Origin of the sequence: Enterococcus sp. AZ035, from assembly GCF_050548325.1 — a bacterium.
GTDB classification, from domain to species: domain Bacteria; phylum Bacillota; class Bacilli; order Lactobacillales; family Enterococcaceae; genus Enterococcus; species Enterococcus faecalis.
Genome location: NZ_CP172958.1, coordinates 877,672 through 935,342 on the forward strand (window position 1 = coordinate 877,672; position 57,671 = coordinate 935,342).

Here is a 57,671-nt window from a genome sequence, read left to right on the forward strand (position 1 = left end):
TCTGTGATTTTGATGTGATGTTAAAAGAAAATAATTATCATCGTATTGAGAATTTATCCAAAGAGGAAATTATGGCGCGCTTGTTAAACAAAGATGAGGAAGGAGCAACCGAAGATGAGTAAAACAATTCCACTACGTCCAGCCAATGAGCAATTCACCGACAGTCAATGGCAAGCGGTGTTTGATGGCGATGAAAATATCTTAGTTTCTGCTTCGGCTGGCTCAGGAAAAACCACCGTTTTAGTCCGCCGTGTCATTGAAAAAGTCAAAAGCGGCGTCGATATCGATCGTCTCTTGATTGTGACGTACACTGAAGCCGCCGCCCGTGAGATGAAAGAACGTATCCAAGTGGCTTTACAAAAGGCAATGAATGAAGAACAAGATCCAGAAAGAAGACGGCATTTTTCTCGTCAAATTGCTCTTTTGCCAACAGCCAATATCAGCACGTTACATGCCTTTTGTTTAACTGTTATTCGTCGTTTTTATTATTTAATTGACATAGATCCAGTTTTTCGGATGTTAACAGATGAAACAGAAACATTGTTATTAAAAGAAGATGTTTGGGATGCATTACGTGAACAATTTTATGCGGAAAATCAAGAAGAATTTTACCAATTAACAGCGAATTTTTCCAATGATCGTAGTGATGACGGACTCACTAACTTAATTTTTTCTTTTTATGAATTTGCCAAAGCCAATCCTGATCCAGAGGCGTGGATTAATGGCTTAACACAAGCCTACGAAGTAGGGGATCAGCTAGGCGAATCAACGTTATTTCAGACGTATTTAAAACCGCTAGCCGTTGAGACGTTACAACGAACTCTTCAGCGTTACGAAGAAATGGTGACCTTAACAGAGGGCGAAGAGAAACTTCAAAAGATTTGGTATTTAGCTCAAAATGAAAAGGAACAAACAAAACAATTTTTACAATTTTTAGAGAGAAATGATTTAGAAAGCGCCTATAATTTGACTGAATTGTTAAGCTTTGACCGCTACCCAACAGTTCGTGCCGAAGAGTTGAAACCGACCGCGGAACAAGCCAAACAGTTGCGAGAACAAAATAAAAAAGCGTTAAATGATTTGAAAAAGCAACTGTTTACACTTTCTCCAGATGCCATGAAACAAGTCTTGAAAGAGGCCACGCCCATTGTTCAAGAAATGGCTCACGTGGGGAAAAAATTTATGGAGGCCTATGGCGCAGAAAAACGGCTTAAAAATTTAGTGGATTTTAACGATTTAGAACATTATACGTTAGCTATTTTAGCGAAAAATCAGGCAGATGGCTGGCATGCATCAGAAGCCTCGGTTTACTATCGAGAAAAATTTGATGAAGTGTTAGTCGATGAATACCAAGATATCAATCAATTACAAGAATCTATTTTGTATTGGTTGCGCCGCCCGCTTAGCGCAGAAGGAAACCTTTTTATGGTAGGAGATGTGAAACAGTCTATTTATTCTTTCCGCTTGGCAGATCCTACATTGTTTATTGAAAAATACAATCAGTATGGGCAAGGCAAAGAGGGCAAACGAATTATTCTAGCTGAAAATTTTCGTTCCCGCAAAGACGTTTTAGACTTTACGAATTTAGTATTTAGTCAATTAATGGATGAGCGAGTGGACCAAATTGCTTACGATGAGTCAGCTGCTTTGGTTCATGGTTTTGATCAATTTTCGGAGGCGGCTGATTATTCAACTGAATTGCTAATTTATGAAAAAAAAGCAACAGAATCAGTTGAATTTCCAGAATTACAATCTCCTGAGTTGTTGATTGAAGATAAGACAGAAGGGGAACTTTACGTTACTGCTTTGAAAATTCGTGAATTAATTGACCAAAATTTCTTAATTTATGATAAAAAGCTGAAAACGGATCGACCGATTACTTATCAAGATATTGTCTTATTAACGCCTACAAAGAAAAATAATTTAACTATTTTAGATGTTTTTAAATCATTAGAAATTCCAGTTCAAGTCAATGATGCTCAAAATTATTTCCAAGCAACGGAAATTCGTACAATGATTGCCTTGCTTCAATTGATTGATAATCCCTATCAAGACATTCCTTTGGCAGCTGTGTTACGTTCACCAATTGTTGGATTAAAAGAAAACGAATTAGTGCTTATTCGTTTGGCTAATAAGGAAACCAGTTACTACGAAGCATTTTTAACGTTTAATCAAAAGATGGAACCAACCATGGAGGAAGCAGTTGTTCAGGAAAAAACTATACGTTTTGCTGAATCATTAGAAAAATGGCGGGAACAGGCTCGACGCAACCAGCTTAGCAACTTGCTGTGGACGATTTATCGGGAAACGGCCTACCTTGATTATGTTGGCGGGTTGCCTGTTGGTAAACAACGCCAAGCCAATTTATATGCGTTGGTCGATCGGGCCGCGGCGTATGAAAAAACAACCTTCCGCGGATTATTTCAATTTGTTCGCTTCATCGAAAAAATGCAAGAAAAAGACAAAGATTTAGCGGAACCAGTCGTTTTAAGTGAAGAGAATGCCGTACGCGTCATGACGATTCACGCTAGTAAAGGGTTAGAATTTCCGGTGGTATTCGTTTTAGATATGACCAAAGAATTTAATGTCAGTGATTTGAATGAACGCTATATCTTTGAAGAAAATTTAGGGGTAGGCATTCGTTATTTACAACCTGAAGAACGAGTTATGTACGATACTTTACCATTTTTGGCGATTAAACAAGTACGATTGAGAAAATTACTATCTGAAGAAATGCGGAAGCTATATGTGGCGTTGACACGTGCAGAACAGAAACTTTTTCTGGTGGGCTCCTATAAAGACCAAGCGGCGATGTGGAAAGAGTGGCTGAAAGTTGGCGATGTAGAAACACTGGTGCTACCAGCTGAAAATCGCTTGCAAAGTAAAAGTAGTTTAATGAATTGGGTTGGGATGACATTGGTACGCCATCAAAAAGCCGATGAATATCAGCAAGAAGTAGTAGTAAGTAACGTTCCGCAAGTCAAAAAGCACCCAGCTAACTTTCATATTCAGTGGTTCAACGAAGAACAACTACGAGCAGCCATTCAGCAATTACAATTGCCAGAAAGACAAGCAGAGGATTTAGCCGAAAAAGCGCAATTATCTGCTGACAAAATCAATCGTGGTCTTGCACGGTTAAGTTTCAATTATCCGTTTGAAGTGGCTACTCGGACCACCAGTTATCAGTCTGTTTCTGAAATCAAGCGAGTATTTGATGACCCCGATAACAAAGAAATTGGTAAAATTGAGGTTCGGGAAGACAATACTATTCAAGCGCAACCGTTGATTGTCAATCGAATGATTGAAGGAGATTTAAGTAAGCCTAAATTTTTAGATACGGTTCAAGCGCCCTCAGCAGCTGAAATTGGGACAGCAACCCATTATTTATTACAACTAATTGATTTAAGTAAGCAACCTTCTTACGAGGAAGTGCGAGCTGTTCAAGAACGCTTAGTGGAAAATAAATTGATTTTACCAGCAATTGCTGAAAAAATGAATCTGGAACAAATCGTGGCCTTCTTTGATACCGCCTTAGGAAAACAATTGATTCAACACCATCAAACCGTTAGAAGGGAACAACCTTTTTCTATGCTGATTGAAGCAGAAGAGCTTATTCAAAATTATCCAGAAACGACACAAGATGATTTATTAATTCATGGGATTATTGATGGCTATATCGAATTAGACAATCAATGCATTTTGTATGACTATAAAACCGATCATGTAAAAGGCACCTCTCCCCAAGCGATTTCTGAAATTGTCGAACGGTATCGCGGACAGATGAATCTTTATCGTAGAGCGCTACAAGAGGCAACGCATAAAGAGGTGTCGCACGTCTATTTAATTTTATTAAATGGAGGAGTAATTATTGACATGCAGACAGGAAATGTTGTAGATTTTATAAAGTAGAAAAAATTAGAAGCAGAAACACTTACATTTTGTAAGGAATGTGCTATACTCATTGAAGAGGTGAGGAAGATGGAAAAAGTAAAAACAGAATCGTTTGTACTTTGTCCCAAATTTGAAAAATCATTTTCAATACTTGGTAAAAAATGGAATGGTTTAATTATTGATGTTTTATTAGAACGAGGTCCTCAACGTTTTGGCGAATTAAAAGAAAAAATTCCAATGTTAAGTGATCGTGTCTTAGTAGAGCGATTGAAGGAACTAGAAGCTGAAGGAATTATCACCAAAGCTGTTCGTTGCGGTGAAGGAAATCGCTTAGAATATTTCCTAACCGAAAAAGGCGAAGACTTGCAATTAGCAATGGAACAAATTCAACATTGGGCAGAAAAATGGGTAAAAGACGAAGAATGCAGTTGACCGCAAGCAAAACTTCTTGTAAACTAAACGTAATTAAATAACTAAAAAAACAGTGATGGAAACAAGTAGTTTGAATTGACGTGTTTTAGGGAGAGTCAGCCAGAGACTGGAAGCTGATTTACACAGTCACCAAGCGAAATTCACTTCCTGAGTTTGTTTGTTTTCAAGAAGAAAGCAAACCGGTAATTGCCGTTAAATGAAATGAGTGCATGACAACAATTTGTTATGAATTAGGATGGTAACACGATAGCTCGTTCCTTTGAAAGGAATGGGTTATCGTTTTTTTTAGTTTAAATAAAAGATAGAGGGGAACGCATAATGACATTACAAGCGCAATTAGAAGCTCTTAGAGACAATACGCTCAAAGAAATCGCACAAGTTGCTACTTTAAAAGAATTAAACCAAATTCGCGTAGAAACATTAGGGAAAAAAGGGCCAATCACCGAAGTATTAAGAGGCATGAAAAACCTTTCACCAGAAGAACGACCAGTGGTGGGGGGCTTTGCAAATGAAATTCGTGATTTATTAACAGAAGCAATTGAAGCGCGCAAAGTTGTTTTAGAAAACGAAGCGTTAAATGCGGCACTAAAAGAAGAAAGTTTAGATGTAACTTTACCTGGAAAACAAATGCCTCAAGGCACACGTCATATTTTGACACAAGTTATGGAAGAGATTGAAGATATTTTCTTAGGCATGGGTTATCAAGTAGTGGAAGGATACGAAGTAGAATCGGATCACTATAATTTCGAACGCATGAATCTACCAAAAGATCATCCGGCACGCGACATGCAAGATACGTTTTATATTTCAGATGAGATGTTAATTCGTACGCATACTTCACCAGTTCAAGCTCGAACAATGGAAAAACACGATTTTTCAAAAGGTGCATTACGAATGATTTCTCCTGGGAAAGTATTCCGTCGTGATACAGATGATGCGACACATAGTCACCAATTCCATCAAATTGAAGGCCTTGTTGTCGATAAAAATGTCACAATGGGTGATTTAAAAGGGACGTTAGAAGTCATGATGAAAAAAATGTTTGGTGAAGATCGTAAAATTCGTTTACGTCCTAGCTATTTCCCTTTTACAGAACCTTCAGTCGAAGTAGATGTTAGCTGTTTTAAATGTGGCGGCGCAGGTTGTAACGTCTGCAAACATACAGGTTGGATTGAAATTTTAGGTGCGGGGATGGTTCATCCAGATGTATTACAAATGTCAGGGATTGATCCAACAGAGTACTCAGGATTTGCCTTTGGCTTAGGACCAGATCGCGTTGCTATGTTACGTTATGGTGTAAATGATATCCGTAATTTTTATCAAAATGATTTACGTTTCTTAAATCAATTCAAGGTAAAGGAGTAGTTGAAAAATGTTAGTTTCTTATAAATGGTTAAATGAATATGTTAATCTTTCAAACGTTACTCCGCAAGAATTAGCGGACAAAATGTCTGTGACAGGTATCGAAGTTGAGGGCGTTGCTGTACCTGAAGAAGGCTTAAAGAAAATTGTTGTCGGTGAAGTAAAAGAATGTGTTCCTCACCCAAACTCTGACCACTTATCAATTTGCCAAGTAGACATCGGTGAAGAAGAATTGTCACAAATTGTTTGTGGAGCACCAAATGTAAAAGCAGGAATTAAAGTCATCGTAGCATTACCTGGTTCAAGAATTGCAGGAAATCAAAAAATTAAAAAAGGTAAAATGCGTGGCGAAGTCTCTAACGGAATGATTTGTTCGTTAGAAGAGCTAGGATATTCAGACAATGTCGTACCAAAAGCCTATGCTGAAGGGATTTATTATTTACCTCAAGAAGCAGTGAATGGGACACCTGTTTTCCCTTATTTAGACATGGATGATGCGATTATTGAATTATCAATTACACCAAACCGTGCAGATGCACTAAGTATGAGAGGGGTAGCCTATGAAGTTGGCGCAATTTATCGTCAAACACCTCAGTTTAATGATCCCGAACTCAAAGAAGATGCTTCAGATAACGTGGAAAATTACGTAACAGTGACTGTTGAAAATTCACAAGATGCGCCAGCGTATCAAATTCGTGTCATTAAAGATGTGACGATTGCAGAAAGTCCTCAGTGGTTGCAAAATCGATTGATGAATGAAGGAATCCGTCCGATTAACAATGTGGTGGACGTGACAAATTATATTTTATTATTATTTGGTCAACCATTGCATGCATTTGATTATCAAAAATTAGATAGCAAAGAAATCTTGGTTCGTCGAGCAACAGCAGCAGAAGAACTAATTACATTAGATGGTGAAACACGTCAATTAACAGAAGAAAATATCGTCATTACGAATGGAAAAACGCCTGTCGGCTTAGCCGGTGTAATGGGTGGGGCTAATTCTGAAATCAGTCAAGAAACAACAACTGTGGCTTTAGAAGCGGCATTGTTCAATCCATTGTCTATTCGCAAAACGTCTAAACAATTCAATTTACGGAGTGAATCTTCAAGTAGATTTGAAAAAGGCATCAACCAAGCGACAGTTGGGCTAGCTTGTGATGTGGCAGCCGCGATGATTGCAGAGTTAGCCAACGGAACAGTGGTCTCAGGCACTGCAGTTGGTTCTGAAGTGGCCGTTAAAGAAGCGCAAGTAGCTGTGACTTTAGAACGAATCAACCAATATTTAGGCACTGCATTAGATGAAGCAACGGTGAATGAAATTTTTGAAGCACTCGGTTTTGCTTATGAAGTAAATCAAGGCGCATATGAAATTACGATTCCACCAAGACGTTGGGATATTGCGATTGAAGCAGATATTATTGAAGAAGTGGCCCGCATTTATGGATATGATCATTTACCTTCAACATTGCCAAGTGGAGAAACAGTTGCTGGAAGTCTAACCAAAGCACAACATGTTACGCGCCAATTAAAGAGCTTACTGGAAGGTCATGGTACGAGTGAAGCCATCAGCTATGCATTGACAACAGAAGAAAAATCCCGTCAATTTATGATGAAAGAAAGTCAAACAACACGTTTGCAATGGCCAATGAGTGAAGAGCGTTCTGTGTTACGTATGAACTTAATTTCTGGTTTATTAGATGATGTCGCATACAATGTGGCACGTAAAAATAATAATATCGCCTTCTACGAAGTAGGACGCGTTTTCTACCAAACAGAAGATCCAACAAAAAATTTACCTACAGAAGAAAATCACTTAGCACTTGCTTTAACTGGTAATACAATGGTTAAAGATTGGCAAACAAAAGCAACAGCCGTTGATTTTTATACAGTAAAAGGCTTAGTGGAAAGTATTGTAGCTGTTTTAGGATTAACAGAAAAAATCAGTTATCAAGCGACAACGGCGATTCCAGAAATGCATCCAGGCCAGACAGCATGGATTTATTTAGAAGATGAAGTGGTTGGTTTTGTCGGACAAGTTCATCCAACGACAGCGAAAGCGTACGATATTCCTGAAACATATGTTGCTGAATTAAACTTGCAACAATTAGTAGCCACAGAAGCAGGCGGGGTTACTTATGAAGCAGTTTCTAAATTCCCAGCAGTTTCTCGAGATATTGCTTTATTAGTCGATGAAACAGTTACCAATCAAGAACTAGTTAAAACTATTTCAGATAACGCAGGTAAATATTTGAAAGAGATTCATTTATTTGATGTATATCAAGGTGAAAAACTAGGTGCTGGCAAAAAATCAATGGCGTATAGTTTAACTTTCGTTAATGCAGAAGCGACATTAGTGGATGAAGAAATTAACCGTTCAATGGAAAAGGTTGAAAAAGCGCTAATTGAAAAACATCAAGTAGAAGTAAGATAAAATAAAAACAGGAAAGTGGGGCATAAGTCGAAATGACTTATGCCCCACTTTCTAAATCTTAAGATAATCAGCTGAACAAAAGCAGCTCCTTCGGAAATAAGCCGAAATTCTCCAAAAATTAAAGAACAATTTTCGGAAATTCCTTCTTATTTCTTGGAGCTAAACACTTTTGTCTCAGCCTCCTGTTTTTAACTACATTAATAACTTTTCGCCCAATTTCGTGATAGCCAACGTGAAAATTGCGAGATACTAAAGTTAATAATGAAATAAATTAGGGCGACGATTCCGTAAATAGTGAATACTTGTCCTGTTTGTGCGTAGCGCCCCATTAAGATATAAGATTTGCCAAAGAGTTCTTGTAAAGCAATTACGGAATACAAGAAACTTGTATCCTTGATGACAGTAACAAACTGAGAAACGATCGCTGGTAAAACATTGCGAATGGCTTGAGGCAAAACAATATGATAAAGAATTTGCCAATTTGAAAAACCTTGAGAACGCGCCGCTTCAATTTGGCCTTTATCGACCCCATTTAAACCACCACGAATAATTTCCGCTAAAGCAGCGGTAGTAAACACAGTAAAACTCACAATTCCAGCAGGTGTGGATTTGATTTTGAAAATCAAAAAAATAACATAAATCCACAATAAGTTTGGAATATTACGCACTACTTCTACATAAATACTGGCAAGTAACTTCAGTGGTCCATTGGTTTGATTTCGCAAAACGGCTAGAATGGTGCCAAAAATCGTACTCAAAATAATTGAGACGAAGGAAATATAGAGCGTCAATTTTAAGCCGTTAAATAGAAATTGAAAATTATTTGCTGTCAGTAATTGACGCATTTCTTCTGAAAAAGGCATCTGTTTTCCTCCTATCTACTATATGCTTTCTTATTTTTTTCTTCCATTTTTCTAGCCAAATTCGCTAATGGGAAGCAAAGAATGAAATATAAGAAACCAGCAAGCGCAAAGGCGGGAATATAGTTCAAGTTGACAGATGACCAACTATTGGCAGCAAACATTACGTCAGCGCCAGAGATAATGGCAACTGTTGACGTATTTTTAATTAGGTTAACGACTTGATTGGTTAAAGGCGGTAACATAATCCGCCATGCTTGTGGTAAAATCACATACCGCATCGTTTGACCATACGTTAATCCTTGGGAGTAAGCCGCTTCAAATTGCCCTCTTGGGACAGCTCCGATTCCTGAGCGAACCACTTCAGAAATGTAGGCGCCATGATAGAGGCCTACACACAGAATGGCAATCGTAGTAATAGAAAATGAAAGCAGCGGGCTTAGCAGAGGAAAGCCATAATAGACTACGATAAATTGAATCAACAAAGGTGTGTTTTGAAAAAATTCTACATAGACACGACTAATTGCGTGTAAAAGTTTACTTTTGGTCGCTGATAAACTGCCAAAGAAAATGCCTAAAGCAAAGGCGACTAAGATTGCTCCTAAAGAAAGCAGAATAGTATAGAGAAAAGCCTGACCAAAAATTCGCCAATCTTGAAATAAAGCTTCCCAACGATATAAGGCAAACGGCCCTTCTTCAAGCCAGGAAATATTGGCTAATAAAAACATAAAAATCCCTCCTAAAATTTTTGATTCTTCAAGTCTTAGGAATGATTAATTTTTTAAGCCCCAGTCTTGATAAATTTTTTCTAGTGTGCCGTCTTTTTCCCATTTTTCAATTAAACCATTTAGATAATCATTTAATTCAGTATTTGCTTTCTTTGTAGTAATTCCATATTCTTGTGGCGAAAAACCATCTTTTAAAATTTCTGTCTTGTCATCCACATAGCCAGATAGGATTGATTTATCCACTGAAAATGCATCAATTCGTTTAGAAGTTAACGCTGTTTTTAATTCTGGATAGGAACCTAATTCTTGATAAGTAAATTTGATTCCTTCCTCTTGCGCTTTTTTCTCTAAGTTTTCTTTTGTCGTAGCAGATTGTGCAACGCCGATTGTTTTTCCGTCTAAATCTTTCATGCTGGAGAAGTTATCCTCTTTGCGCACAAGGAAACCAATCTCATCTGTATAATAAGGAGTTGTAAAATTATACGTCTTTTTACGTTCATCAGTAATTGTAAATGTAGCAATTACCATATCTAGTTCACCATTGTCTAAAAGGGGACCGCGCGTTTTTGCTGTCACGCCCACAAATTCCACATTCTCTTCGCTGCCGGTAATTTCTTTCGCAATCAAGTGTGCAATATCTGGTTCCATTCCTTCATTTTTGTTTGTATCAGGATTCATATAGCCAAAATTAGGAATGTCTTCTTTGACACCTACTTTAATTTTCCCTGCTTTTTTTAATTGTTCTACTGTGACCGTTTTGTTTGATGAAGCACTTTTGGAAGTTGAGTCATTGTTGCCGCTACCACAGCCCACAATGATGCCTGCTAATACAAGTAAGGAGAGTCCAGCTAGCCATTTATTTTGTTTTTTCATTGTTCATTCCTCCAATTTTTTGTTTTTTTATTCATTACCCGTTATGAATAATTTTGCTTAGAAATTCTTTTGCACGAGGGTTTTCAGTGCTTGTAAAGAAATGTTCAGGTGTTCCTTGTTCAACAATCTGTCCTTGATCCATAAAGATTACACGGTCAGCCACTTGACGAGCAAAGCCCATTTCATGTGTGACACAAACCATGGTAATATTTTGTTTGGAAAGATCGACCATTACATCTAAAACTTCTTGAATCATTTCTGGATCAAGTGCCGAAGTCGGTTCATCAAAAAGGATAATCTCAGGATGCATATTTAAGGAACGAGCAATAGCGACCCGTTGCTGCTGCCCGCCAGAAAGCTGCGAAGGATAAGCAGAAGCTTTATCAGCTAAGCCGACCCGTTCTAAATACTCCATGCCAGTACGAAACGCTTCTTCTTTGGAAACGCCCATCACTTTAATCGGTGCTAACGTTAAATTATCAATAATCGTTTTGTGAGCATATAAGTTAAAATTTTGAAAGACCATGGCAACTTTCTGGCGAACCTTTTGAATCGGTGCTTTCGGTTTGGTGATGTCAATGTTATCAATTACGACGGAACCATCATTGACTTTTTCCAATTGGTTCATGCACCGAATTAATGTACTTTTGCCAGAGCCAGAGGGTCCGATAATGACAATTTTTTCTCCTTGTTCTACATTCAAAGTAATATCTTTTAAAACGTGATGCTCCCCAAAATACTTATTTACATGTTCTAAAGAAATCATAGGCAGTCTCCTTTGCAATCATTTGGTAGAAAAGATAACAGAGGATTCGGTGAGAAACGTGTTATTTAAATTAAATTAACCAAATGTATTTCTAATTGTATTCTCAATGTTAGGAATTATAACATACAAAAAAATGAATTACTAGTTTTTTAATCGAAAAAGATTTCCTTCAAAAAAAGAAATAAATGAGAGCAAAACAGGAAAAATTGACAATAGTCCTTAAAAAGTAGAAAATAAAGGCAGTGAATAAAAGGCAAAGGTAGGATGAGAATGAGCAATCAAGAAGCCATTGGATTAATTGATTCTGGCGTTGGTGGATTAACTGTTTTAAAGGAAGCGCTAAAACAATTACCAAATGAACGATTAATTTATTTAGGAGATACAGCCCGTTGCCCATATGGTCCACGACCAGCCGAACAAGTCGTTCAGTTTACTTGGGAAATGGCCGATTTTTTATTGAAAAAACGAATAAAAATGCTAGTAATCGCATGTAATACCGCGACGGCTGTCGCATTAGAAGAAATTAAAGCTGCCTTGCCAATTCCAGTTGTCGGTGTTATTTTACCTGGCGCACGAGCAGCCGTTAAAGTCACAAAAAATAACAAGATTGGTGTCATAGGTACGTTAGGGACAATCAAAAGTGCTTCCTATGAAATCGCCATTAAAAGTAAGGCACCAACAATTGAGGTGACTAGTTTAGCTTGCCCTAAATTTGTCCCCATTGTTGAAAGTAATCAATATCGTTCTTCCGTAGCAAAAAAAATTGTGGCAGAAACACTTCAAGCACTACAATTAAAAGGACTTGATACGTTGATTTTAGGTTGTACCCATTACCCGTTGTTACGTCCGGTGATTCAAAATGTGATGGGGAGTCATGTGACATTAATTGACTCAGGAGCCGAAACAGTTGGCGAAGTCAGCATGCTTCTCGATTATTTTGACATTGCCCACACGCCTGAAGCGCCTACACAGCCCCATGAATTTTATACAACTGGTTCTGCAAAAATGTTTGAAGAGATTGCAAGCAGTTGGCTTGGTATAGAGAACTTAAAAGCACAACAGATTCACTTAGGAGGAAACGAAAATGATTAGACATGATAGTCGTGCACCAAAAGAATTGCGAAAGATCACTATTGAAACCAATGTTTTTAAACATCCAGAAGGTTCGGTGGTTATTTCGTTTGGCGATACAAAAGTAATTTGCTCAGCCACTGTCGAAGAAAAGGTTCCCCCATTTTTACGAGGCGGGGGAACAGGTTGGGTAGCAGCTGAATATAGCATGCTCCCTCGCGCGACGAACACAAGAAATATTCGGGAAAGTGCGAAAGGAAAATTAACAGGGCGAACAATGGAGATTCAACGTTTGATTGGGCGGTCATTGCGAGCTGTTGTTGACTTAGAAAAGTTAGGGGAACGGAGCATTGTTGTCGATTGTGATGTGATTCAAGCAGATGGGGGAACCCGTACAGCTAGTATTACAGGCGCTTTTGTTGCTCTACGCTTAGCAGTCAATCATTTATTGATGACTGGTGCACTAGCGGAAGACCCAATTAAAGAGCATTTAGCTGCTGTCAGCGTGGGTATTTTACCCGATGGTTATTGTGTGCTGGACTTAGATTACGCAGAGGACTCGAATGCTGCAGTGGATATGAACATCGTGATGACCGAGTCTGGTGAATTTGTGGAAATTCAAGGAACGGGTGAAGAAGCTACCTTCTCAGGAGATGAGTTAAATGCCATGCTCTTTTATGGAAAAATAGGGATTGAGGAATTAATTGCGTATCAGAAAGAAGCGCTTTATGCTTTAGCCTCTGAAGAAGTCCCTTCGCAAGATTCAGAAGAGAAAGTGATTGTCATTGCGACTAGAAATCCTGGTAAAGCGAAAGAGTTTAGTTCAATTTTTGGTGAAAAAGGATATACAGTTAAGACGTTATTAGATTATCCGAATTTGCCAGATGTAGAAGAAACTGGTCGAACATTTGAAGAAAATGCTCGTCTAAAAGCTGAAACAATTGCAGAAATTTTACAGAAACCAGTACTAGCAGATGATTCAGGATTAATTGTTGATGCCTTAGGAGGAATGCCAGGGATTTATTCTGCTCGTTTTGCTGGTGAGCCAACTAACGATGCTTCAAATAATGCGAAACTACTACATGAGTTAACGGGCGTGCCAAAAGAAAAAAGACAAGCGCGTTTCCATTGTACATTGGTTTTTGCTGAACCAAAGAAAGAAAGTCTGGTGGTCGAAGCTGAATGGCCAGGAGAAGTCGGTACGATTCCTCGTGGTGAAGGAGGCTTTGGGTACGATTCACTTTTCTATGTTCCAGAGCTTGGTAAGACGGCAGCTGAATTGTCTGGAGAAGAGAAAAATAAAGTTAGTCATCGTGGACAAGCAGTGGCAAAATTAAAAGAACAATGGGAAGAATGGCTAAAAAAATAGGAGTTGAAACGTATGAAAATCTTGGTAGTAAGCGATAATCATGGCGACCGTGACTGTTTAGTTGATTTAGTGAATCATTATGAAGGACAAGTCGATGCACTCTTTCACTGTGGTGATTCTGAATTAGAACCGACAGATGAACTTTGGCAAAAATTCATTGTAGTCCAAGGAAATTGTGATTTTTATGATGAATTTCCCAAAACTGTGACTAAAAAAGTGGGGGATCAAGTTATTTATATGACACATGGTCATTTGGCCAATGTTAGAATGGGGCTCACGACACTTGCTTTACAAGCGGAAGAAGCAGGAGCGACAATTGCCTTATTTGGTCACACTCATGTACTCGGCGCAGAGCGACACAATAACATTCTCTTTGTTAATCCGGGAAGTATTCGTTTACCTCGTGGACCAGTTCAAGAGAAAACATATGCCATAATTGAAAGTACACCTGAACAATATCTCGTTCAGTATTATAACAAAGAGCACCAACCGTTGGAACGATTAAAGGCAACGTTTACGAAGTAAGTGAATGTTAAGAAATAAGTGCTACTTTTTTATTTATCAGATTTTGAGCGTAGGACAAAAATCCAAAAGAGATTTTTGTACTACGCTCTTTTTTTAGTCGACTTGGATAACCTTTAAGCCGGTCTTACGAAGTTCTGTAATTAAAGTTGATGAGCAATGTTTGTCTGTAATCAAACAATCAAAAGCGGTAATATCAGCAATTTTAAATTTAGACGTCAAGCCGATTTTTCGATGGTCCGCGACCAGAATTTTTACTTTTGTTGTTTGTTTTATCATAAGCTCATTAATTTTTGCTTCATTGAAAATTTTTGTAGTGACGCCATGTTCTAAACTGACCCCGCTACAGCCAATTACGCAAACATCGGCATGCGTTGCGGTGATTGTGTTAATGGCAATATCTCCTACCAGAACTTCTTTGGGAAAACGTAATTCGCCTCCGGTCAAAATATAATTGTATTGAGAAACATGAGGCTTGGTGGCAATTTTTAAATTATTCGTTACGATGGTCAGATGGTCGGCCTTTAAATAATGGAGAATATTCAAAGCAGTGGAACTTGAATTAATGAAAACGGTATCATAATCACTTAGATAGCTACAAGCAACACGAGCAATGGCTTGTTTTAATAACTCCGGTCCTGATTGATCAAAGTCTTTCTGATTTTGGTCGTTGTAAATACAATACCCATATTTTCGAATGATGTCATTCTTAGTTTCTAAGACATTTAAATCACGACGAATTGTGCTTAAGGAAACATTTAAAGCATCTGCTAATTTATAGGTAGTCATTTGTTTGTTTTTTTGCAGCAGCGCGAGAATATTTTGTTGCCTTTTTTCAATGGTTTCTAATGAACTTTTCAAGTAATACAACCTCCTTTAGTTATTTCTTTGGACACGGTCCCCCATGAAATAGTATAACTCATAGGAAAACAAAACACGTAAAAGAATCATTAAAAGTGCAAACAATCATATAAAAGGGTTTTCATTGTGATTTTTTGCGGCTATGATTTTCTTATAAAGCATAACACAATCATTTGAGAAGAGGAGTGGTAGCATGAGCAAATCGATTCATGAAATTACAAAAGAAAGTTGGTTGAAGGCGACATTTCCAGAATGGGGCACTTATTTAAACGAAGAAATTAATCAGACAAATGTGCTTCAAGGAACGGTTGCACTTTGGTGGCTTGGTTGTACAGGCATTTGGCTGAAAACGCATGAGAACACGAATATTTTATGTGATTTATGGTGTGGAACAGGAAAACAAACGCACGGGAACGGCTTAATGAAAAATGGCCATCAAATGATGCGCATGAGTGGTTGCCAAAAAATGCAACCTAATTTAAGAACACAACCTTTTGTGATTGATCCTTTTGAAATAAAAGAGGTAGATGCTTTAGTTGTCACACATATTCATTCAGACCATTTGGATATTCACACAGCTGCTGCTGTTCATCAAAATTGTCCTAAGGCTCTATTTATTGGTCCAAAAGAAGTAGTGAAAACATGGCAGCGTTGGGGTGTTCCGGCAGAAAAAACACGGGTTATAGAGCCTGGTCAAGAAATAAAAGTGAATGATGTGAATGTAGTGGCCTTGGAAGCTTTTGATCGAACCGCGCTAATTACTTCTGATGATCCTGAAAATACATTTAAAGGTAAAATGCCTCAGGACATGAATGAACTAGCTGTCAATTATCTATTTGAAACCTCAGGTGGTACGGTATATCACGCCGGAGACTCTCATTATTCTAACTTGTTTGCGAAACATGGTAATCAATATGCAATTGATGTTTGCTTAGGAGCATATGGCGAAAATCCTCGCGGTATCACAGATAAAATAACTTCTGTTGATATGTTGAGAATGGCCGAATCTTTAAATGCGAAAGTAGTCATTCCCGTTCATTATGATATTTGGTCTAATTTTATGGCGGATCCAAAAGAAATCATGGAAATTTGGAAATTTAAAAAAGATCGTTTACATTATCAATTTAAACCATATATTTGGCAAGTGGGTGGCAAATTTGTTTATCCAGATGACAAAGACAACTTAGAATTTAACTTTGATCGTGGCTTTGATGATGTTTTTGTTAAAGAAAATGATACACCATTTCCTTCATTCTTGTAAGAAAGGCTGGATGTACAATGTTAACTTATTTTTGGGAGCAAGAGCTTATTCATTACCCTGATAAAGAACCGGTTAGTTGGCAAGAGGCGATTCAGGAAAGTTGTTTGATTTTACTCCAAAAACACATCATCGATCAGAGTTACGTCGATGAGATTATCCAGTGTGTCGAAACGTTTGGACCTTATATCATCATTGCTCCTGAAGTAGCCATGCCACATTCATCAGAGGAAAGCGCAGGTGTTTTTGGAACGGCCATTTCTTTTACAAAATTTAAGCAAGCAGTCACTTTTGCTGGCGATCAAGAAGCAAAAACAGCAACCTTATTTTTTACATTGGCAGCCCAAAATCCCGCCGAACATCTTGAAAATATTCAGCAATTGATGGATTTATTGATGACGGATGGCGTGATTGCTGACTTGTTAGAAACAAATACGCCAATGGATTTTAAAGAAGTTATGGAGAAATATCAATTATAGGGGGAAAAATCAATGGGGGAGTTCTTGTTAAATAGTTGGACTTATTTTGCTACGAACGTTTTAACACAGCCAGCATATTTGATTGGTTTCATCGTGTTATTAGGTTATCTCTTGTTACGGAGGCCCTTTTATGAATGTTTAGCAGGTTTTCTGAAAGCGACAGTTGGTTATTTTATTTTGAGTGTTGGTTCTGGTGGTTTGGTTAATAATTTTCGCCCTATTCTAGTAGGCTTGAAAGAGCGATTTAATTTACAGGCAATGGTTACCGATCCATATTTTGGGCAAAATGCAGTCGATGCCGGATTGATGAAAACCTTTGGACGAACCTTTGGTGATGTGATGATTTTGTTATTGATCGCATTTATTATGAATATTTTGTTGGTTCGTTTTCAAAAATATACAAAATTGAGAGCCGTTTTTACAACAGGGAATGTTCAGATTCAACAAGCAGCTACCGCTTTCTGGATTTTACTCTTTTGTTTTCCTAACTTAGGTAGAATCGAAGTACTAATTTTTATGGGCTTAATTCTTGGGTGTTATTGGGCAGTTGCTTCAAATTTAACGGTAGGGATTACGCAGGAATTAACAGAAGGTGCTGGTTTTGCGGTAGCCCATCAACAAATGTTTGGCATATTTATTTTTGCAAAATTAGCAGAATGGTTGAAAAAACGTGATCAAAAGAAACATCGTTCAGAGAAGGTCGATAAAAAATTGGAAGATATTGAATTACCAGGATTTCTATCCATTTTTAATGAAAATATGGTTGCTACGTCCATTTTGATGCTCTTTTTCTTTGGCATTATCTTGCTTGTTTTGGGACAAGATTATTTAATTCAAGCTAAATTTATGCAAGAAGGGCAGAGTTTCTTCTTTTATATCATGACCACTTCATTAAATTTTGCTGTCTATTTAGCTATCTTACAATTAGGCGTTAGAACCTTTGTCGACGAGTTGACGCAGTCATTCCAAGGGATTTCAAATACCATTTTACCAGGCGCTGTTCCTGGGATTGACGTAGCAGCGACTTTCGGATTTGGCTCGCCCAACGCAGTAACAATTGGGTTTCTCTTTGGCGCATTAGGCCAGTTTTTAATGATTGGCTTACTGATTCTATTAAAGTCTCCGACAATCGTTATTGCGGGTTTTATCCCATTGTTTTTTGATAACGCTGTCATAGCTGTTTATGCAAATAATCGTGGCGGAGTAAAAGCTGCTTGTTTATTCCCATTCCTTTCAGGTTTAATCCAAGTAGGTGGCTCAGCTTTATTTGCTACATGGATTGGATTATCTCAATATGGCGGTTATTTGGGCATGTTCGATTGGGCAACAGCTTGGCCGTTATTTACAATCATTATGAAAGTTCTAGGCTATGTTGGCGTAGCAGTGGTGGTGATTGGGTTACTAATAATTCCGCAACTTCAGTATCGGAAAAATCCAGAAGGTTACTTTATGATTGTCAATGATTATGAACAATATGCTAAAAAATTTCAAGAGAATTAAAGGAGGAATTTAAAATGAGAATACTTGTTTCCTGTGCCAATGGTTCTGGCACGAGTCTAATGATGATGCGTAGTGTTGAAAAAGCAATGAAAGAACTAGGTGTACCGATTACAAAAATTCATCATTGCGCCATTTCAGAAGGAAAAAGCTCTGCTAGCCAATACGACGTTGTTTTTACTCCAGTCAATTTTTTACAAATGTTTCAGCAAGCAGAAAAACGCGGAGTCACAGTGATTGGCATTAAAAATGTAATGTCTGCAAAAGAAATTCAAGAAAAATATATGGCTTCAGATCGTTATCAAAAATCTGAATAAAAGGATGGGAAAGATGAAAAGACCAAACTTACAAATCGCTTTAGATCATAATAGCTTAGAAGACGCTTTAGCAGATTGTATGAAAGTCGGAGAAATTGTCGATATTATCGAAGTTGGCACTATTTTGTGTTTACAAGAAGGCCAAAAAGCAATTCGTTGTTTAAGACGCATGTTTCCTAATAAAACAATTGTTGCTGATACAAAATGTGCTGATGCGGGCGGTACAGTTGCTCGTAATGTCGCACAAACAGGCGCTGATTTCATGACGGTTATTTGTTGCGCCACCTTGCCAACGATGGCTGCAGCTCAAAAAGAAGTCCGAGAATTACAAGTAGAACTATATGGAGATTGGACAATGCAACAAGCTCGACAATGGCGAGAATTAGGGATTAATCAGGTGATTTATCATCAAAGTAGAGATGCTCTTTTAGCTGGCGGCAGTTGGGGAGAGAAAGATTTGAATAAAGTTCAAGAACTAATTGACTTAGGCTTTGAAGTGTCCGTCACAGGTGGTTTAACTGTCGAAACGCTTGAATTGTTTCGAACAATGGCAGTTGCAACATTTATTGCGGGCCGTGGGATTACTGAATCAAAAAATCCTGAACAAGCAGCCAAAGATTTTCAAAAAAAAATCGATCAGATTTGGAAGTGATAAAATGGCACGAATTGGACTGTATGAAAAAGCACTCCCGCAAAATTTAACTTGGGCAGAACGATTAACATGGGCCAAAAAGTTAGGGTTTGATTTTTTAGAAATGTCAATTGATGAATCCGATGAACGTTTAGCACGATTGGCTTGGACACCAAGCCAGTTACAAGAACTTTCTCAATTAATGGTGAAAGAAGATTTTTTTATCCATTCTTTGTGTTTAAGTGGTCATCGGCGGTTCCCTTTAGGCTCTTTAAATAAAGAAACACGTGAAAAAGGACGGAAAATTTTATCTCAAGCGATTCGTTTGGCTCATCAATTAAACATACGGGTAATTCAAATAGCTGGCTATGACGTCTTTTACGAAGAAAAAACTGCCGAAACAAGGGAATTTTTTCTTCAAGGTCTGAAAAAGGGCGTTGAGGAAGCTGCACAATACGGTGTCATTCTGGCTGTTGAGATTATGGATGACCCTTTTATGAATAGCATACAAAAATTTCTAGAAATTAAGGAACAAATTCCGTCTCCTTTTTTGCATGTTTATCCTGATTTAGGTAATTTGTCTGCTTGGCCGGAAAATAATCCGGCGGTTGAGCTTGAAAAGGGAATTGCTGAAATCGCTGCTATTCACTTAAAAGATACCTTCGCTGTAACAGACACATTTGAAGGGAAGTTTCGGGAAGTTACTTTTGGAGAAGGCTGTGTTGATTTTACAGGCTTATTGAAAACACTCAAGCGGTTAAACTATAGTGGTCCTTTTTTAATTGAAATGTGGAATGAAACGGATTTGAATTTTCAAGAAAAAATTCAAGCCGCGCAGCAGTATCTCTATCCCAAATTAGCAGAGGTGGGTTATTATGAACAATAAAGCGATCATCCAAGCAATGAAACAACGTGTTTATGAAGCGAATCTGGCTTTGCCAAAACTGGGCTTAGTCAAATTAACGTGGGGCAATGTTAGTGAAATCAATCGGTCATTAGGAATTATCGTAATTAAACCAAGCGGCGTCAAATATCAAGAAATGACCAAGGAACAGATGGTAGTGACTGATTTAAAGGGACAACTATTGGAAACCAATGCATTAAAGCCGTCTTCTGATTTACCCACGCATCTTTATCTCTATCAAAAAATGCCAGAAATTGGAGCGATTGCGCACACGCACTCCCTGAATAGTGTTACGTGGGCTCAAGCAGGGCGAGCCTTACCTCCTTACGGTACCACCCATGCGGATGCTTTTTATGGCGCTGTACCTTGCACAAGAGCGCTCTCTGAAAGTGAAATTAAAGAAAACTATGAAGAAGAGACTGGCAAAGTCATTGTTGAAACATTTCATGAACAAGAACTAGATCCTTTAGCAGTTCCAGGAGTGCTAGTTTATGGACATGGCCCATTTACTTGGGGAATGACTCCGGAAAAAGCAGTTGAAAACAGCTTGATTTTAGATGAAATCTGTTCAATGGCCCGTTTGACGGAAACAATTAACCCAGCTGTTGAACCAATTGATCATTTTTTATTGGATAAACACTATCATAGAAAACATGGGATTTCCGCTTATTATGGTCAGTGATGGCTGTGATGAAACGTGTGAAAAAGAAGGATAATTGACTGATTAATTGGTTTTTTATAAAAACTTAGTTGTCTGTTATGTGACAACTAAGTTTTTATTTTTTTAAGAAAGCGTTCTCTTTTTTGGGGGAGAATAGAACAAAACGTTAATTTTCGTTTGTTAAGTTATGAAGAATTTGCGAATTCCAAGACTTTTTCCGCAGAATTAGGTACAATAAGTTACGTGTTAAAGAATTAGAAATGGAGGCAACCCAATCATGATAGGGACTGCTGTAAAAGAATTATTATTAGAAAAACAAGAAACGTTTTTAGTACCCGCCGAAAATGTCGCCAACGTAATGTGTTTAAATCCATTAAGTCATGCGGCATTAGTCTTATCGCAAGTTCGCTATTCCAAGATTCCTGTGTTAGATAAGGGAGATCGCTTTGTTGGCTTAATCGGCTTGACAGACGTTGTAGATAAAATGTTTGATTTGACTTCAGTGGATTTTGAAAAATTGAATGAATTTACTGTGGCCGATGTAATGGAAGTCAATGTTCCTGTAATTGGTGAATCGTGGGATTTAGAAGAAGTGTTACATTTATTAGTAGATGCTTCTTTTTTACCAGTGGTTGATGATAATCAACGCTTTAAAGGTATCATTACACGCAAAGAAATTTTAAAAGCGGTCAATCATATGGCGCATGAGTTAGAAAAACATCATCTTGTTCTGCCTAAATCAGAAGAAGAAATGAAAGTAATTTAAATAAAACGCAAGAAACTCTTTACTTTTTTCTCATAAATGCGTTATTCTGTATGATAACACGAAGTAAAGGAGTGCTGTGATTGGACGCATATGAGATTATTCAGTATATTGGCGATGCCAAAAAGCAAACGCCTGTTAAAGTAACACTGAAAGGGCAATTAAAAGAAGTCACGTTTCCAGAAACAATTAAGGTCTTTAATAATTGTAAAACTGGGACATTGTTTGGTGATTGGGCTGACGTAAAACCTTTTTTAGAAGCAAACAAAGAAAAAATTGAGGATTATGTTGTAGAAAACGATGCACGTAACTCAGCAATTCCTTTTCTTGATCTGAAAGACATTAATGCTCGGATTGAACCAGGTGCTTTGATTCGCGAAAAAGTTGAAATTGGCGATCAAGCGGTGATTATGATGGGGGCTATTCTAAATATTGGCGCCGTCGTTGGTGCAGGGACTATGATTGATATGGGCGCTGTTTTAGGCGGTCGTGCAACTGTAGGAAAACATTGTCATATTGGCGCGGGAACGGTTTTAGCTGGTGTCATTGAACCACCAAGTGCCGCACCTGTAGTTATTGAAAACGAGGTTGTCATTGGAGCGAATGCGGTCGTACTAGAAGGGGTTCGTGTTGGTGAAGGTGCCGTTGTGGCTGCTGGGGCAGTAGTTGTGGAAGACGTTCCAGCGCATACCGTTGTCGCAGGCGTGCCAGCAAAAGTAATTAAACAGATTGATGATAAAACCAAGAGTAAAACAGAGATTTTAGAAGAATTACGTAAACTCTAAAAATAAATTAGTCAGTCGCGATGAAGAAACTTCTTCATGGCGGCTTTCGATTACCCCAAAAATGAAGGAGTGGCTTTTGTGGAGCAAGAAGAATTAATTGCGATTAGACGGCAACTACATCAAATACCTGAAATCGGTTTAGAAGAAAAGGAAACACAAGCCTTTTTACTTAATGAAATTGATAAAATGAAGCAACCTTATCTGCAAGTTCGAACATGGCAAACGGGGATTTTAGTCTTCATAGAAGGCAAAAATCCTCAGAAAACCATCGGCTGGCGTGCTGATATTGATGGTTTGCCTATTCAAGAGGAAGTGGTTTCTGCTTTTCAATCAAAACGAACAGGGTTTATGCATGCCTGTGGGCACGATTTTCACATGACAATCGGTTTAGGGGTTTTGAAAGAATTAAGTCAACAGCAACCAGACAATAACTTTTTATTTTTATTTCAACCTGCTGAAGAAAATGAAGCAGGGGGGATGTTGATGTATGAAGACCATGCGTTTGGTGAATGGTTACCTGATGAATTTTATGCGCTTCATGTTAATCCTGATTTGCCAGTCGGAACTATTAGTACCAGAGTAGGGACATTGTTTGCTGCCACTTGTGAAGTGAACATTACCTTAAAAGGAAAAGGTGGACATGCGGCTTTTCCCCATCAAGCAAATGATATGGTCTTGGCGGCCACAAATTTAATTCAGCAAGCGCAAACGATCGTTAGTCGAAATGTTGATCCTGTGGTCGGGGCAGTCGTTACTTTTGGGACTTTTCATGCAGGGACTGCCTGCAATGTGATTGCCGAAGAAGCAACTTTATCTGGTACAATTCGCACATTGACAGCAGAAACTAATGAACAAACGCAGCGAAGAATTCGCGAAATTAGTGAAGGTATTGCACAATCTTTTCAATGTGAAGTAACTGTTCATCTTGATCAGAAAGGGTATTTACCTGTAGTGAATGAGCCAGCATGTACCACGAATTTGATTGAATACATGAGCAAACAAGCAACAGTTCAATTTCAACAAGCACCGGTTGCAATGACAGGTGAAGATTTTGGCTATCTATTGTCTAAAGTCCCAGGCACGATGTTTTGGTTAGGCGTGGCAAGTCCCTACAGCCTTCATTCTGCTAAGTTTGAACCCAACGAAGAGGCGTTATTGTTTGGAGTGGAGGCAGTTAGTGGCTTTTTAAAATCATTGGACAATTAGAAAAACAGCCACCAGATAACTAATAAGTATCTGGTGGCTGTTTTTTATTTTGCAATAATAGGCGTATTGGGAATCGTAAAGCCGGCCTCTGTTAATGCTTTGATATATTGAGCTAGAAATTCTTCTTTGACCGCAAATTGTTTGCCGTTTAGTACATACATGGTCGTTCGCACCGCAAAGTTGCCATTGCCTAAATCGACCATGCCAAAAATATCTGGCCCAGTTTGAATACTTTCGATATACTTTTCTTTTAATGTTTCATTGACTTCTGTAATCACTTCACAAATTTTTTCATAACCTTCTTCAGGATTGATGCGGACATCAATTAACACTTGCATATTGGCACGAGACAGGTTACTGATTGTGGTGATGTTTCGGTTTGGAATAAAATGAACAGTTCCATCAACCGCTTTAATTTGAGTGGTTCGTAATCCGACAGAAGTAACTGTTCCTTCAATATTTAACGCCAATAAGCGAATATAATCGCCTACATCCATTTGTTGTTCTAAAATAATGAAAAATCCGGTAATTAAGTCATTCATGAATCCTTGAGCCCCTAAACCAATGGCAACACCGGCAATTCCCGCTCCGGCTAATAATGAGCCAACAGGCACACCGACAATGGTCAAAAGAGAATAGATAAAGAAGAAGAACAGCGTATATTGAAATGCATTAATGATTAAAGTGTGTAATGTTTTTAAACGGCTTTCACTAAAATGTTGCTTTTTACTATAATTTGCATAGGTGCGATCAATTAAATATTTCCCGATTCGCTGAATGATAAAAAATAGAAAAATTAAAAATAAAATTGATAAACTTTTTTCAATTAAGGTAGCGACAATGGCATCCCAATTAATATTGTTCCAAAAGCGTTGTAGCGCGCTCACTTTTTTTACGGTCGCTTCTGCTAAATCAGGAGCAGAAGAATCGACTGTTTCAGTACTGGCTAAACCAAGTATCAACATAAAAATCCAACTTTCTCTAAAATTTCTTCTTTTAGTATACTAAATCTCTCGGCGAAAGGGGAAGAAAATAGAAAGTTTTTTTAAAGACTTAACATGTTTTTTTAGGAATGTTATAATTTTGTAAATAAATAATATATTTTATAATTTTGTTAAAGGTTGTGAGTGCTGCGTGAAAGTTTCAATTGAATGGGCAAAAAATGATTTACTTTCTAAATTACCTGTAACAATTTTTATTGATGAACGATGTGCCACTCGCTTGACGGCTGACAAGCGACGAACATTCATCTTCCATAATCCAGTCGCTTTACGATTAGGGAGTCGTTTTTTTAGTAGTCAGATAATCGAAATTGCGGAATCATGTACATTGAAAGTTTCCTTTAATTGGTCCTGTGTTTATCTCTTTTGTATCTGGTTACTTGCAGTTAAACTGTGGATTGGAAGCGTTAGCGGTCGAACAATTGTAGTTGTGGCACTAATCGGAGTGCTGACCTATTGGCGTCGTTATTTATTAAAAATAAAGAAAATGACCTGACAAGTCGTGATTGTTTCGTGAAAGAAGAATGCGTAGTATACTAAAAGTAATGAAAATGAAGGGACTGAAGAAACACATGACTTTGGATAAAACAAAAAAATTAGCAAACGGCAATGAAATGCCACGCTTAGGTTTAGGTGTTTGGCGTGTAGAAGATGGCTCAGAAGCAACAAATTCAGTAAAATGGGCTTTAGAAGCGGGTTATCGCTTGATTGATACAGCAGCCGTTTATAAAAACGAAGTAGGGGTGGGCGAAGGCATTCGTCAATCGGGTATTCCCCGCGAAGAAATTTTCGTGACGACGAAATTATGGAATGAAGATCAAGGCTATGAAAATGCGATTAAAGCGTTTGATAAAAGCTTAGAAAAATTAGGGTTAGACTATGTTGATTTATATTTAATTCACTGGCCTGTTGCTGGTAAATATAAAGAATCATGGAAAGCATTAGAAGAAATTTACGCAAGTGGTCGTGCCAAAGCAATTGGCGTTTCCAATTTTCATCAACATCATTTGGAAGATTTATTAACAGAAGCAAATGTTGTGCCAATGGTGGATCAAATTGAATTACATCCTACGTTAACACAAGAACCGCTACGAAAATATTTAGCCGAAAATAAGATTGCCGTGGAGGCTTGGTCTCCTCTAGGACAAGGTAATTTATTATCTGAACCAGTACTAGTGAAAATTGGTGAAAAATATGGTAAATCAGCGGCCCAAGTGATTATTCGTTGGCACTTACAAAATGATATTATCGTGATTCCCAAATCTGTTCACGAAAAAAGAATTCAGGAAAATTTTGCTGTCTTTGATTTTGAATTAACACCAGAAGAAATAACCGCAATTAATCAGTTAAATAAGGATCATCGTTTTGGTGCAGATCCAGATAATTTTGATTTTTAAGTATGATAGCAAGTAAAAACGGAGGGGCGAAAGACGTCCCTCCGTTTTTACTATAATTTTTGAACAAAGTAGTTAAAGAGTGCTTGGGATTTGGCATCACGTGCGTACATTAGTTCAGGATGCCATTGAACAGCTAATAAAGGCTGCTGTTCATTTGTTGATTCCACTGCTTCTGCAAGGCCATCAGAGGACCAAGCAGTAACGCGTAAATCTTTTCCTAAAGTATGTAGTGCTTGGTGATGGTACGAGTTGACTTGACCAGTTGTACCATATATGTTTGATAATTGACTGTCTGGTTCAACATCAATACGATGCGTCGCAAAGATTGGTTGAGTGGGTTGTTGTCCGTGCTTAACTGACCATTGAGGATACATCGATAAATCTTGATATAATGTGCCACCTAAAGCAACATTGACTAATTGCATTCCACGGCAAACCGCAAAAATAGGTTTGTTTTGTTTTAAGGCTTCTTCAATTAGGGCTAACTCAAACTCGTCACGATCACGATTCGTTTCTTCTAATTTTATATGGGGTTCTTGTCCGTAAAATTCAGGGGCAACATCTTGACCGCCTGCTAAAAGTAGTTTATCAATTTGTTGTATATACGTAGCGGCTAATTCTTTGGGGCCAATTGGCAAAACGAGAGGAACGCCACCTGCGGCTTGAACAGCGCTGACAAAACCTTGTGGGGTGTACGTCACTTGGTTACCGTGAAACACTTCAGCTGCCTGCAAAAGTTGATTGCCAGCGATTCCAATAATTTTTTTTGTCATAATAACATCACATCCTCAATAAATTCATACGTTCTATTGTAGCACTTTTTTTGAAAAAAGTGTTTGAGAAGAAGTCGAGACAAGTTTTGTCTCGGACAGCTCTCAAACACAAAAAGCTCAGTAAGTGAACAAGTGAAACTTTTTAACGTTCACGAATGACTTCGATTTTATAACCATCTGGGTCGACAACAAAGTAATAAGATGGTGCAGTTCCAGGTAAGCCTTTTAAGTCAGTGACAGTAAAGCCAGCCGCTTGATGTTTTTCGTGTAATCCTTCTAAATCATCTGTACTGATGGCGATATGACCATAACCGTTTCCTAAATCGTATGCTTCATGATCATAATTATAAGTTAGTTCTAGTTCGTAGTCGTCTCCTGGTAAAGTTAAATAAACCAAAGTAAATTTATTTTCTGGAAAATCACGACGGCGACTTTCTTCAAAATTGAAGGCTTTTTGATAGAAATCTAATGATGCCTCTAAATCTTTTACACGCACACATGTATGAGCCATTTTCATAGTTAAAAACTCCCTTTCAAACTTAATTATATTTCCAACGTTAATAGTAGCATAGATAAACGTGAAATGTAGAGAAAAACGCTTGGTTTCTGACTTGTTCTAAAGGAATTTCTCAGGTAAAATAGATGAAAAGAGAAGAGGTGCGCCAATGAAAACGCCAACGTTTGGAAAAAGAGAAGAGACATTGACCTATCAAACAAGATATGCTGCATACATTATTGTTTCAAAGCCAGAAAATAACACAATGGTTCTGGTACAAGCGCCAAATGGAGCTTATTTTTTACCAGGAGGCGAAATTGAAGGCACCGAAACGAAAGAAGAAGCGATCCACCGAGAAGTGCTAGAAGAATTAGGAATTAGTGTAGAAATTGGCTGTTATTTAGGGGAAGCTGATGAATATTTTTATTCGAACCATCGCCAAACTGCCTATTATAATCCTGGATATTTTTATGTAGCGAATACTTGGCGGCAACTTAGCGAACCCTTAGAAAGGACCAATACTTTACACTGGGTTGCACCAGAAGAAGCAGTCCGTTTATTAAAAAGAGGAAGCCACCGTTGGGCCGTTGAAAAATGGCTAGCGGCAGCATCATAAAATAACGAATAACCCTCAATCTATGTTGATTAGATTGAGGGTTATTGTTATTGAAAAGAATGTTTAAATTAAAACCATTTTTTCAATAATTTGAGCGACACCATCTTCGTCATTACTAGTGGTATGCACATCGGCAATTGTTTTAACATTTTCTGTCGCATTGCCCATCGCAACACCAATCCCAGCGTAATCAATCATGGATAAGTCATTTTCATTGTCACCAATGGCCATCACTTCGTCTTTATTTAAGCCTAAATGGTCTGCCAATTTTGCTAGAGCATTGCCTTTGCTAGCATTTTTATTCATGATTTCATAGTAAAAAGGCGTACTTTTAACAGTCGTATATTTTTCGGTAAAATGTAATGGTAATTTTGCAATGGCAGGATCTAAAACTTCCGGCTCATCAATCATCATCATTTTAATAATGTTCATCTCTGGTGTCATTTCATCCACCGTACGATATTTTAAAGGCATGTTCACTAAAGATGCTTCGTGAATCGTATATTTACCAATATTGCGATTGGCAGTGTAAATAGCGGAATCATCAATTGTATGCAAGTGAGCGCCGACTTTACGAGAATACATTTCAATTTCTAAAAAATCCTCATAACTCAAGGTATAGCGTGAAATAATCGTATTATCTTTGGTTGCTTGGACAAGCGAACCGTTGTAGGTAATCACGAAATCATTTTCACCATATAAGGCTAATTCATCCAATTGTTCTTTCACGCCTGGCAAAGGACGGCCTGTACATAAAACAATACGAACACCTTGCTCATTTGCTTTTTGGAGCGCTTCTTTGACCCGTGGGGTAATCTTGTGTTGTGAATTTAGCAATGTTCCGTCGATATCAATAGCAACTAACTTAATTGACATAGAATCCTCCTAGAAAACCTATTTTTTTAAAACTAACGCACCATTATGAATGTAACTTGAAAACTCACGATACGTCTCATCAAATAAATCGTAATGTTTTTTATTTCCTTGGTCAAGCATTTCTTTAGGGAAATAGAAACGTTCATCTCCTTGACTCTGACCAGCAAGTGCTGCAACTAGGGGACTGACCGTTGCCAATTCCACTAATGAGCCATCTTTTTGCATCAATTCAATTTGTGTACGATGACGGTCTTTATTTGGACGATAAAAATCGTAAGGTAAATCATAGCTTGAATTAATGGCAGTATAATATTTAGGGTTGAAACCAACTTTTTCAATCAATTCCCTTAAATAAGCAATCGTTGCTGCGCTCTCTTTTTCGTTCGTAAAGGTGGCTGACTTCAGAGGCTTACGCATAAGGAAACGTTTGGCTAAATCACCTAGAATTGAATCAGGCACATCCATCCATTGTGTAAAGTACGTAGATAGGACGCCATCATCCAATTTTAAATATTCTTGTAAGGTGAAGTCCCCTTTAAAGAATGGTACAAGCAGAGAGGCTTGTAAATCATAGTCAAATTCAGGGTTTTCAAATAATTCTTTCGCCCGATGCAATAAATGATCAAGAATCACTTCCATCCCACGAGAAACAGGGTGAAAATAGACTTGGACATACATTTGGTAACGACTAACGATATAGTCTTCCACCGCATGCATCCCATTCATAGCAAAGGCAATGCCTCCTTTGTATGGTCGAATCACACGTAAGATTCTAGTTAAATCGAAGGTTCCGTATTCCGTCCCTGTAAAGTAAGCATCACGTAACAGATAGTCCATGCGATCGGCATCAATTTGACTAGAAATCATTTGCACCACTTGAGGATTTGGGTATTGTTTAGTAATAACGCTGGCGACTTTTTCAGGAAAATCTGCCGAAACACGATTTAAAATTTGATAGACTTCCGTTTCTGGTGAGGTGATGATTTGGACCGTGATTGCTTCATGGTTTGTATCAAAAATATGCTCGAATGTATGTGAATAAGGACCATGACCGACATCATGTAATAAAGCTGCGCAAAGTGTAATCAGGCGCTCGTCATCATTCCAGCCGTTTTCACCTAATCGTTCCACAGAGTAGTTACGTTGGAAAATCTCACAAATCCGACGTGTAATTTCGTAAACACCCAAAGAATGGGAAAAACGACTATGTTCGGCACCGTGAAACGTAAAAGAAGAAGTACCTAGTTGCTTAATGCGACGTAATCGTTGCACTTCAGCAGAATTAATAAGGTCTAAAATCACTTGATGTTGGACATGAATATAATTATGGACGGGATCACGAAAAACTTTTTCGATTGGTAATCGTTGCTCTTTATACGGAATCGTCATAAGATCTCTCCTTTAATTAAGGCGTTTCGTTGCGCCATTTTTTCCAGCTGGACAGTTAAATTTGTTTGGAACCATTCTGAGGTTATAATTGGTTCGGTTAAGTTTGGATCAATAGATTTTTCAAATTGTTGAGGTAATGCTTCGATTAAACGGGTTTTTACGGCGTCTATTGTTAATGGAGTCTCAATCAGGGTTTCTAAATTTGCCATCACTGCTGGATCAACGGGTGGATAGCCATTTTCACCAAATTGTTCTTGTAACCCAGCAAGGTAAAAGTCTCGAACCACTTCTCCACGAGCAAGTTGATTGCCGTTAACGCTGATGTAAATCATGACAGAAATACCGTCTTTGACGCGTCGTTGGGCAATCCCAGCAAACTTTTGACCGCCAATACTTAAATCATAAGTACCGGGACAATAGGATGTAGTAATTTCAAAGGCGTCAATCTCTTTCTCCGGAAAACTCTGACGGAGCCAAGCCCACATTAATTCATAAGCCGCATCGATACTTAATTTGTGTTCAGAATTATTTGGTAAAATAAGTGAAACATTTAAAATACCCGAATCGGCAATCACCCCTAAACCGCCGGCATTGCGAACGACTACAGAATAATCGTTTTCTTGCAGAGAAGTGATGCCTTCTTTTAGATGTGGTACACGGGTATCTTTCATGCCAAGAATCATTGCTTGATCCAATTGCCAGAAATGAATGATTGGTTGGTGCTGCATTCCTGAAAAAGTAGTTAAAACATCGGTCAAGGCAAAAGGTAAAAAATAGTCACTGTTTGTTAAACAACCTGAATCAAGGAGCATAAATGATTCGGTGTGAAGGGGAAAAGTTGTGCTCATAAAAAACGTCCTGTCTATTTATAATTACGTCATTTAATACGTTTATTTTCTTACTCTCTCTTATATTATATACAAAAAACGCAAAAAAGCATGTTATATAAACGAATTCTGAAGGAATTCTCTAAAATAGTAAACGGTTTTCTTATTAAATAGATGAAACAAATGCTTGCAACCCGTGAAAAGAGCTTATACAATAAGAAAAGGTACATAAACAAGGAAAAATTGACTTTAGTTGACAAATATATTGAAAAAGTCAACAATAAGAAAGTTATATTTTGGAAAAGGAGTGACCATTATGGATTTATCAACAGGCGTTCCTGTATCGATTCAACTAAAAACGATTGTCCAACAAGGCAACGAACAAAAAGATTTTTTCTTTGACTTAGAAGGTCAATTAGTAAAAATGGGTGATACATTATACATTCGTTACAAAGAAGAATTATTAGAGGATACAGAACCAACCCCCGTAACCATTAAAATTGAACCAGACGGGCATGTTCAGCTGATTCGTGCCGGCGAATTACGGATGCGTTTAAGATTTGGCTATCAGGAAAAATTAGATACAAGTTATCGAACCCCTTATGGCTTGCTACAGATTAGTACGTTTACACATAATTTGCGTGTTAGTTTAAAAGATCAACCAATGTCTGGTAAGATTTTAGTTGATTATGATTTATACTCTCAAACAGAGCGAATCGGAGAATATCATTTAGAATTAGAATTTACTGCATAAATATTGCAGAATAGAATTGATTTTTTTTCAATGTTTTTGTATGATAAGGAGTAGACTGTGAAAGGACGTGTACCTCTTGGAAATTAATGTATTTGAAGGGTTAAACAAAAAAGAATTATCCATGATTGAAGTAGCACACGCTATTTTAGAACAACATGCAGATGTAATGGATTTTTCTGATTTAGTTAACCAAATCCAAAATTATCTTGGCAAGTCTGATAGTGAAATTCGTGACCAATTAGCACAATTTTATACAGATTTAAACATCGACGGTAGCTTTATCTCATTGGGAGACAATCGTTGGGGCTTACGTTCATGGTATCCAATCGATTCAATCGATGAAGAAGTTACACATGGCTTGGAAGAAGACGAAGAAGATGCACCACGTCGTAGAAAACGTAAAAAAGTAAATGCCTTCATCACTAATCCAAACGATGAAGATGTAATTGACTATAACGATGACGATCCAGAAGATGCTGAATTAACAAATGATGATGAAGAAGACATCTTGTACGATGATGAAGAAGATGAAGATGAAGAAATCAAAGCATACAACTCTGACTTACAAGAGATTGGTGCAGATTCAGACGATGATGAAGAAGACATTCCGCAAATCGAAGAAGATTTAACAATCATTGATGACGATGATGTTGAAGATGAAGACGATTTTGATGACGAATATTCTGAAGAGTAAGAAACCAAAAAGCTTGATTCCTAAGAAGGAGTCAAGCTTTTTAGTTGAATGCTTAAGAAAAATGAGAAAATAGAAAAAATTATTTTCTTGAATAGAAGTACTTGACCTGATGTCCGTTTGCTTGTATTATACTACTTGGGCACCTTTAAGAAGGTCAGAAGTTTGAACGAACTTACAAGCTCCCTATTCGTAATGGATAGGGAGCTTTTCTATTTTTGTTTCTTTTTTATTTGGAGAAACGTAAGAGTCTCAAAGTTGTTTTACTTCTCTCTACAAAATATTATCAAAGAAAGGGTTTTTAACTATTATGACAAAATACATCTTTGTTACAGGTGGCGTGGTTTCTTCTATCGGAAAAGGGATTGTCGCAGCATCTTTAGGACGATTATTAAAAAATCGTGGATTAAAAGTAACGATTCAAAAATTCGATCCATATATTAATGTGGATCCGGGGACAATGAGTCCTTACCAACATGGAGAGGTTTTTGTCACAGATGATGGTGCCGAAACAGATTTGGACTTAGGTCACTATGAACGTTTTATTGATATTAACTTAAATAAATACTCAAACGTAACCACTGGGAAAATTTATTCAGAAGTCTTACGTAAAGAACGTAAAGGGGAATACTTAGGTGCAACAGTGCAAGTTATTCCACACATTACCAATGAAATCAAAGAAAAAATCATGCGTGCAGCGAAAATGACGGATGCCGATGTGATTATCACAGAAGTAGGTGGTACTGTCGGCGACATCGAATCATTACCTTTCCTAGAAGCATTGCGTCAAATGAAAGCTGATATGGGTAGTGACAACGTAATGTACATCCATACAACCTTGATTCCTTACTTAAAAGCGGCTGGCGAAATGAAAACTAAACCAACACAACATAGTGTCAAAGAATTAAGAAGTTTAGGGATTCAACCAAATATTTTAGTGGTTCGTACAGAATTACCTGTTTCTCAAAACACTAAAAACAAATTAGCACAATTCTGTGATGTTAATCCAGAAGCGGTAATTGAATCTCGGGATGTTGAAACATTATACTCCATTCCATTAGCACTTCAAGCACAAAACATGGATCAAATTGTTTGTGATCATTTAAAATTGGATGCACCGGCTGCAGACATGACTGAGTGGCGTGCATTAGAAGAAAAAGTTCTTAACTTGAAAAAGAAAACAAAAATTGCGCTGGTTGGTAAATATGTTGAATTACCAGATGCCTATATTTCTGTTGTAGAAGCATTAAAACATGCTGGGTTTGATTTTGATTCAGATATCGAAATTGATTGGGTTGATTCACAAGAATTAACTGCTGAAAATGTCGCTGAAAGAATTGGTTCAGCAGATGGTATTTTGGTTCCTGGTGGTTTTGGTGATCGTGGAATTGAAGGAAAAATTGAAGCGATTCGTTTTGCTCGCGAAAATGACGTACCATTCCTTGGCATTTGCTTAGGTATGCAAATGGCCTGTGTAGAATTTGGTCGTAACGTTGTGGGCTTAGAAGATGCTGGTTCTGCAGAAACTAATCCTGACGTGACAAATAACATTATTGATTTAATGGCAGATCAAGAAAACATCGAGAATTTAGGTGGCACACTACGTTTAGGTTTATATCCATGTAAATTGAAAAAAGGAACGAAAACTGCGGCAGCATACGGAAATGAAGATGTTGTCCAAGAACGTCACCGTCATCGTTATGAATTTAACAACAAATATCGTCAATTATTTGAAGAAAATGGCTTAGTTTTCTCTGGAGTTTCACCAGATAATCGTTTAGTTGAGATTGTTGAAATTCCTGAAAAACAATTCTTTGTGGCTTGTCAATTCCACCCAGAATTAATTTCTCGTCCAAATCGCCCACAACGCTTAATCAAAGGATTTGTTGGTGCAGCTTTGGCAAATAAAGAAAGTAAATAAGCAAAAATGGACGAAGTGATTCAGTTCACTTCGTCCATTTTTAATCTAAAAAAGTACGGGGCTCATCATGAGCCCCGTACTTTTTATGCTGCTTTATTTTCATCTGGTTTAGAACTACTTTCAGGTGGTTGCGGCGGTTCTTGTGAACTAGAACTTGATGGTTCAGGTGGTTGTTCCGATGTTGCTGGTTGCTCTGCTGAGGAAGAGCTTGCCGGTTGTTCGGTTGATGGTGGCGCTTCAGAGGAAGAAGGCGCACTTTCTGAACTAGAACTTGATGAACTTTCCGCTTCTTTTGTGGAAGAGGATTCCACCGTACTGCTAGATTCCGGCTGTGGTGCTGAAGAGGTAGTACTTGGTAAAACTTGTACATTTGGTACCTCATAGGCATCTTTCACGTATAATTCATTACCTACCCGCACAACACTGTCTGGCTGCACCCAGTCATCGTTTGAAACATTTTGAGACAAGTAACTCATTATTTCACGATAAACATCCGAGGCAATCCCATAGTATTCTTGATAGATTGGTGTATTTCGATCATTGTATCCAGTCCAAACAGAAACGGCATAGTGTGTTGTATAACCAACAAAGGTACTATCCGGGGCAATTCCTTTTTCTGTTGTGCCCATTCGCGCTAAATCTTCATCAGTATAGTTAGAAGTCCCTGTTTTGGCCGCTTGGATTAAGCCTGGAATGGCGCCGTTAAATCCTGTTCCGCCGTTTAAAACATCTTTTAACATATCCGTCATCATATAGGCGGTAGAGTCTTTCATTGCACGTTTGCCATCAGGTTGATAATCAACGCTAGTTCCATCATTGAAAACGACTTTGTTTACGTAATACGGTTTGTTGTAAATCCCGTTATTGGCGAAAGCCGCATAAGCTGCTGCTAACTTCAATGAGGAAATTCCATATTTATCGCCATCTACATCGCTTGTGTTACTTGAAATGGCATTCGAGGCTTCTAAGTTTTTATAGTCAATTCCTAGCCCTTTAATGAAAGGCATGATGTTTTCTTTACCAACTTCATCAAACGTCTGGACCGCAGTCGTGTTACGAGAACCCATAATCGCACGGCGCATAGTAATGACGCCTTGATATGTTAAATCAGAGTTGAAGACATCAATGTCGGTACCAGGATATTTCGTTGGTTTATCCACCATGAGGCGACCTGTCGAATAATTTAAATTCTCAATTGCGGGACCATAATCCATGATTGGTTTCACGGTTGAACCAACATCACGTTGGGTGTTAACAGCTAAATTGTTTCCTAATTGTACATCATCAGGAATGTGACGACCACCAATCTGTGCTCGGACTTGTCCAGAGGCAACATCAATAACGGTTGAAGCCACTTGCATTTTATCATCTGGAAACGCAACGTATTGATCACTGTTGACAATATCGTAAAGTTGTTTTTGGGCATTCATATCTAAGTTTGTGTAGATATCTAGTCCGTCTGTGTAAACATTTTTACCAGTTTTTGCTTTCACTTCATTGATTACTTCTTTGACGTAATTATCTACGACTTTTCGATTGTCATCACTGGCTTTTAATGGCACTAAGCCTTCATCGATTGGAGTAGCTTTGGCTTTTTCGTACTCTGCTTTCGAGATTTTTTTATTGTCGTACATTGTGTAGAGTACGACATCTCGGCGTTCTTTAGCAGTATCTGGTTTTGTATAGGGATCGTATGAGTTTGGCGCTTGTGGCATTCCTGCCAGTAGGGCCGTTTGTGGTAAATCAAGTTCAGATAAATGTTTACCATAATAATTTTCAGCCGCTGTTTCCATTCCATAAAAACCATTCGCCATGTAGACTTTGTTAATGTAGTAAGTTAAAATTTCTTCTTTTGATTTTTCACGTTCTAAACGAACAGCCATCCATGCTTCTTGTGCTTTCCGTTTCAAGGTTTGGTCAGATTCTTTTGTAGAGAAGTAGGACAATTTAATTAATTGTTGGGTTAAGGTACTTCCGCCTTGTAATCCACCATTTTTGACATTTGAAAGGGCAGAACCGATAATCCGAATCGGATCCACACCAATGTGTTTATAGAAACGACGGTCTTCGACAGAAACAATGGCATCTTTTAATAATTGAGGCACATCATTTGGTTGAATTAATTCACGCTTTTCTGCGCCTAAATCCTCAAAAATTTCATTATTAATATCGTAAAGCTTCGATGAAACTGTCGCATTCAGTTTGTCATCTTCTAATTTTGGGGCTTGTCGTGCATAGAACCAAAAAAGACCAACGCCTGCTAAAAAAGCGACCATCCCAGCGATAAGTAAGCCAAGAAAGATTTTTAAAACAAGCCGTTTTTTCTTTTTCGGCGGTTGTGTCTTTTTCTTGTAACTTGACTTCGATGAGGTGTTGGATGCATGTCTAGCAGCTCGCGAGCCTGAATTTGCGGTTGGCATAAATAGCAACTCCTTTGTTATACTTTCAAAACTTTATGAATCTAGTGTGTCTGAATATATTGTTCCACTGCGTCGAGATAAGGGATTCGCGGTGCGATTCCAAAAGATAATTCAATTCCTTCTTTCTCGATGAGTGCAAGCGGCATAGATTTTTTTCCAGTAACTGCTTGGTTTTTCCAATGCGTTATTAGATTTTCACCACTAAAAAAGAAGCAGCGTTTTAAGCTTGAAAACCATAATAGCACAAAACAAATCCCTTGTTGTGCTATACATTGTTCCATATGATCAATTTGATGTTGATGAAAATTTTTAAAGGGAAAGGACGTGGTATTTTTCGTTTCTTTCGCTTCAAAATCTATGTAACGGCCTTGATATACACCGTTATAATCAGTCGTTGAAGCTTGTCTAAAGTAGGCCTCCTTAATAACAGCCGCACTTCGTTTGGGATAATCTACTTTAACAATTTGAACAGGAGTTGGTTTCTTATGAACGACTGCTTGCTTATTCAATAGATAATATTGATTGCTTTGATTGATCGCTTCTTCGAAATCCATCCCACGATTACCAAATTCAACGGGGCGTTTCTTTTTTACTTGTTTTTTTGGTGATTGTGCTTCATGATGATTATAAGGTATTCCGTTAGGATAATGGAACGTCACGTTTATCACACTCCTAGCCTGTATTATACCAAAAAAAAGACCTGAAAGAAAAGGGATGACTTATGGAAATGATAAAAACCCTCTATGTCACCGGTTATCGCAGCTTTGAATTGGGGATATTTCAAGGAAAAGACCCGAAAATCACAGTTATTAAAAATGTCTTAAAAAAAGAGTTAGCCAGTTATATTGAAACGGGAGTAGAATGGATTTTGATTTCTGGCAATTTAGGTGTTGAACTTTGGACAGCTGAAGTAGTTGGGGAATTAAAAACGGAATATCCAGAAGTTCAGCTAGGTTTACTTTATCCGTTTAAAGACTTTGGCAATAATTGGAATGAACAAAATCGAGAACTGTTAACGAAAGCGGAAAGTTTGGCTGATTATATCAACTCAGTAAGTCACCAGCCCTATCAATCGCCAGCACAATTAAAAATGCATACAAAATTTCTTTTGGAACATTCTGGGGGCAGCTTACTTATTTATGACAAAGAGTACCCTGGCAAAACGGAGTATTTTTTAAAGGATGCACAACATTTTTCGGAACGAGAACCCTATGATATTCGCTTAATTACAATGGATGATTTACAAAACTCGGTGATTGATTAGAGAATCTGTTTGATTTTCTAGCTATTTTTCGTTACAATAGTATTTGTGGAACTATGAAATTTTCTATCGTAAATAAACAAATGAGGTGTAAACATGGCAAATTTAGTATATAGTCCTAAAGACATTTTACAAAAAGAATTTAAAACGAAAATGATGAACGGGTATGACCCAATTGAAGTAGACGAATTTTTAGACAATGTTATTAAAGACTACGAAGCTTATAATAAAGAATTATTAAGCTTGCAAGAAGAAAACAGCCGCTTAATGGCAAAATTAGACCAATTATCAAAAGCCCAACCAACGCCTCGTGTTGCTCAAGAAGTACCAAAAAGTGCAGCAGTGACCAACTTTGATATTTTAAAACGTTTATCAAACTTAGAGCGTGAAGTTTTTGGTAAAAAGTTAGATGAAACACCTTCAACACCTGTAACGCCTTCTGCACCGTCAATGACTGCAGAACCAGCGAACCATGATGTTGATAATGCACAAACACGTCAATTTTAACAAGACAATTTAAGTCAAGCTTTCACGAGGAACAAAAAGCATTTGTTAGAATAGCGGACACTTGTTGTAGCGTGTAAATTTTTGCTGTTCGTTTAAACAGATTTGTAATTTTCGGGTGATCGCGGTTTGCTTATGCAAGCTGAGGAAAGTCCATGCTCGCACAAGCTGAGATGCTTGTAGTGTTCGTGCTTAGCGAAATCATAAGCTAAGGTACTCTTTTAGAGTAACGGCAGGAAAAATGACTAAGGTTTCGACTATGTCAAAGTATCCTTGAAAGTGCCACAGTGACGAAGCGATGTGGGAAACTCCATCGGTGGAACGCGGTAAACCCCTCGAGCGAGCAACCCAAACAATGGTAGGGGCGCTCTTCTAAAGGAAATGAACGAGTAGAAGAGGCAGAGTTTACTCTGCAGATAGATGATGACCGTCACCAATTTTTCCTGAAGAATTGGTGATACAGAACATGGCTTATAGAAAATTACAAGTAATTCAGGAAGACCTTCCAACGTAGTTGTGAAGGCTTTTTTTACGAAAAGAATAAAAAAATGTTAAAATAAAGAAGCTGAGATAAAAGTAGTAAGCTGTCTGTTCTAAAGAGGCTGGGACAGGACCGTTTAGTTCAGAGAAAGCGGACAATTACAAAAAACAAGCGGAGCAGTAGTCGGCAGGACTGTTAGCTCCAGACAATAAAAAAGAGTCAAGAAGGAGTTTTTATGACGAAAGAAAAAACATTCAAACTTGTTGCAACGGCTGCTAGTGGCTTAGAAGCATTAGTTGGAAAAGAATTGCGTGATTTAGGGATTCCCTGTGAAGTAGAAAATGGCCGGGCCGTCTTTGAAGGCACTGTTGAAACAATTGCCACTGCCAATTTATGGCTACGAACAGCAGATCGGATTAAAATCGTCGTTGGCGAATTTAACGCCTATAGTTTTGATGAATTATTTGAAAAAGTTAAAGCACTTCCTTGGGAAGATTATTTGCCTTTAGATGCAGAATTTCCAGTTGCAGGTAAATCAATTAAGTCAAAATTGTATAGTGTTCCTGATTGCCAAGCCATCACCAAAAAAGCCATTGTTAACCGTTTAAGAGAAGTTTACCATCGTCCAGCGACGGTGCCTTTAACCGAAACAGGAGCTTTGTTTAAATTAGAAGTGGCTCTTCTAAAAGATAAAGTGACGTTGACGTTGGACACGACTGGGCCAAGTTTATTTAAACGGGGCTATCGCATTGAAAAGGGGGGCGCACCTCTTAAGGAAAACATGGCAGCTGCTTTAGTGATGTTGACCAATTGGCGCAAAGATCGTCCTTTTTATGATCCAGTTTGTGGTTCTGGAACAATTTGTATTGAAGCAGCATTAATTGGCCATAACATTGCCCCTGGCTTTAATCGTAGTTTCACTTGTGAAACATGGGATTGGGTTGATCCAGCAATTTTTGAAAAAGTACGTAACGAAGCCGAGGCAAAGGCAGACTACGATGTTGAGTTAGATATCTGTGGTTCAGATGTTGATGGGCGAATGATTGAAGTCGCACGAGCGAATGCTGAGGAAGTTGGTTTAGGTGATTCAATTACCTTTAAACAATTGGCCTTAAAAGATTTTACAACCGAGAAGGAATATGGTGTAATGGTAGCTAACCCGCCTTATGGTGAGCGTTTAGGAGAAGAGGAAAGTGTTCGTCGTTTGTATAAAGAAATGGGCCATGTTTTCCGTCCGTTAACTACTTGGAGCAAGTATATACTGACGAGTGATCTTGCTTTTGAAGAATATTATGGTGCCAAAGCTACTAAAAAACGGAAGCTTTACAACGGAGCCTTACGAACAGATTTATTCCAATACTGGGGAACACGTCCACCAAGAAAACCACGGGAAGACTAAGAAAGCTGGTGTAAAAAAATGAAGGAAGCTGTATTTTTACAAGAAGTGAAAGAAATTCAATTACTAAAAAATGCCTTGACATTATTAGACTGGGATTCATCAACTGGGATGCCAGAAAAAAGTAGTCCTTTTCGAGGAGAAGTAGAAGGGTATTTAACCGGATTATATTTTGAACGAAGTATTGGCCCAGTTATTCAAGAAGCATTGGCCTATTTTGAGACACGCCCTGAAGAATTATCTGAATTAGGGAAACTGGTTTTTGAAAAAGTAAAAGAAGAATATGCTTTGAATAAAAATGTTCCAGCTGAACGTATGCAAGAATATGTTAAAGTATTAAACCAAGCACATACAGATTGGCTAAAAGCACGCGCTGCACAAGATTTCGGCTTGTTAGAAGAAACCTTAACGAAGGTCGTTGCGTTCCAAAAAGAGTTCATTCCTTATTGGCAAAAAGAAGAAAAAACTCCGTATGATGTGTTATTAAATCAATTTGAACCAGGGATGACGGTTGAGAAACTAGACCAAGTATTCGACCAAGTAAAACAAGGGATTCAAGAGATTCGGACCGTTTTAGCGGAAAAAGGTACGCCGCCTAGAACTGACTTTTTATCTAGAAAAATGACCAAAGAACAACAACGCCGTTTTGTGATTGGTGTGGTTGAACAATTAGGCTATGATTTTTCAAAAGGCCGATTAGATGATACAGTTCATCCATTTATGACAGCTCTAAATCGAAATGATGCGCGGATTACTACGCGCTGGGAAGAAAATAATTTCTCAATGGCAACATTTGGTGTGATTCATGAAGCGGGTCATGGGATGTACGAACAAAATTTTGATCCTAAATTTGACTTTACGCCGCTAAGCGAAGGTGCCTCTATGGGGATTCACGAATCACAATCGCTCTTTAATGAAATTATCATTGGTAGCAACCGGGCTTTTTGGCAAAAACAATACCCGTTTTTCCAAGAATGCGCAGAAGGCACTTTTGATGATATTGCTTTTGAAGATTTCTATGCTTCTTTAAAAGAAACGAAAGCAAGTTTGATACGGATTGATTCCGATAGTCTCACCTATCCTTTGCATATCATTATTCGTTATGAAATTGAGAAAATGTTGTTTAATGGTTCTTTGGAAGTCGCTGATTTGCCAAAAGTGTGGAACGAAAAATACCAAGAGTACTTAGGCGTATCACCTGAAAATGATTTAGAAGGTGTCCTTCAAGATGTTCATTGGTCTGGAGGTAGCTTTGGTTATTTCCCATCTTATGCCTTGGGTTATATGTACGCTGCGCAACTATTTCACGCAATGAAACAAGAATTACCTGTTGATGAAATTTTAGCTTCGGAGGATTATTCTGATATCCGTAAATGGTTAACACAACATATTCATCAGTACGGCGCTTCACGTAAACCAAATCAATTAATTTATGATGCAACGGGAGAAGAATTGAATCCTAGTTATTTAATTGATTATATGAAAGCTATTTATTTTGATGTTTATCAAGTGCAATAAGTGAAACAAGCAAGAGGAAGTGGACAACAACAATGTTATCAATTCGTGAATATTTAGAAGCTGGTGAAACAACAATCTCAAACTTACTATTTGATCATTACCAAAAAATTGGTTTGAAAGATGATGAATTTCTCTTTTTACTGCAACTTTTTCGTTCGCAAAATGCAGGCGATTTATTTCCAGACTTAATGGCGATTGCAGAGACGATGGGTAAAACGCCAGATACGATTTATAAGTTATTAAATCAATTGGTTTCTCGCGGTTTTATTCGAATTGAAACACAACAAAACCAAAAAGGTCAAATGATGGATACGTATGATTTACTGCCTGTTTTTCAAAAGATTCAATTATTTCTACAAACGAGCAAAGAAAAACAAGTTGTCGCAAACCACGAAGATGAAATTAAACAGCTTTATCAAGGCTTTGAAAAAGAATTCGGACGTCCACTTTCACCAATTGAATTAGAAATGATTGGTCAGTGGTTGAACACGGACCATTATTCCCCTGAATTAATCCGGTTAGCGTTGCGAGAAGCTGTTTTAAATCAGGCGTATAGTTTGAAATATATTGATCGTATTTTACTTGCGTGGGAGCGTAAAAATATTACCACCAAAGAACAAGTTGCTGCTGATCAGAAAAAACGAAAAGATTCTATGATTCAAAATGAGATTGAACAACAAGGTCAGACACAAGAATCGTTGCCAAAGGTTACATTACACAATTGGTTAAATCCAGAAGACAGTGAATAAAAAGGAGGTGGGCCATGCTATCAAAAGAGAAAACAATGGAAGCTATTGAAATTATGTATGAGATGTTTCCAAATGCAGAATGTGAATTAAAACATAAGAATCCTTTTGAATTATTAATTGCTGTGATTTTAAGTGCGCAAGCAACCGATGTATCGGTAAATAAAGCGACTCCTGGTTTATTCGCAGCTTTTCCAACACCAGAAGCTTTAGCAGCTGCGCCGGTGGAGGAGATTATTGCTAAAATAAAAACCATTGGCTTATATCGCAATAAAGCAAAAAATATTAAAGCGTGCGCACAACAACTTTTAGAACGTTTCAATGGAGAAGTTCCGCAAACCAGAGATGAACTGGTCAGTTTACCTGGCGTGGGGAGAAAAACAGCCAATGTAGTAATGGGAGATGCTTTCGGCGAACCGGCTTTTGCAGTAGATACACATGTGGAACGAGTGTCCAAGCGCCTTAGAATTTGTAAGCTAAATGCGAATGTTACTGAAGTTGAGCAAACCTTAATGCGTAAAGTTCCGAAAGAACTCTGGGTGAAAACGCACCATACCATGATTTTCTTTGGGCGTTATCACTGCCTAGCAAGAGCGCCTAAATGTGAAGCCTGTCCGCTACTCTATATGTGTCAAGAAGGCAAAGAACGGATGAAAGGGAAATAACACATTTTTTCCTAAAAAAGCGAGCCACAAGTCCAACCGACTTGTGGCTCGCTTTCTTTTTTTGATTTTTAAGAAACGCAACAAATGATTGCGGTTTCTTAAAAATTGATTTAGTATAGACAGTGTGGTATATACTAGAAAATTTATTTTTTTGAAGAAAGATAGGCGATGAAATGACAGAAAATGCACCCAAATTTAAGCAAATTTCTGCAGAAATTGAAAAGAAGATTCGAGACGGTCTGTATGTAAGTGCACAAAAATTACCTTCAGAATATGATTTAGCTAAAGAATATAACTGCAGTCGCTTGACCATCCGTAAAGCGATTGATGATTTGATCCGCAAAAATATTTTGGTAAAACGACATGGTAAAGGTAGTTATGTGATGTCGCAAGCGAAAATTCAAAGTGGTCGCGCTGGCTTACAAGGTTTTACTGAGGCAGCCAAAGCTTACGGGAAAAAAAGCCAGACAGAAGTCATTTCCTTTGAAGAAGTAGTACATCCCGCTGAGAAAATTCGGGAGGCGCTCCAAGTAGGCAAAAATGAGGCAATTTATGAACTGATTCGCCGCCGAATGTTAGACGGCGAACCAATGACAGTTGAAAAAATTTATTTGCCACAGGCATACGTACAAGGCCATACGAAGCAAGACTTCGAGGGCTCTCTTTTCTGCTTAATCGAGAAGAACGTCGAGATTGCTTATTCGCATCAAGAAATTGAAGCAATCTTAGTTGAAGCGGAAATTTCAGAATTATTGAATGTTCCTGTGGGCCAACCACTTTTACAAGTCCACTCTATCACCTATGCGCTTGATGCAACTCCTATTTTATATGATGTCTCTTTATATCGAGCAGATCGGTACACGTTTAAAAACACACTGACCCGCTATAGCCCGTCTGAAAACAACCAAGTGGAGCTAGGAGGTTCTTGGAACGAATGAAGATCAAAGAAGAAATAGCCGCTCAAAAAGATTTATTTTATGAAGACTTAAACAAAATTATCGCGATTCGAAGTGTGAAAGGGTCGCCTAAAAAAGAGGCACCTTTTGGCGAAGGACCGAAAAGAGCCTTGGAAGAAACGCTGAAACTTGCAGAGCGTTATGGTTTTCAAACTGGGATTGTCAATGACGCAGTTGGCTATGCGCAATGGGGAACAGCGGAAGAATATCTGGGAATTATTGGTCATTTAGATGTAGTACCAGAAGGTTCTGGTTGGTCAGTGCCGCCCTTTCAATTAACGAAAAAAAATCAACGTTTGTATGGTAGAGGAATTCTAGATAATAAAGGTCCTATCTTGGCTTGCCTGTATGGAATGAAATTACTGAAAGAACTTGGTTACCAACCAAAGAAAACCATTCGCTTAATGTTTGGCACGGATGAAGAAAGTGGGAGTGGAGATATCCCCTTATATTTAGAGAAGGAAAACGCACCCGTTTTTGGATTTACTCCAGATTGTAAATATCCAGTAGTTTATGGGGAGCGAGGGATTGTTAATTATGAGATCACAACGACCATCCCAGATGATTCAAGTGAACAAATTGGTCAGATTATAGGTGATCAAGCAAAAGACCACGTACCTGATCAATTAAGTGTGGTGATTGCGGGAAAAACAACAGCAATCACGGGAAAACGTGCTCCTTCCAATGCGCCAGAACTAGGCAAGAACGCGATTACTTTATTGGCACAGAAAATTAGCGAGGAACAGTTAGTCAAAGGAAATTTATTACAGTATTTCGACTGGTTAACCGCTAGTTTTCACGAAAAGCACTATGGCGAAGGAGTAGCTCTGGACTTTAAGGATCAGGATAGTGGGCAATTGATTTTAACGCCCTATGCGTTGGAAAAAAGAGGACAGCAATTGGTGTTATCATTGGCCGTGCGTTATCCTGTTTCTATTACAGAAAACGAAGTAACCACGCAGCTAACGAAGGCACTATTTCCAGAAAGTGAAGTGACCGTCATCCGCCGCCTCCCTAGTACGCTGTTTCCAAAAGATGAGCGCAATGTTCAAAAATTAACCAAGGTTTATGAACAAATTACTGGCTTAGATGGGACGCCAGTCACAACTACAGGTGCTACGTATGCTCGCTTTATGCCGAATATCGTTGCTTTTGGTCCATCATTTCCTGGTCAAAAAGGCATTGCACATAACCAAGATGAATATATGGATGAAAAAGATTTACTGCTTAATCTGGAAATCTATATGCAAGCGATGATTGCATTAACAGAAGCATAAAACCAATAGAAGATACACGTATGAGAAGAAGCCAATGTGTTTCGTAGAGGTCGCATACGTGTATCTTCTATTTTTCTGTATAAAATTTCATTTTCAGTATATACAAAACAGTATATACTAGTTTATAATGGTGGAGAAATGTAAGCGTTAACGAAAGGGCGGATGGAAAATGACTTGGGGTGCAATTGCGACATGGCGGATGGCACATGATGGGTTACTAAAAGCTACAGAAGAATTACAACAAGGAGGTGCTGCAGGCACGGCCGTGGAACAATTAATTAAAGAAGTAGAAGACTATCCTTTTTATAAGTCAGTGGGCTACGGCGGTTTACCTAATGAGGAAGGGATTTTAGAAATGGATGCTGCCTATATGGATGGAGACACATTTGCAATTGGTGCTGTGGCGGGAATTACAGATGTTAAAAATCCGATTTCAGTGGCTAAAGCATTAAGTAAAGAGAAGTTTAATAGTTTTCGTGTTGGCGCAGGTGCAACGAAATATTCAATGTTGCACGGTTTTGAAAGAAAGAATATGTTGACAGAACGCGCTAATCAATGGTGGCAAAAGCGTTTAAAAGAAATTCAGGAAAATCAGTTGAACCCCTATGATGGGCATGATACTGTCGGCGCTATTACGTTAGACCAAACAGGATCAATGGCAGCTGGCACTTCCAGTTCGGGACTCTTCATGAAAAAAGCAGGACGTGTTGGCGATTCACCACTGTCAGGTTCTGGTTTTTATGTTGATAGCGAAATTGGTGGTGCTGCGGCTACAGGCTTAGGTGAAGATTTAATGAAAGGCTGTCTTTCTTATGAAATCGTTCGTTTAATGGGGGAAGGGCGCTCGCCACAACAAGCATGTGATCAAGCCGTCTATGCTTTTCATGAAAAATTGACCCAACGTTATGGGAAAGCAGGAGCTTTTTCACTAGTGGCCATGAACAAACAGGGAGACTGGGGCGTAGCTACGAATGTGGAATTTACTTTTACGGTTGGTACTGATATGCAGCAACCAGAAATCTATATTGCAAATCCAGGCAAGAATCATACCACAGAGATTCAGCCGATTTCACAAGAATGGTTAGCGGCCTATGAAAAAAGAATCAAAGCACCAATTGAATAAATGAGGAGAGTGAAGGAACATGAGTAAAAAACAAATTTATCTTTTTTGTGATGCAGGGATGTCTACAAGTATTATGGTGAATAAAATGATGGAAGTGGTGGAAAAACATCAAATGCCTTTAATGATTACTGCTTTTCCTATTGCAAGAGCACAAGAAGTGGTTGAAGCAGAGAAGCCTGTTGCTATTTTATTAGGACCACAAGTCCGTTTTTTATTAGAAAAAACAAAAGAACAATTTGCTCCTCAAGGGATTCCTGTCGCTGCAATTGCGCCAGAAATTTATGGCATGATGGATGGCGAAAAAGCATTGAAAGAAGCGCTGCGGTTAATTAAGCAAAATAAAAAATAATAGATAGGAGTGACGACCGTGCAAAAATTTTTGGATTGGTTAGAGCGCGTATTGACCCCTTTGGCAAAAGTGATAGGAGAAAATAAGTATTTAGTAGCGATTCGTGATGGCTTCCTTTTATCAACGCCCTTGTTGATTGTTGGTTCGGTCTTCTTATTAATTGCTAATTTTCCTTTGCCACAATGGGATACTTGGATGTCTCATTTGCTTGGTAAAGACTGGGCGACAATGATGTCTGTTCCAGCTAGTGCTAGTTTTGATGTAATGACTATTCTGGCCGTTGTCGGTATTGCCTATAGTTTAGGAAAACAATTCAATGTGGATGCAATGCAAGCAGGAATTATCGCATTGGTTTCATTTTTTATTGTAACGCCTTATCAAACATTATTTACACCGGAAAATAGTTCAAAGGTTTATGAAGTTACTAGTTTACCTTTAAAATGGATGGGTTCCAGTGGCTTGTTTTTAGGAATGATTGTCGCATTAATTGCGACTCGTTTATTTGTGGCCATTGTTCGTAAAGGGTGGACAATAAAAATGCCAGAAGGAGTGCCACCAACAGTGGTTAAGTCTTTTGAGGCCCTGATTCCGAGTTTTTTAGTTGTTACTCTCATGTTTTTAGTCAATTGGCTGGCTGCTTTAACTCCTTATGGTAATTTACAAGATGTTATTTTTGAATTTCTACAAACGCCCTTATTGAGTCTTGGTAATACCTTAGGTGCAATGAGCATTGCTTATTTATTTTTACACTTCTTTTGGTTCTTTGGCATTAACGGAGGTAGTGTGGTTGGCGCAGTCTTTAATCCTGTTTTGCGGGCATTGTCTGTTGAAAATTTACAAGCATTTAAAGACGGTCATGAAATTCCCAACATCATCACTGGACAATTTCAAGATATGTTTGCAACATTTGGTGGCGCCGGTTCCACACTCTCATTAATCATTGTGATGGTCTTATTCTGTAAAAGTCAACGAATTAAAAAGCTTTCGCAACTTTCACTAATTCCTGGTGTTTTTGGGATTAACGAACCAATCATTTTTGGGTTACCAATTGTTTTAAATCCAATCCTTTTAATTCCATTTGTCTTAGTACCCGCAATTAATATTATTATTGCCTATTTTGCTATGGATTGGGGCTTAGTTCCATTGACGAATGGTATTCAATTGCCGTGGACGACCCCGCCAATTATCTCAGGATTTTTAGTCAGCGGTTGGCAAGGATCAATTCTGCAAGCTCTCTTATTGGTACTAGGAATGTTCATTTATTATCCTTTTATTCGAGTTATGGATGACCAATATTTACGTGAAGAATTGAAAGCACAAGAAGAAGAGAGTGAAGAAATTGATTTTGATTCCTTTGACTTCGATGATTTATAAATAAGGAGGAAATAGGCATGAAAAAAATCCTTTTAGTCTTAAACCACAGTTTAGCAGGATTTGGCAGTGATGAACAAGCTCAGCTGAAACCAAGTGGTAAAAAAGCTCCCTTAGGTCCAGGGGTAACATTGCTACCATTTTTACAGAAGCAAGGTGCGGAAATTGTTGCGACACTTTATTGTGGTGACCAATATTATTTGGAAAACGAGGAAGAGGTAGCAAAGAAATTTATTGGCTTTGCAAAAAAGTTTCATGCCGATGCGGTTCTTTGCGGACCAGCCATGCATTATCCTAATTTTGGAGAAATGGCTGCTCGTCTAGCTTGTAAGTTTAATGCTGCAGGCATTCCTGCAATTGCAGCGATGGCAGAAGAAAATCCAGCAGTTAGTCACTATTATCAGCAAGTACCGATTGTGAAGATGCCCAAAAAGGGCGGCATTGGTTTAAATAATTCGTTTAAACAAATGGCGCAATTGGTCGTGGCAAAAGCAAATGGAAAAGAAACCAAACAGTTAGAAGAAACAAGTTGTTTTTAATTGTTGATAATCTAAAGAGAAATCCAGAATGAACGCATGATTGTGTTCGTTTTGGATTTTTTGCTTTTGTTTAGCGAATGTATGTTCTATAATAGGGAGGCAGATAGGTGGGATTACGTGAAATCAACGAGAAAAATTGCGGTGCGTCAAGTGGTCGAATTTATTTTAAGGCGGGGAAGTATCGATTCTCGCCATGTGAGTGAACATACACCACAAGAAGGTAGTCGCCTTCATCGAATGTTGCAAAAGGAAGCGGGGAGCCTTTATCAAAAGGAAGTATCTTTAAAAATTGAGGTGCCTTTAAATGGCCATAATTATTGTGTAGAAGGTCGTGCAGACGGCATTTTTGTGAAAGAAACTGGGCAAGTGGTCATTGATGAAATTAAAACATCCGAACCAGCGTTTGAAGAATTGCCGCCAGAAAAGGTCGAATTGTTTTGGTATCAAGCGATGTGTTATGGTCACATGTATTGCCAACAAGAACAACTTTCTGAAATAACGCTTCAACTCACTTATTATCAGACCACCACAAAACAAATCACACGACAAGAACGCCATTTTACAGAAGCTGCATTAGCGGAGTTTTTTACTGATTTGATGAAGCGCTATGAACAGTGGGTAATTTTTAAAGAAGAGTGGCGTATTTTGAGAAATAAATCATTAAAAAATCTTAGTTTTCCTTACGGGGAGTATCGCAAAGGGCAACGAGAATTGGCGGTAGCCGTCTATAAAACAATTCTTAGTAAACAGCGGCTCTTCGTGGAAGCACCAACTGGAACAGGCAAGACAATGTCCACTCTTTTTCCAGCAATGAAAGCAATTGGTGAAGAAGAAGGTGAACGGATTTTTTATTTAACAGCTAAGACCATCACGCGGCAAGTGGCTGAAGATGCCGTCAAAGCGCTGTCCGAAAAACAAGCGCAAACTAAGAGTATTACGTTAACAGCAAAAGATAAAATTTGTTTTTTAACTGAACGAAATTGTACACCAGAACATTGCCCGTTTGCTGATGGCTATTATGATCGTTTAAATGAGGGACTGTGGGATTTATTGCAACATGAAAATCATTTAACGAGAGAGGTTATTGAACGGTATGCACAAAAGCACCAATTGTGTCCATTCGAGTTGTCGCTAGATGCAAGTCTTTGGTGTGATTTAATTATTGGCGATTACAATTATCTATTTGATCCAACGGTTTATTTACGGCGCTTCTTTGAAGAACCCCAAAGTGCAGAAGAGAATATTTTTTTAGTGGATGAAACCCATAATTTGGTTAATCGTTCACGGGAGATGTATTCGGCCGCTATTTCTAGGAATGCGGTTTTGCAAATTCAAAAAAGATTGCAAAAAGAATCTGTTCAATTGAAAAGAGCTTGTCAAAAAGTCTTAACTACGTTTGATGATATTGAAGCAATCTGTGAAGAAAAAGACACGGATTTTTTTGCCCAACGCGCGCCAATTGATTCATTAGTTAAACAGATACATCGATTAACAGAAGTAATTGCAGAATGGTTGCCAGAAAATCAACACATTGAGGAATTGGCGTCGATTCTCAGTTTTTATTTTGATTGTTTAAGTTATCTTCGAATCAGCGAGTATTACGACAACGGTTTTTATACGTCTATTTCTTTGCGAAACTATGACTGCGTTGTGAAACAATTTTGTGTCGATCCGGCTTATTTATTGTCACAACGATTAGATAAAGGGAAAGCGAGTATCTTATTTTCGGCAAGTTTAACACCTCTGAATTATTATCAAGAAGTGCTTGGTGGAGGTGAAGAAAGCCTACGTTATCGGATTCCGTATCCTTTTCCGGAAGAAAATCAATTGTTGATGATTGGTAGTCATCTTCAAACAACCTATAAAAACCGTGAAAAAAGTTATCCACAGATTAGTGAACTTTTAGGGAAGTTAAGTGAAACAAAAACAGGTAATTATTTAATTTTCTTTCCTTCCTACGCCTATATGGATGATGTCTATCAAGTATTTAGCCAACGTTACCCGCAAGTAAAAACTCAAATTCAGGGAACGGACTTAAACGAAAAAGAGCGAGAAGCATTTTTAGCTGAATTTAAAGAGAATCCTCAAGAAACTTTCATCGGTTTTTGTGTTTTAGGTGGTATATTTTCAGAAGGAATTGACTTGAAAGGTACCCGATTGATTGGTACGATAATTGTTAGTGTCGGGCTACCACAAATGAACCCAGAGCAAGAACTGATTCGCACTTTTTATCAAGAAGAGCGAGGGCAAGGGTTTCAATTTGCGTATCAAATTCCTGGCATGAATAAAGTCTTGCAAGCGGCTGGACGTGTCATTCGAGATGCGCAAGATAAAGGCTTTGTGTTGTTATTAGACGAACGATTTGAATTACCAAGTGTCCAGCGTTTCTTTCCGCCGCATTGGTTGGCGCATCGAAAGGCAAACACCAATGAACAACTCATTCAACAAGTGAAACAATTTTGGTTAAAAAATAAAGAAAACAAAGGAGGAAACAAATGAAGACCATTTTAGTCCTTCATACAGGTGGGACCATTTCCATGTCGAAAGTAGCAGGAGGAAGTGTTGCCCCGAATGAAAAAAATCCGTTGATGGAACAAGAAGCATTATTTTCTGGCAAGGTTCATTTAGTTGTTGAAGATATTTTTAATATTCCCTCACCACACATGACCTTAGAACGGATGTTTCAATTAAAAGAACGGATTCAAAAAGCTTATTCTGAACCAATTGATGGCGTGGTTATTACGCATGGAACAGATACATTAGAAGAAACTGCTTATTTTTTAGATATAACCTTAGAGAAAAAAATCCCCATTGTTTTAACAGGAGCAATGCGGTCAAGTAACGAAATCGGTAGTGATGGCTTGTATAATTTCATCAGTGCTATTTGGACTGCTTGTTCAGACGAATCGTACGATAAAGGTGTTTTAGTCGTGATGAATGATGAAATTCATACGGCGCGTTATGTGACAAAAACACATACAACGAACGTAGCGACGTTTCGGACGCCAACTTTTGGACCAATAGGAACCATTGCGAAAGAACGTGCTTTTTTTGCGAAAGAGGTCTTACCGCAAGAAGTTTGCGATGTTTCTTCTGTGAAAGGAAATGTTCACGTAGTGAAGGCCTATGCGGGGATGGGTGAACGGATGTTTGAATTATTAAACACCCCAGAAACGGATGGGTTAGTAATTGAAGCGCTAGGCGCGGGTAATTTACCGCCAGAAACGCTCCCAGCATTACAAAAAATGCTAGACAACGGGATTCCAGTCGTTTTAGTTTCTCGTTGTTCCAATGGCATTGCTGAAGATATCTATGATTATGCTGGTGGTGGCGTTGGCTTGAAAAAAATGGGGGTCGTTTTTGCCCGTGGTTTAAACGGACCGAAAGCGCGGATTCGTTTAATTGTTGGTTTAAACAGCGAAAAAAATCCTGCAGAGTTAAAAGAATTTTTGGAACAGTAACTAATTTTAAGGAGAAAATAAATGAAGCTGTTTGAACGCATTCATCAAGATACTGAAATTCGACAAATTTATGATGCAATTGGTCAAATGGAAGATGAAGAAGCTGGGTGGGCATACCATAATTGGTTTCATGTAACCAATGTCGTAGCCATGACGGAAATGATTTTGAAACAACTTGCTGTTTCAGAGGAGTATTTAGAGGCGGCAAAAATTGCGGCACTGCTCCATGATGTGGGTGCGCTACAAGGAAAAGCAGGACATGCACTTCGTGGGAAACAATTTGCAGAAGCATATTTTCGTAAGCAAAAGATTTGTTTGCCTTATCAAGAAGAAATTTTATCTTCTATAGAAAATCATAGTAACGGCTTTGATTCGGAAGAGTTAATGACACTAGCGCTAATCATTAGTGATAAATTAGATATTACAACCTCTCGTGTTGCAAAGGCTGGTTATTTCGTGCCAGGAATGCGGCAATTTCAATTTTTAAAGAAAATTGAAATTATGCTTTCAGAACAAGAGGTTTGTGTCTCGTTTACGGCAGAAGAAGAACTGGATTTAGAAGAATTAAATGCGTTTTATTTTATGCCAAAGGTTTTCAAAGCAATTGCCGCTTTTTCAGGAAAAATCCAACGCCGACCAATCGTTTTATTGAATAATCAAGAATGGCCGGTACCAAAACAAAAAAATCCTTCAACTGTTCATTAACAGTTGAAGGATTTTTTTAGCGATAATTATTAAACTCAAGAGCCATTGGTAAATCTAATTCTCGTAAAAGAGCCATGACTTTTTGTAAATCATCCCGACTTTTTCCAGTTACCCGAATTTTGTCTTCTTGGATTTGTGACTTAACTTTAATCCCAGAGTTTTTGATAGCTGTGTTGATTTTTTTTGCATTTTCTTTATCAATACCACTGATTAAATCACCATATTGGCGAGCAGTACCGCCTAAGGCTTTTTCACTTTCTGAAAAATGAATATTTTTAATCGGAACATTGCGTTTGACTAATTTTCCAAATAAAATATCCTTCACTTGCTCGACTTTATAATCATCTTCAGCTACGACTACTAATTTATCGTTTTCCAATTTAATATCAGCAATTGACCCTTTAAAGTCAAAACGATTTTTCAATTCTTTCAAGGCAATTTGAATTGCGTTTTTGACTTCCTCCATATTGACCTCTGAAACTACATCAAAACTTGCTTCTTTTGCAGCCATGTAAAAACCTCCTAAAATATTCTTTGCTTCATCATATCATGAAATAGTAAAAAAGGTTAGGCTAGAATCATTTTGAATAGAGAAATAAGAAGATCAATTTTTAGGGATATCTTCCCGCATTCTTTCATGGAAACGTTGCAAAAAAATTTTTTTCAATGTTCGCTTTTAGCCCCTTTTCTTTTAGGATAGAACCTGTTATTCTAAGTCAGAAGAATAGCGAAGGAGCGAAGAAAAATGAGTCGATTGGTTAGTACTTACCAAAGGAATGAATCGATAAAAAAAATAGCAGTGATGGCGATAACCGCTTTGACTTCTGCGGTCGGTTTGAATTTCTTTTTGATTCCGGCAAAAGTTTTTTCGGCAGGGATGAACGGAATTGCGCAAATCATTGCTACATTATTATATACAAATTTAGGAATCCATATTAATACAGGGATTTTCATTTTATTTTTAAACATTCCCGTCTTCATTCTAGGGTTTGTAAAATTAGGGAAACAATCAACGATTCTTAGTTTCATCAATGTTATTGGTATTTCCGTTGTCACTATGTTTGTGCCAATCGTAACAGTCACAACGAATCCTTTGATGAACGCAATTATGGGTGGTGTCTTAGTCGGCGTTGGCGCAGGGCTTTCATTGAAAATGGGCTTTAACACTGGCGGCATGGACATTATTTCACTGATTCTTTCAAAAACAACAGGGAAAACAGTTGGTAATTTTATGTTCTTATTAAATGGTATTATTGTGCTGTTGGCTGGTTTTGTATTTAACTGGGAAAGTGCGTTGTATACTATTATTTCTATTTACTGTTTGAGTCAGGTGGTCGACATGATTCATACCAGTCACCAAAAAGTCACAGCAATGATTGTCACCACGAGACCAGAAGCCGTTGCCTTAGAAGTTTCTCAACAAATCGCTCGTGGCATGACCTTGTTGCCTTCAATCGGCGGCTATTCAGGTGCAGAAGGTCGGATGATTATGATGGTCATTACTCGCTACGAGCTCTATGATTTAGAACAAGCAGTTTACAGTATCGATGAGAATGCCTTTGTAAATATTTTACCAACACAATCGGTTTTAGGGCGTTTTGCCAATGAAGATGAACAACGGATTTTTCATAGTACAGGAACATTTCCTGAGCTTCAATCCTACAAGGTGAAACGTTATCCACCAAAGAAAAAATTAAAATAGCAAGTCGGCCTTCAGGTCCCAAAGTCTTAACGGGAAAACTGGAGGTTTTTTTATAAAAATGAAGGTTATGTGAAAGAATAGACAAAAATTTTCTGAAAAAGGGAATTTTACTAGAAAAGTGTCAGGAATTCTGCTAAAATAGAACCGTTGGTTAGGGAACACCTAACAAATAAAGTTTTTAAAAACTTAGGAGGAATTTTTTATGCCAGTAGTATCAGGAGCAGAATTCTTAAAAGCAGCACGTAAAGGCGGGTATGCAGTAGGTGGCTATAACACAAATAACTTAGAATGGACACAAGCGATTTTAGAAGCAGCAGAAGCTAAAAAAGCACCAGTTCTAATCCAAACATCAATGGGCGCTGCTAAATACATGGGCGGCTACAAAGTAGCTAAAGACATGATTACTAATTTAGTAGACTCAATGAATATCACAGTTCCAGTAGCAATTCACTTAGACCACGGTGACTACGAAGCTGCTTTAGAATGTATCGAAGTTGGCTATACTTCAATCATGTTTGATGGTTCTCACTTACCATTCGAAGAAAACTTAAAATTAGCGAAAGATGTAGTTGAAAAAGCGCACGCTAAAGGTATTTCTGTCGAATGTGAAGTTGGTTCAATCGGTGGTGAAGAAGACGGAATCATCGGTACTGGCGAATTAGCTGATATCGAAGAATGTAAACAAATGGTTGCTACAGGTATTGACTACTTAGCATGTGGTATCGGTAACATCCATGGTCAATATCCAGAAAACTGGAAAGGTTTAGCATTTGATCACTTACAAGCGATTGCTGAAGCTGTCGGTTCTGATGTACCTCTAGTATTACACGGAGGTTCTGGTATTCCTCAAGAACAAATTGAAAAAGCAATTTCAATGGGTATCTCAAAAGTTAACGTAAATACAGAATTCCAATTATCATTCGCTAAAGCAACGCGCGAATATATTGAAGCTGGTAAAGATTTAGAAGGTAAAGGATTTGACCCTCGTAAATTATTAGCACCAGGTAAAGCTGCAATCATCAAAGATGCAGAAGAACACATTGATTGGTTCGGTTCAGCTAACAAAGCTTAATCAACTAGTTACGTTAAAGACAGCCACAGCACGTGGCTGTCTTTTTTATTTTTTGTTATTTTTTCATTCTATTAAAATACCTGAGAAGTTTTCTTTTTTCTTAAGCTTGATTATGATAGAATGATTGGGTAGTTTATTTAGAAAACGTATATTACAGATAGGTGAGAATATAAATGAAAAAAATCGTAATCAATGGGAATCGTCCATTAAAAGGCGAAGTAACCATTAGCGGCGCCAAAAATAGTGTGGTCGCTTTAATTCCAGCTGCTATTTTAGCAGATTCGCCCGTGACTTTAGATGGCGTTCCTGACATTCAGGATGTTCACTCATTAATTGAAATTTTAGAAATTATGGGTGCTAAAATTACTTTTGAAAATAATACATTAATTATTGACCCAACAGAAGTTGTTTCTGTGCCAATGCCAAAAGGAAAAATCAATAGCTTACGTGCATCCTATTATTTTATGGGCTCACTTCTTGGTCGATTTGGGGAAGGCGTTGTCGGCTTACCTGGCGGTTGTTACTTAGGCCCTCGTCCAATTGATTTACATATCAAAGGATTTGAAGCATTAGGCGCTCATGTAACCAACGAACATGGGGCGATGTACTTGAGAACAGACGAAGCTGGCTTACAAGGAACCCGAATTTTTATGGATATGGTATCTATTGGCGCTACAATCAATGTCATGTTAGCCGCAGTTAAAGCCAAAGGCAAAACGATTATTGAAAATGCTGCGCGTGAGCCAGAAATTATTGATATTGCTACATTATTAAATAACATGGGTGCAAAAGTTCGAGGAGCTGGAACGGATGTTATTCGGATTGAAGGAGTCGAAGAATTACATGGCTGTCGTCACTCGATTATTCCAGATCGAATTGAAGCTGGGACTTATTTAGCTATGGCAGCAGCTATGGGTGAAGGAATCAAGGTTCGAAATGTTATTTATGAGCATTTAGAAAGCTTCATTGCGAAATTGCAAGAAATGGGCGTTAAGATGACAATTGAAGAAGACATGATTGAAGTTCATCCATCACATGATCTGAAAATGACGACGGTGAAAACCTATCCGTATCCTGGTTTTGCCACAGACTTGCAACAACCGTTAACGCCATTACTTTTAAAAGCACAAGGAACTGGTGAAATTATTGATACGATTTATGCTCAACGAAATAAGCATATCCCTGAGTTGGTGCGGATGGGGGCTGATGCTTCGGTTGAAGGCAATATGATTATCTTAAATGGCCCAAATCAATTGCACGGTGCAGAAGTAGTCGCCTCTGATTTACGGGCAGGCGCTTGCCTAGTCACTGCCGGCTTGATGGCTGAAGGTACGACCACTATTTATAATGTAGAATATATTTTACGTGGGTACGACCACATTATCGAAAAGTTAACTGCTTTAGGCGCTGATATTCAAATGCTAGAAACCGAAGAACAAGAAGGTCCGTTTGAGGTGGATCAATGAGCGACTATTTAACAATGGCTGAATTGGAAAACAGTACGTTAAAAGATATTTATGCATACGCGAAAGAGTTTAAAATTCCTTATTATAGCCAAATGAACAAAAAAGAATTGTCTTTAGCTGTGATTCGTGCACAAGCTGAGAAGCAAGGGTTTTTCTTCATGGAAGGAATTTTAGATATTGTTTCTCAGGATGGTTATGGCTTTTTGCGACCAATTAATTATGGACCAAGTGCAGAAGACATTTATATT

Annotated in this window: 57 protein-coding genes, 1 other RNA gene and 1 other annotated feature (2 of these 59 only partly in view); of the genes, 44 read left to right on the plus strand and 14 right to left on the minus strand. The window is 38.1% G+C overall.

Features of this window, described 5'->3' with window-relative positions:
• From IGL32_RS04275 to pheT, 5 genes are all read left to right on the plus strand, one after another.
• On the plus strand, positions 1 to 122 hold the 3' end of the coding sequence (locus tag IGL32_RS04275) for a PD-(D/E)XK nuclease family protein (RefSeq protein WP_002379318.1). It extends 3,469 nt beyond the left edge of the window; the window shows 122 of its 3,591 coding nt (coding positions 3,470-3,591); its start codon lies beyond the left edge, outside the window; its stop codon occupies positions 120 to 122.
• Complete coding sequence (gene addA, locus IGL32_RS04280) at positions 115 to 3,909, plus strand: helicase-exonuclease AddAB subunit AddA (protein WP_156210067.1); 3,795 nt, start codon at positions 115 to 117, stop codon at positions 3,907 to 3,909. Before IGL32_RS04275 ends, addA begins: the two co-directional genes overlap by 8 nt.
• 69 nt (positions 3,910 to 3,978) lie before the next feature.
• Positions 3,979 to 4,323, plus strand: a complete 345-nt coding sequence (locus IGL32_RS04285) for a winged helix-turn-helix transcriptional regulator (RefSeq protein WP_002358035.1) — start codon at positions 3,979 to 3,981, stop codon at positions 4,321 to 4,323.
• Positions 4,324 to 4,366: 43 nt separating this feature from the next.
• Positions 4,367 to 4,585 (plus strand) — a binding site (T-box leader).
• Positions 4,586 to 4,641: 56 nt separating this feature from the next.
• The gene (gene pheS, locus IGL32_RS04290) at positions 4,642 to 5,688 is read left to right on the plus strand and encodes a phenylalanine--tRNA ligase subunit alpha (RefSeq protein WP_002358034.1); all 1,047 of its coding nucleotides are present in this window, start codon (positions 4,642 to 4,644) and stop codon (positions 5,686 to 5,688) included.
• Between the two features lie 7 nt (positions 5,689 to 5,695).
• Positions 5,696 to 8,119: a phenylalanine--tRNA ligase subunit beta gene (gene pheT, locus IGL32_RS04295; RefSeq protein WP_002379321.1), complete on the plus strand. Its 2,424-nt coding sequence runs from the start codon at positions 5,696 to 5,698 to the stop codon at positions 8,117 to 8,119.
• A gap of 197 nt (positions 8,120 to 8,316) precedes the next feature.
• Here the strand turns inward: pheT and IGL32_RS04300 are convergent, their stop codons facing one another.
• Genes IGL32_RS04300 through IGL32_RS04315 form a run of 4 tightly spaced genes read right to left on the minus strand, consistent with a single transcriptional unit; the run spans position 8,317 to position 11,346 of the window.
• Positions 8,317 to 8,982 (minus strand): amino acid ABC transporter permease, encoded by a 666-nt coding sequence (locus IGL32_RS04300; RefSeq protein WP_002384721.1) that lies wholly within the window; start codon positions 8,980 to 8,982, stop codon positions 8,317 to 8,319.
• A gap of 11 nt (positions 8,983 to 8,993) precedes the next feature.
• Positions 8,994 to 9,707 carry an amino acid ABC transporter permease gene (locus tag IGL32_RS04305; protein WP_002363695.1) on the minus strand — a complete coding sequence of 238 codons (714 nt, stop codon included), beginning with the start codon at positions 9,705 to 9,707 and terminating at the stop codon, positions 8,994 to 8,996.
• 45 nt (positions 9,708 to 9,752) lie between these two features.
• Positions 9,753 to 10,580 carry a transporter substrate-binding domain-containing protein gene (locus IGL32_RS04310; protein WP_156210066.1) on the minus strand — a complete coding sequence of 276 codons (828 nt, stop codon included), beginning with the start codon at positions 10,578 to 10,580 and terminating at the stop codon, positions 9,753 to 9,755.
• 34 nt (positions 10,581 to 10,614) lie between these two features.
• On the minus strand, positions 10,615 to 11,346 hold the full coding sequence (locus IGL32_RS04315; protein ID WP_156210065.1) for an amino acid ABC transporter ATP-binding protein: 732 nt from the start codon (positions 11,344 to 11,346) through the stop codon (positions 10,615 to 10,617).
• Between the two features lie 264 nt (positions 11,347 to 11,610).
• Here IGL32_RS04315 and racE point away from each other — a divergent pair, with 264 nt between their 5' ends.
• Genes racE through IGL32_RS04330 form a run of 3 tightly spaced genes read left to right on the plus strand, consistent with a single transcriptional unit; the run spans position 11,611 to position 14,311 of the window.
• On the plus strand, positions 11,611 to 12,438 hold the full coding sequence (gene racE / locus IGL32_RS04320; RefSeq protein ID WP_002369623.1) for a glutamate racemase: 828 nt from the start codon (positions 11,611 to 11,613) through the stop codon (positions 12,436 to 12,438).
• Positions 12,431 to 13,786, plus strand: coding sequence for a ribonuclease PH (gene rph / locus IGL32_RS04325; protein ID WP_156210064.1), 1,356 nt, complete (start codon positions 12,431 to 12,433; stop codon positions 13,784 to 13,786). The genes racE and rph overlap by 8 nt, the downstream gene beginning before the upstream one ends.
• A gap of 12 nt (positions 13,787 to 13,798) precedes the next feature.
• A complete protein-coding gene (locus IGL32_RS04330) occupies positions 13,799 to 14,311 on the plus strand; it encodes a metallophosphoesterase (RefSeq protein ID WP_002386618.1) in 513 nt (170 codons plus the stop codon).
• 93 nt (positions 14,312 to 14,404) lie between these two features.
• Here IGL32_RS04330 and IGL32_RS04335 read toward each other — a convergent pair whose 3' ends face one another.
• Positions 14,405 to 15,169, minus strand: a complete 765-nt coding sequence (locus IGL32_RS04335) for a DeoR/GlpR family DNA-binding transcription regulator (RefSeq protein ID WP_002382117.1) — start codon at positions 15,167 to 15,169, stop codon at positions 14,405 to 14,407.
• 193 nt (positions 15,170 to 15,362) lie between these two features.
• On the opposite strand from IGL32_RS04335, the gene ulaG reads away from it, so the two are divergent.
• The 10 genes from ulaG to IGL32_RS04385 all read left to right on the plus strand — a co-directional run bounded on the left by ulaG (position 15,363) and on the right by IGL32_RS04385 (position 23,670).
• Entirely contained in the window at positions 15,363 to 16,430 is a 1,068-nt protein-coding gene (gene ulaG / locus IGL32_RS04340; protein ID WP_002360582.1) for an L-ascorbate 6-phosphate lactonase, read from the plus strand.
• Positions 16,431 to 16,447: 17 nt separating this feature from the next.
• Positions 16,448 to 16,906 carry a PTS sugar transporter subunit IIA gene (locus tag IGL32_RS04345; protein WP_002358021.1) on the plus strand — a complete coding sequence of 153 codons (459 nt, stop codon included), beginning with the start codon at positions 16,448 to 16,450 and terminating at the stop codon, positions 16,904 to 16,906.
• A gap of 12 nt (positions 16,907 to 16,918) precedes the next feature.
• Positions 16,919 to 18,406 carry a PTS ascorbate transporter subunit IIC gene (locus IGL32_RS04350; protein ID WP_002366460.1) on the plus strand — a complete coding sequence of 496 codons (1,488 nt, stop codon included), beginning with the start codon at positions 16,919 to 16,921 and terminating at the stop codon, positions 18,404 to 18,406.
• Between the two features lie 14 nt (positions 18,407 to 18,420).
• Positions 18,421 to 18,720, plus strand: coding sequence for a PTS sugar transporter subunit IIB (locus tag IGL32_RS04355; protein ID WP_002358018.1), 300 nt, complete (start codon positions 18,421 to 18,423; stop codon positions 18,718 to 18,720).
• Between the two features lie 13 nt (positions 18,721 to 18,733).
• Positions 18,734 to 19,372, plus strand: coding sequence for a 3-keto-L-gulonate-6-phosphate decarboxylase UlaD (locus IGL32_RS04360; RefSeq protein ID WP_156210063.1), 639 nt, complete (start codon positions 18,734 to 18,736; stop codon positions 19,370 to 19,372).
• Positions 19,373 to 19,376: 4 nt separating this feature from the next.
• On the plus strand, positions 19,377 to 20,237 hold the full coding sequence (locus tag IGL32_RS04365; RefSeq protein ID WP_002358016.1) for an L-ribulose-5-phosphate 3-epimerase: 861 nt from the start codon (positions 19,377 to 19,379) through the stop codon (positions 20,235 to 20,237).
• On the plus strand, positions 20,227 to 20,937 hold the full coding sequence (locus IGL32_RS04370; RefSeq protein WP_002379325.1) for an L-ribulose-5-phosphate 4-epimerase: 711 nt from the start codon (positions 20,227 to 20,229) through the stop codon (positions 20,935 to 20,937). Before IGL32_RS04365 ends, IGL32_RS04370 begins: the two co-directional genes overlap by 11 nt.
• Positions 20,938 to 21,193: 256 nt before the next feature.
• Complete coding sequence (cbpB, locus tag IGL32_RS04375) at positions 21,194 to 21,682, plus strand: cyclic-di-AMP-binding protein CbpB (RefSeq protein ID WP_002358013.1); 489 nt, start codon at positions 21,194 to 21,196, stop codon at positions 21,680 to 21,682.
• An 80-nt stretch (positions 21,683 to 21,762) separates the two neighbouring features.
• Positions 21,763 to 22,464: a 2,3,4,5-tetrahydropyridine-2,6-dicarboxylate N-acetyltransferase gene (gene dapD / locus IGL32_RS04380; protein ID WP_002358012.1), complete on the plus strand. Its 702-nt coding sequence runs from the start codon at positions 21,763 to 21,765 to the stop codon at positions 22,462 to 22,464.
• 36 nt (positions 22,465 to 22,500) lie between these two features.
• Positions 22,501 to 23,670 carry an N-acetyldiaminopimelate deacetylase gene (locus IGL32_RS04385; protein WP_156210062.1) on the plus strand — a complete coding sequence of 390 codons (1,170 nt, stop codon included), beginning with the start codon at positions 22,501 to 22,503 and terminating at the stop codon, positions 23,668 to 23,670.
• Positions 23,671 to 23,714: 44 nt separating this feature from the next.
• Here IGL32_RS04385 and IGL32_RS04390 read toward each other — a convergent pair whose 3' ends face one another.
• The gene (locus IGL32_RS04390) at positions 23,715 to 24,635 is read right to left on the minus strand and encodes a mechanosensitive ion channel family protein (protein ID WP_002382128.1); all 921 of its coding nucleotides are present in this window, start codon (positions 24,633 to 24,635) and stop codon (positions 23,715 to 23,717) included.
• A gap of 169 nt (positions 24,636 to 24,804) precedes the next feature.
• Here IGL32_RS04390 and IGL32_RS04395 point away from each other — a divergent pair, with 169 nt between their 5' ends.
• Together IGL32_RS04395 and IGL32_RS04400 are read left to right on the plus strand one after the other, a co-directional pair.
• Positions 24,805 to 25,167: a hypothetical protein gene (locus IGL32_RS04395; RefSeq protein ID WP_002358008.1), complete on the plus strand. Its 363-nt coding sequence runs from the start codon at positions 24,805 to 24,807 to the stop codon at positions 25,165 to 25,167.
• A 28-nt stretch (positions 25,168 to 25,195) separates the two neighbouring features.
• On the plus strand, positions 25,196 to 26,068 hold the full coding sequence (locus tag IGL32_RS04400) for an aldo/keto reductase (RefSeq protein WP_002393437.1): 873 nt from the start codon (positions 25,196 to 25,198) through the stop codon (positions 26,066 to 26,068).
• A 50-nt stretch (positions 26,069 to 26,118) separates the two neighbouring features.
• Here IGL32_RS04400 and IGL32_RS04405 read toward each other — a convergent pair whose 3' ends face one another.
• Together IGL32_RS04405 and gloA are read right to left on the minus strand one after the other, a co-directional pair.
• Positions 26,119 to 26,841: a gamma-glutamyl-gamma-aminobutyrate hydrolase family protein gene (locus IGL32_RS04405; protein WP_002358005.1), complete on the minus strand. Its 723-nt coding sequence runs from the start codon at positions 26,839 to 26,841 to the stop codon at positions 26,119 to 26,121.
• Between the two features lie 142 nt (positions 26,842 to 26,983).
• Complete coding sequence (gloA, locus tag IGL32_RS04410) at positions 26,984 to 27,358, minus strand: lactoylglutathione lyase (RefSeq protein WP_002369612.1); 375 nt, start codon at positions 27,356 to 27,358, stop codon at positions 26,984 to 26,986.
• 148 nt (positions 27,359 to 27,506) lie between these two features.
• Between gloA and IGL32_RS04415 the strand changes: the two genes are divergently transcribed.
• Entirely contained in the window at positions 27,507 to 27,953 is a 447-nt protein-coding gene (locus tag IGL32_RS04415) for an NUDIX hydrolase (protein ID WP_002358001.1), read from the plus strand.
• 63 nt (positions 27,954 to 28,016) lie between these two features.
• Here the strand turns inward: IGL32_RS04415 and yidA are convergent, their stop codons facing one another.
• Genes yidA through IGL32_RS04430 form a run of 3 tightly spaced genes read right to left on the minus strand, consistent with a single transcriptional unit; the run spans position 28,017 to position 31,030 of the window.
• The gene (gene yidA, locus IGL32_RS04420) at positions 28,017 to 28,829 is read right to left on the minus strand and encodes a sugar-phosphatase (RefSeq protein ID WP_002377829.1); all 813 of its coding nucleotides are present in this window, start codon (positions 28,827 to 28,829) and stop codon (positions 28,017 to 28,019) included.
• Positions 28,830 to 28,847: 18 nt separating this feature from the next.
• Positions 28,848 to 30,218: a dNTPase gene (locus tag IGL32_RS04425; RefSeq protein ID WP_002357999.1), complete on the minus strand. Its 1,371-nt coding sequence runs from the start codon at positions 30,216 to 30,218 to the stop codon at positions 28,848 to 28,850.
• Positions 30,215 to 31,030, minus strand: coding sequence for a lipoate--protein ligase family protein (locus IGL32_RS04430; protein ID WP_016633861.1), 816 nt, complete (start codon positions 31,028 to 31,030; stop codon positions 30,215 to 30,217). Before IGL32_RS04430 ends, IGL32_RS04425 begins: the two co-directional genes overlap by 4 nt.
• A 331-nt stretch (positions 31,031 to 31,361) precedes the next feature.
• On the opposite strand from IGL32_RS04430, the gene IGL32_RS04435 reads away from it, so the two are divergent.
• The 3 genes from IGL32_RS04435 to IGL32_RS04445 all read left to right on the plus strand — a co-directional run bounded on the left by IGL32_RS04435 (position 31,362) and on the right by IGL32_RS04445 (position 34,411).
• Entirely contained in the window at positions 31,362 to 31,799 is a 438-nt protein-coding gene (locus IGL32_RS04435; RefSeq protein ID WP_002382132.1) for a DUF1934 domain-containing protein, read from the plus strand.
• Positions 31,800 to 31,875: 76 nt separating this feature from the next.
• Positions 31,876 to 32,493, plus strand: a complete 618-nt coding sequence (gene rpoE / locus IGL32_RS04440) for a DNA-directed RNA polymerase subunit delta (protein ID WP_002357996.1) — start codon at positions 31,876 to 31,878, stop codon at positions 32,491 to 32,493.
• A 307-nt stretch (positions 32,494 to 32,800) separates the two neighbouring features.
• Positions 32,801 to 34,411, plus strand: coding sequence for a CTP synthase (locus IGL32_RS04445; RefSeq protein WP_002357995.1), 1,611 nt, complete (start codon positions 32,801 to 32,803; stop codon positions 34,409 to 34,411).
• A gap of 83 nt (positions 34,412 to 34,494) precedes the next feature.
• On the opposite strand, the gene IGL32_RS04450 is transcribed toward IGL32_RS04445, so the two are convergent.
• Together IGL32_RS04450 and recU are read right to left on the minus strand one after the other, a co-directional pair.
• The gene (locus IGL32_RS04450) at positions 34,495 to 36,831 is read right to left on the minus strand and encodes a PBP1A family penicillin-binding protein (RefSeq protein ID WP_002360569.1); all 2,337 of its coding nucleotides are present in this window, start codon (positions 36,829 to 36,831) and stop codon (positions 34,495 to 34,497) included.
• Between the two features lie 41 nt (positions 36,832 to 36,872).
• Positions 36,873 to 37,490, minus strand: coding sequence for a Holliday junction resolvase RecU (gene recU / locus IGL32_RS04455; protein WP_002388848.1), 618 nt, complete (start codon positions 37,488 to 37,490; stop codon positions 36,873 to 36,875).
• A 62-nt stretch (positions 37,491 to 37,552) separates the two neighbouring features.
• Between recU and IGL32_RS04460 the strand changes: the two genes are divergently transcribed.
• The 16 genes from IGL32_RS04460 (at position 37,553) to IGL32_RS04535 (ending at position 53,183) form a co-directional block, all read left to right on the plus strand.
• On the plus strand, positions 37,553 to 38,095 hold the full coding sequence (locus tag IGL32_RS04460; protein WP_002369608.1) for a DUF1273 domain-containing protein: 543 nt from the start codon (positions 37,553 to 37,555) through the stop codon (positions 38,093 to 38,095).
• Between the two features lie 93 nt (positions 38,096 to 38,188).
• Entirely contained in the window at positions 38,189 to 38,599 is a 411-nt protein-coding gene (gpsB, locus tag IGL32_RS04465) for a cell division regulator GpsB (protein ID WP_002357990.1), read from the plus strand.
• A 107-nt stretch (positions 38,600 to 38,706) separates the two neighbouring features.
• An RNA gene (rnpB, locus tag IGL32_RS04470) (RNase P RNA component class B) lies at positions 38,707 to 39,075 on the plus strand.
• Positions 39,076 to 39,312: 237 nt separating this feature from the next.
• Complete coding sequence (locus IGL32_RS04475) at positions 39,313 to 40,476, plus strand: THUMP domain-containing class I SAM-dependent RNA methyltransferase (protein WP_002357989.1); 1,164 nt, start codon at positions 39,313 to 39,315, stop codon at positions 40,474 to 40,476.
• 18 nt (positions 40,477 to 40,494) lie between these two features.
• Positions 40,495 to 41,991: a carboxypeptidase M32 gene (locus IGL32_RS04480; protein ID WP_104807366.1), complete on the plus strand. Its 1,497-nt coding sequence runs from the start codon at positions 40,495 to 40,497 to the stop codon at positions 41,989 to 41,991.
• Between the two features lie 32 nt (positions 41,992 to 42,023).
• Positions 42,024 to 42,740, plus strand: coding sequence for a DnaD domain protein (locus IGL32_RS04485; RefSeq protein WP_002357986.1), 717 nt, complete (start codon positions 42,024 to 42,026; stop codon positions 42,738 to 42,740).
• Positions 42,741 to 42,754: 14 nt separating this feature from the next.
• Positions 42,755 to 43,402, plus strand: coding sequence for an endonuclease III (nth, locus tag IGL32_RS04490; protein ID WP_002357985.1), 648 nt, complete (start codon positions 42,755 to 42,757; stop codon positions 43,400 to 43,402).
• A 173-nt stretch (positions 43,403 to 43,575) separates the two neighbouring features.
• Positions 43,576 to 44,340, plus strand: coding sequence for a GntR family transcriptional regulator, LSA1692 subfamily (locus IGL32_RS04495; protein ID WP_002357984.1), 765 nt, complete (start codon positions 43,576 to 43,578; stop codon positions 44,338 to 44,340).
• Positions 44,337 to 45,635, plus strand: a complete 1,299-nt coding sequence (locus IGL32_RS04500; RefSeq protein WP_002386630.1) for a Sapep family Mn(2+)-dependent dipeptidase — start codon at positions 44,337 to 44,339, stop codon at positions 45,633 to 45,635. The genes IGL32_RS04495 and IGL32_RS04500 overlap by 4 nt, the downstream gene beginning before the upstream one ends.
• Positions 45,636 to 45,804: 169 nt before the next feature.
• Complete coding sequence (locus IGL32_RS04505) at positions 45,805 to 46,758, plus strand: N(4)-(beta-N-acetylglucosaminyl)-L-asparaginase (RefSeq protein WP_002361636.1); 954 nt, start codon at positions 45,805 to 45,807, stop codon at positions 46,756 to 46,758.
• A gap of 19 nt (positions 46,759 to 46,777) precedes the next feature.
• On the plus strand, positions 46,778 to 47,107 hold the full coding sequence (locus IGL32_RS04510) for a PTS sugar transporter subunit IIB (RefSeq protein ID WP_002357981.1): 330 nt from the start codon (positions 46,778 to 46,780) through the stop codon (positions 47,105 to 47,107).
• 18 nt (positions 47,108 to 47,125) lie between these two features.
• Positions 47,126 to 48,481 carry a PTS cellobiose transporter subunit IIC gene (celB, locus tag IGL32_RS04515; RefSeq protein ID WP_010826475.1) on the plus strand — a complete coding sequence of 452 codons (1,356 nt, stop codon included), beginning with the start codon at positions 47,126 to 47,128 and terminating at the stop codon, positions 48,479 to 48,481.
• A gap of 17 nt (positions 48,482 to 48,498) precedes the next feature.
• Positions 48,499 to 49,017 (plus strand): GrdB-related putative oxidoreductase, encoded by a 519-nt coding sequence (locus IGL32_RS04520; protein WP_002361637.1) that lies wholly within the window; start codon positions 48,499 to 48,501, stop codon positions 49,015 to 49,017.
• A 36-nt stretch (positions 49,018 to 49,053) separates the two neighbouring features.
• Positions 49,054 to 51,516 (plus strand): helicase C-terminal domain-containing protein, encoded by a 2,463-nt coding sequence (locus IGL32_RS04525; RefSeq protein WP_002386632.1) that lies wholly within the window; start codon positions 49,054 to 49,056, stop codon positions 51,514 to 51,516.
• The gene (locus IGL32_RS04530; protein WP_002357976.1) at positions 51,513 to 52,478 is read left to right on the plus strand and encodes an asparaginase; all 966 of its coding nucleotides are present in this window, start codon (positions 51,513 to 51,515) and stop codon (positions 52,476 to 52,478) included. Before IGL32_RS04525 ends, IGL32_RS04530 begins: the two co-directional genes overlap by 4 nt.
• A 21-nt stretch (positions 52,479 to 52,499) precedes the next feature.
• Positions 52,500 to 53,183 (plus strand): HD domain-containing protein, encoded by a 684-nt coding sequence (locus IGL32_RS04535; protein ID WP_002380173.1) that lies wholly within the window; start codon positions 52,500 to 52,502, stop codon positions 53,181 to 53,183.
• A 16-nt stretch (positions 53,184 to 53,199) separates the two neighbouring features.
• Here the strand turns inward: IGL32_RS04535 and IGL32_RS04540 are convergent, their stop codons facing one another.
• Positions 53,200 to 53,694: a YajQ family cyclic di-GMP-binding protein gene (locus tag IGL32_RS04540; protein ID WP_002357974.1), complete on the minus strand. Its 495-nt coding sequence runs from the start codon at positions 53,692 to 53,694 to the stop codon at positions 53,200 to 53,202.
• A gap of 234 nt (positions 53,695 to 53,928) precedes the next feature.
• Here IGL32_RS04540 and IGL32_RS04545 point away from each other — a divergent pair, with 234 nt between their 5' ends.
• From IGL32_RS04545 to rho, 4 genes are all read left to right on the plus strand, one after another.
• Positions 53,929 to 54,885 carry a YitT family protein gene (locus IGL32_RS04545; RefSeq protein WP_002381974.1) on the plus strand — a complete coding sequence of 319 codons (957 nt, stop codon included), beginning with the start codon at positions 53,929 to 53,931 and terminating at the stop codon, positions 54,883 to 54,885.
• 202 nt (positions 54,886 to 55,087) lie between these two features.
• Positions 55,088 to 55,957 (plus strand): class II fructose-bisphosphate aldolase, encoded by an 870-nt coding sequence (locus IGL32_RS04550; RefSeq protein WP_002357972.1) that lies wholly within the window; start codon positions 55,088 to 55,090, stop codon positions 55,955 to 55,957.
• A 173-nt stretch (positions 55,958 to 56,130) separates the two neighbouring features.
• Positions 56,131 to 57,423, plus strand: coding sequence for a UDP-N-acetylglucosamine 1-carboxyvinyltransferase (locus IGL32_RS04555; RefSeq protein ID WP_002357969.1), 1,293 nt, complete (start codon positions 56,131 to 56,133; stop codon positions 57,421 to 57,423).
• Positions 57,420 to 57,671, plus strand: the beginning of a protein-coding gene (gene rho, locus IGL32_RS04560; RefSeq protein ID WP_002357968.1) for a transcription termination factor Rho. It continues 1,041 nt past the right edge of the window; 252 of the gene's 1,293 nt are visible here — the first part of the coding sequence; its start codon is at positions 57,420 to 57,422; its stop codon lies beyond the right edge, outside the window. The genes IGL32_RS04555 and rho overlap by 4 nt, the downstream gene beginning before the upstream one ends.

Bases quoted from the DNA above. Each gene is read 5' to 3' on its own strand.
- IGL32_RS04385 (WP_156210062.1), top strand. From the start codon at position 22,501: ATGGCGGCTTTCGATTACCCCAAAAATGAAGGAGTGGCTTTTGTGGAG.
- IGL32_RS04370 (WP_002379325.1), top strand. From the start codon at position 20,227: ATGAACAATAAAGCGATCATCCAAGCAATGAAACAACGTGTTTATGAA.
- IGL32_RS04310 (WP_156210066.1), bottom strand. From the start codon at position 10,580: ATGAAAAAACAAAATAAATGGCTAGCTGGACTCTCCTTACTTGTATTA.
- gloA (WP_002369612.1), bottom strand. From the start codon at position 27,358: ATGAAAATGGCTCATACATGTGTGCGTGTAAAAGATTTAGAGGCATCA.
- IGL32_RS04550 (WP_002357972.1), top strand. From the start codon at position 55,088: ATGCCAGTAGTATCAGGAGCAGAATTCTTAAAAGCAGCACGTAAAGGC.
- IGL32_RS04530 (WP_002357976.1), top strand. From the start codon at position 51,513: ATGAAGACCATTTTAGTCCTTCATACAGGTGGGACCATTTCCATGTCG.
- IGL32_RS04390 (WP_002382128.1), bottom strand. From the start codon at position 24,635: ATGTTGATACTTGGTTTAGCCAGTACTGAAACAGTCGATTCTTCTGCT.
- IGL32_RS04435 (WP_002382132.1), top strand. From the start codon at position 31,362: ATGGATTTATCAACAGGCGTTCCTGTATCGATTCAACTAAAAACGATT.
- rph (WP_156210064.1), top strand. From the start codon at position 12,431: ATGATTAGACATGATAGTCGTGCACCAAAAGAATTGCGAAAGATCACT.
- IGL32_RS04330 (WP_002386618.1), top strand. From the start codon at position 13,799: ATGAAAATCTTGGTAGTAAGCGATAATCATGGCGACCGTGACTGTTTA.
- IGL32_RS04315 (WP_156210065.1), bottom strand. From the start codon at position 11,346: ATGATTTCTTTAGAACATGTAAATAAGTATTTTGGGGAGCATCACGTT.
- IGL32_RS04365 (WP_002358016.1), top strand. From the start codon at position 19,377: ATGGCACGAATTGGACTGTATGAAAAAGCACTCCCGCAAAATTTAACT.
- IGL32_RS04430 (WP_016633861.1), bottom strand. From the start codon at position 31,030: ATGCTCCTTGATTCAGGTTGTTTAACAAACAGTGACTATTTTTTACCT.
- IGL32_RS04535 (WP_002380173.1), top strand. From the start codon at position 52,500: ATGAAGCTGTTTGAACGCATTCATCAAGATACTGAAATTCGACAAATT.
- IGL32_RS04415 (WP_002358001.1), top strand. From the start codon at position 27,507: ATGAAAACGCCAACGTTTGGAAAAAGAGAAGAGACATTGACCTATCAA.
- cbpB (WP_002358013.1), top strand. From the start codon at position 21,194: ATGATAGGGACTGCTGTAAAAGAATTATTATTAGAAAAACAAGAAACG.
- IGL32_RS04400 (WP_002393437.1), top strand. From the start codon at position 25,196: ATGCGTAGTATACTAAAAGTAATGAAAATGAAGGGACTGAAGAAACAC.
- yidA (WP_002377829.1), bottom strand. From the start codon at position 28,829: ATGTCAATTAAGTTAGTTGCTATTGATATCGACGGAACATTGCTAAAT.
- gpsB (WP_002357990.1), top strand. From the start codon at position 38,189: ATGGCAAATTTAGTATATAGTCCTAAAGACATTTTACAAAAAGAATTT.
- IGL32_RS04475 (WP_002357989.1), top strand. From the start codon at position 39,313: ATGACGAAAGAAAAAACATTCAAACTTGTTGCAACGGCTGCTAGTGGC.
- IGL32_RS04445 (WP_002357995.1), top strand. From the start codon at position 32,801: ATGACAAAATACATCTTTGTTACAGGTGGCGTGGTTTCTTCTATCGGA.
- racE (WP_002369623.1), top strand. From the start codon at position 11,611: ATGAGAATGAGCAATCAAGAAGCCATTGGATTAATTGATTCTGGCGTT.
- IGL32_RS04545 (WP_002381974.1), top strand. From the start codon at position 53,929: ATGAGTCGATTGGTTAGTACTTACCAAAGGAATGAATCGATAAAAAAA.
- IGL32_RS04405 (WP_002358005.1), bottom strand. From the start codon at position 26,841: ATGACAAAAAAAATTATTGGAATCGCTGGCAATCAACTTTTGCAGGCA.
- IGL32_RS04500 (WP_002386630.1), top strand. From the start codon at position 44,337: ATGAAGATCAAAGAAGAAATAGCCGCTCAAAAAGATTTATTTTATGAA.
- IGL32_RS04355 (WP_002358018.1), top strand. From the start codon at position 18,421: ATGAGAATACTTGTTTCCTGTGCCAATGGTTCTGGCACGAGTCTAATG.
- pheS (WP_002358034.1), top strand. From the start codon at position 4,642: ATGACATTACAAGCGCAATTAGAAGCTCTTAGAGACAATACGCTCAAA.
- IGL32_RS04450 (WP_002360569.1), bottom strand. From the start codon at position 36,831: ATGCCAACCGCAAATTCAGGCTCGCGAGCTGCTAGACATGCATCCAAC.
- IGL32_RS04485 (WP_002357986.1), top strand. From the start codon at position 42,024: ATGTTATCAATTCGTGAATATTTAGAAGCTGGTGAAACAACAATCTCA.
- IGL32_RS04505 (WP_002361636.1), top strand. From the start codon at position 45,805: ATGACTTGGGGTGCAATTGCGACATGGCGGATGGCACATGATGGGTTA.
- IGL32_RS04345 (WP_002358021.1), top strand. From the start codon at position 16,448: ATGTTAACTTATTTTTGGGAGCAAGAGCTTATTCATTACCCTGATAAA.
- IGL32_RS04460 (WP_002369608.1), top strand. From the start codon at position 37,553: ATGGAAATGATAAAAACCCTCTATGTCACCGGTTATCGCAGCTTTGAA.
- IGL32_RS04525 (WP_002386632.1), top strand. From the start codon at position 49,054: ATGATTGTGTTCGTTTTGGATTTTTTGCTTTTGTTTAGCGAATGTATG.
- IGL32_RS04510 (WP_002357981.1), top strand. From the start codon at position 46,778: ATGAGTAAAAAACAAATTTATCTTTTTTGTGATGCAGGGATGTCTACA.
- IGL32_RS04300 (WP_002384721.1), bottom strand. From the start codon at position 8,982: ATGCCTTTTTCAGAAGAAATGCGTCAATTACTGACAGCAAATAATTTT.
- IGL32_RS04540 (WP_002357974.1), bottom strand. From the start codon at position 53,694: ATGGCTGCAAAAGAAGCAAGTTTTGATGTAGTTTCAGAGGTCAATATG.
- IGL32_RS04555 (WP_002357969.1), top strand. From the start codon at position 56,131: ATGAAAAAAATCGTAATCAATGGGAATCGTCCATTAAAAGGCGAAGTA.
- addA (WP_156210067.1), top strand. From the start codon at position 115: ATGAGTAAAACAATTCCACTACGTCCAGCCAATGAGCAATTCACCGAC.
- IGL32_RS04480 (WP_104807366.1), top strand. From the start codon at position 40,495: ATGAAGGAAGCTGTATTTTTACAAGAAGTGAAAGAAATTCAATTACTA.
- IGL32_RS04425 (WP_002357999.1), bottom strand. From the start codon at position 30,218: ATGACGATTCCGTATAAAGAGCAACGATTACCAATCGAAAAAGTTTTT.
- ulaG (WP_002360582.1), top strand. From the start codon at position 15,363: ATGAGCAAATCGATTCATGAAATTACAAAAGAAAGTTGGTTGAAGGCG.
- nth (WP_002357985.1), top strand. From the start codon at position 42,755: ATGCTATCAAAAGAGAAAACAATGGAAGCTATTGAAATTATGTATGAG.
- IGL32_RS04285 (WP_002358035.1), top strand. From the start codon at position 3,979: ATGGAAAAAGTAAAAACAGAATCGTTTGTACTTTGTCCCAAATTTGAA.
- IGL32_RS04360 (WP_156210063.1), top strand. From the start codon at position 18,734: ATGAAAAGACCAAACTTACAAATCGCTTTAGATCATAATAGCTTAGAA.
- pheT (WP_002379321.1), top strand. From the start codon at position 5,696: ATGTTAGTTTCTTATAAATGGTTAAATGAATATGTTAATCTTTCAAAC.
- IGL32_RS04520 (WP_002361637.1), top strand. From the start codon at position 48,499: ATGAAAAAAATCCTTTTAGTCTTAAACCACAGTTTAGCAGGATTTGGC.
- IGL32_RS04350 (WP_002366460.1), top strand. From the start codon at position 16,919: ATGGGGGAGTTCTTGTTAAATAGTTGGACTTATTTTGCTACGAACGTT.
- IGL32_RS04305 (WP_002363695.1), bottom strand. From the start codon at position 9,707: ATGTTTTTATTAGCCAATATTTCCTGGCTTGAAGAAGGGCCGTTTGCC.
- IGL32_RS04495 (WP_002357984.1), top strand. From the start codon at position 43,576: ATGACAGAAAATGCACCCAAATTTAAGCAAATTTCTGCAGAAATTGAA.